Origin of the sequence: Ornithinibacillus salinisoli, from assembly GCF_042684965.1 — a bacterium.
Classification (GTDB): Bacteria; Bacillota; Bacilli; order Bacillales; family Amphibacillaceae; genus Ornithinibacillus; species Ornithinibacillus salinisoli.
Window position 1 is genome coordinate 1 of the sequence record NZ_JBHUMI010000017.1, and the last position, 57,671, is coordinate 57,671.

52 protein-coding genes and 3 riboswitches (1 of these 55 running past the window's edge) are annotated in these 57,671 nt (G+C 36.2%); of the genes, 35 read left to right on the plus strand and 17 right to left on the minus strand.

Annotation, left to right across the window (positions count from 1 at the left end; all coding sequences use genetic code 11):
* Positions 1–439: 439 nt before the first annotated feature.
* Together ACFSTA_RS14040 and ACFSTA_RS14045 are read right to left on the minus strand one after the other, a co-directional pair.
* Positions 440–2,050 (minus strand): glycoside hydrolase family 43 protein, encoded by a 1,611-nt coding sequence (locus tag ACFSTA_RS14040; protein ID WP_377557390.1) that lies wholly within the window; start codon positions 2,048–2,050, stop codon positions 440–442.
* 114 nt (positions 2,051–2,164) lie between these two features.
* The gene (locus ACFSTA_RS14045) at positions 2,165–3,367 is read right to left on the minus strand and encodes an ROK family protein (protein ID WP_377557391.1); all 1,203 of its coding nucleotides are present in this window, start codon (positions 3,365–3,367) and stop codon (positions 2,165–2,167) included.
* Between the two features lie 225 nt (positions 3,368–3,592).
* On the opposite strand from ACFSTA_RS14045, the gene ACFSTA_RS14050 reads away from it, so the two are divergent.
* From ACFSTA_RS14050 to ACFSTA_RS14060, 3 genes are all read left to right on the plus strand, one after another.
* Positions 3,593–4,894 (plus strand): extracellular solute-binding protein, encoded by a 1,302-nt coding sequence (locus ACFSTA_RS14050; RefSeq protein WP_377557392.1) that lies wholly within the window; start codon positions 3,593–3,595, stop codon positions 4,892–4,894.
* A 121-nt stretch (positions 4,895–5,015) separates the two neighbouring features.
* Complete coding sequence (locus ACFSTA_RS14055) at positions 5,016–5,894, plus strand: carbohydrate ABC transporter permease (protein WP_377557393.1); 879 nt, start codon at positions 5,016–5,018, stop codon at positions 5,892–5,894.
* Between the two features lie 14 nt (positions 5,895–5,908).
* Entirely contained in the window at positions 5,909–6,730 is an 822-nt protein-coding gene (locus tag ACFSTA_RS14060; RefSeq protein ID WP_377557394.1) for a carbohydrate ABC transporter permease, read from the plus strand.
* Positions 6,731–6,773: 43 nt separating this feature from the next.
* Here the strand turns inward: ACFSTA_RS14060 and ACFSTA_RS14065 are convergent, their stop codons facing one another.
* Positions 6,774–7,394 carry a YesL family protein gene (locus ACFSTA_RS14065; RefSeq protein ID WP_377557396.1) on the minus strand — a complete coding sequence of 207 codons (621 nt, stop codon included), beginning with the start codon at positions 7,392–7,394 and terminating at the stop codon, positions 6,774–6,776.
* A 214-nt stretch (positions 7,395–7,608) separates the two neighbouring features.
* On the opposite strand from ACFSTA_RS14065, the gene xylA reads away from it, so the two are divergent.
* Together xylA and xylB are read left to right on the plus strand one after the other, a co-directional pair.
* Positions 7,609–8,934 carry a xylose isomerase gene (xylA, locus tag ACFSTA_RS14070; RefSeq protein WP_377557397.1) on the plus strand — a complete coding sequence of 442 codons (1,326 nt, stop codon included), beginning with the start codon at positions 7,609–7,611 and terminating at the stop codon, positions 8,932–8,934.
* Positions 8,935–8,967: 33 nt separating this feature from the next.
* Positions 8,968–10,467, plus strand: coding sequence for a xylulokinase (xylB, locus tag ACFSTA_RS14075; protein ID WP_377557398.1), 1,500 nt, complete (start codon positions 8,968–8,970; stop codon positions 10,465–10,467).
* Between the two features lie 53 nt (positions 10,468–10,520).
* Here xylB and ACFSTA_RS14080 read toward each other — a convergent pair whose 3' ends face one another.
* From ACFSTA_RS14080 to ACFSTA_RS14090, 3 genes are read right to left on the minus strand one after another with little or no spacing between them, the layout of a single operon-like run.
* Positions 10,521–11,327 carry a FixH family protein gene (locus ACFSTA_RS14080; RefSeq protein WP_377557399.1) on the minus strand — a complete coding sequence of 269 codons (807 nt, stop codon included), beginning with the start codon at positions 11,325–11,327 and terminating at the stop codon, positions 10,521–10,523.
* Positions 11,328–11,349: 22 nt separating this feature from the next.
* A complete protein-coding gene (locus ACFSTA_RS14085; RefSeq protein ID WP_377557400.1) occupies positions 11,350–11,925 on the minus strand; it encodes an SCO family protein in 576 nt (191 codons plus the stop codon).
* Between the two features lie 27 nt (positions 11,926–11,952).
* Complete coding sequence (locus ACFSTA_RS14090; protein WP_377557401.1) at positions 11,953–12,522, minus strand: DeoR family transcriptional regulator; 570 nt, start codon at positions 12,520–12,522, stop codon at positions 11,953–11,955.
* A 539-nt stretch (positions 12,523–13,061) separates the two neighbouring features.
* Between ACFSTA_RS14090 and ACFSTA_RS14095 the strand changes: the two genes are divergently transcribed.
* The 4 genes from ACFSTA_RS14095 to ACFSTA_RS14110 all read left to right on the plus strand — a co-directional run bounded on the left by ACFSTA_RS14095 (position 13,062) and on the right by ACFSTA_RS14110 (position 17,840).
* The gene (locus ACFSTA_RS14095; protein WP_377557402.1) at positions 13,062–14,654 is read left to right on the plus strand and encodes an esterase/lipase family protein; all 1,593 of its coding nucleotides are present in this window, start codon (positions 13,062–13,064) and stop codon (positions 14,652–14,654) included.
* Between the two features lie 150 nt (positions 14,655–14,804).
* Positions 14,805–14,851: riboswitch (PreQ1 riboswitch) on the plus strand.
* A gap of 308 nt (positions 14,852–15,159) precedes the next feature.
* Positions 15,160–15,657: a preQ(1) synthase gene (queF, locus tag ACFSTA_RS14100; RefSeq protein WP_377557403.1), complete on the plus strand. Its 498-nt coding sequence runs from the start codon at positions 15,160–15,162 to the stop codon at positions 15,655–15,657.
* Positions 15,658–15,710: 53 nt separating this feature from the next.
* On the plus strand, positions 15,711–16,331 hold the full coding sequence (locus ACFSTA_RS14105; protein WP_377557404.1) for a queuosine precursor transporter: 621 nt from the start codon (positions 15,711–15,713) through the stop codon (positions 16,329–16,331).
* A gap of 195 nt (positions 16,332–16,526) precedes the next feature.
* Positions 16,527–17,840: a serine hydrolase domain-containing protein gene (locus ACFSTA_RS14110; RefSeq protein WP_377557405.1), complete on the plus strand. Its 1,314-nt coding sequence runs from the start codon at positions 16,527–16,529 to the stop codon at positions 17,838–17,840.
* Between the two features lie 119 nt (positions 17,841–17,959).
* On the opposite strand, the gene ACFSTA_RS14115 is transcribed toward ACFSTA_RS14110, so the two are convergent.
* Positions 17,960–18,832 carry a superoxide dismutase gene (locus ACFSTA_RS14115; protein WP_377557406.1) on the minus strand — a complete coding sequence of 291 codons (873 nt, stop codon included), beginning with the start codon at positions 18,830–18,832 and terminating at the stop codon, positions 17,960–17,962.
* A gap of 307 nt (positions 18,833–19,139) precedes the next feature.
* On the opposite strand from ACFSTA_RS14115, the gene ACFSTA_RS14120 reads away from it, so the two are divergent.
* Complete coding sequence (locus ACFSTA_RS14120) at positions 19,140–19,463, plus strand: hypothetical protein (protein ID WP_377557407.1); 324 nt, start codon at positions 19,140–19,142, stop codon at positions 19,461–19,463.
* A 48-nt stretch (positions 19,464–19,511) separates the two neighbouring features.
* Here the strand turns inward: ACFSTA_RS14120 and ACFSTA_RS14125 are convergent, their stop codons facing one another.
* Complete coding sequence (locus ACFSTA_RS14125) at positions 19,512–19,976, minus strand: YndM family protein (protein ID WP_377557408.1); 465 nt, start codon at positions 19,974–19,976, stop codon at positions 19,512–19,514.
* A gap of 289 nt (positions 19,977–20,265) precedes the next feature.
* Here ACFSTA_RS14125 and ACFSTA_RS14130 point away from each other — a divergent pair, with 289 nt between their 5' ends.
* Positions 20,266–20,526, plus strand: a complete 261-nt coding sequence (locus ACFSTA_RS14130) for a YciI family protein (RefSeq protein ID WP_377557409.1) — start codon at positions 20,266–20,268, stop codon at positions 20,524–20,526.
* Between the two features lie 57 nt (positions 20,527–20,583).
* Here ACFSTA_RS14130 and ACFSTA_RS14135 read toward each other — a convergent pair whose 3' ends face one another.
* The 3 genes from ACFSTA_RS14135 to ACFSTA_RS14145 all read right to left on the minus strand — a co-directional run bounded on the left by ACFSTA_RS14135 (position 20,584) and on the right by ACFSTA_RS14145 (position 24,171).
* Complete coding sequence (locus tag ACFSTA_RS14135) at positions 20,584–21,765, minus strand: M20 metallopeptidase family protein (protein WP_377557410.1); 1,182 nt, start codon at positions 21,763–21,765, stop codon at positions 20,584–20,586.
* Between the two features lie 72 nt (positions 21,766–21,837).
* Positions 21,838–23,235: a YfcC family protein gene (locus tag ACFSTA_RS14140; RefSeq protein ID WP_377557411.1), complete on the minus strand. Its 1,398-nt coding sequence runs from the start codon at positions 23,233–23,235 to the stop codon at positions 21,838–21,840.
* A gap of 167 nt (positions 23,236–23,402) precedes the next feature.
* Positions 23,403–23,581, minus strand: a riboswitch (Lysine riboswitch).
* A 116-nt stretch (positions 23,582–23,697) separates the two neighbouring features.
* Positions 23,698–24,171, minus strand: a complete 474-nt coding sequence (locus ACFSTA_RS14145; protein ID WP_377557412.1) for a CoxG family protein — start codon at positions 24,169–24,171, stop codon at positions 23,698–23,700.
* A 136-nt stretch (positions 24,172–24,307) separates the two neighbouring features.
* On the opposite strand from ACFSTA_RS14145, the gene ACFSTA_RS14150 reads away from it, so the two are divergent.
* Together ACFSTA_RS14150 and ACFSTA_RS14155 are read left to right on the plus strand one after the other, a co-directional pair.
* The gene (locus tag ACFSTA_RS14150; protein WP_377557413.1) at positions 24,308–25,687 is read left to right on the plus strand and encodes a leucyl aminopeptidase family protein; all 1,380 of its coding nucleotides are present in this window, start codon (positions 24,308–24,310) and stop codon (positions 25,685–25,687) included.
* A gap of 528 nt (positions 25,688–26,215) precedes the next feature.
* On the plus strand, positions 26,216–26,380 hold the full coding sequence (locus ACFSTA_RS14155; protein WP_377557414.1) for a hypothetical protein: 165 nt from the start codon (positions 26,216–26,218) through the stop codon (positions 26,378–26,380).
* Between the two features lie 152 nt (positions 26,381–26,532).
* Here ACFSTA_RS14155 and ACFSTA_RS14160 read toward each other — a convergent pair whose 3' ends face one another.
* Positions 26,533–27,393 carry a Cof-type HAD-IIB family hydrolase gene (locus tag ACFSTA_RS14160; protein ID WP_377557415.1) on the minus strand — a complete coding sequence of 287 codons (861 nt, stop codon included), beginning with the start codon at positions 27,391–27,393 and terminating at the stop codon, positions 26,533–26,535.
* A gap of 123 nt (positions 27,394–27,516) precedes the next feature.
* The gene (locus ACFSTA_RS14165; protein ID WP_377557417.1) at positions 27,517–27,831 is read right to left on the minus strand and encodes a hypothetical protein; all 315 of its coding nucleotides are present in this window, start codon (positions 27,829–27,831) and stop codon (positions 27,517–27,519) included.
* Positions 27,832–27,955: 124 nt separating this feature from the next.
* Between ACFSTA_RS14165 and ACFSTA_RS14170 the strand changes: the two genes are divergently transcribed.
* Positions 27,956–28,423 carry a hypothetical protein gene (locus ACFSTA_RS14170; RefSeq protein WP_377557418.1) on the plus strand — a complete coding sequence of 156 codons (468 nt, stop codon included), beginning with the start codon at positions 27,956–27,958 and terminating at the stop codon, positions 28,421–28,423.
* A gap of 69 nt (positions 28,424–28,492) precedes the next feature.
* On the opposite strand, the gene ACFSTA_RS14175 is transcribed toward ACFSTA_RS14170, so the two are convergent.
* Positions 28,493–29,662, minus strand: a complete 1,170-nt coding sequence (locus ACFSTA_RS14175; protein ID WP_377557419.1) for an acyl-CoA dehydrogenase family protein — start codon at positions 29,660–29,662, stop codon at positions 28,493–28,495.
* A 209-nt stretch (positions 29,663–29,871) separates the two neighbouring features.
* Between ACFSTA_RS14175 and ACFSTA_RS14180 the strand changes: the two genes are divergently transcribed.
* The gene (locus ACFSTA_RS14180; RefSeq protein ID WP_377557420.1) at positions 29,872–30,741 is read left to right on the plus strand and encodes a chemotaxis protein; all 870 of its coding nucleotides are present in this window, start codon (positions 29,872–29,874) and stop codon (positions 30,739–30,741) included.
* 363 nt (positions 30,742–31,104) lie between these two features.
* A complete protein-coding gene (locus ACFSTA_RS14185; protein ID WP_377557421.1) occupies positions 31,105–32,658 on the plus strand; it encodes a Na+/H+ antiporter NhaC family protein in 1,554 nt (517 codons plus the stop codon).
* 93 nt (positions 32,659–32,751) lie between these two features.
* Here ACFSTA_RS14185 and ACFSTA_RS14190 read toward each other — a convergent pair whose 3' ends face one another.
* The gene (locus tag ACFSTA_RS14190; protein ID WP_377557423.1) at positions 32,752–34,368 is read right to left on the minus strand and encodes an amidohydrolase; all 1,617 of its coding nucleotides are present in this window, start codon (positions 34,366–34,368) and stop codon (positions 32,752–32,754) included.
* Positions 34,369–34,525: 157 nt separating this feature from the next.
* Positions 34,526–34,701: riboswitch (Lysine riboswitch) on the minus strand.
* Positions 34,702–35,370: 669 nt separating this feature from the next.
* Between ACFSTA_RS14190 and ACFSTA_RS14195 the strand changes: the two genes are divergently transcribed.
* A complete protein-coding gene (locus ACFSTA_RS14195; RefSeq protein ID WP_377557425.1) occupies positions 35,371–36,741 on the plus strand; it encodes an FAD-binding oxidoreductase in 1,371 nt (456 codons plus the stop codon).
* Between the two features lie 282 nt (positions 36,742–37,023).
* Entirely contained in the window at positions 37,024–37,383 is a 360-nt protein-coding gene (locus ACFSTA_RS14200; RefSeq protein ID WP_377557426.1) for a DUF4870 domain-containing protein, read from the plus strand.
* A gap of 44 nt (positions 37,384–37,427) precedes the next feature.
* On the opposite strand, the gene ACFSTA_RS14205 is transcribed toward ACFSTA_RS14200, so the two are convergent.
* Positions 37,428–39,464 (minus strand): LuxR C-terminal-related transcriptional regulator, encoded by a 2,037-nt coding sequence (locus ACFSTA_RS14205; protein WP_377557427.1) that lies wholly within the window; start codon positions 39,462–39,464, stop codon positions 37,428–37,430.
* Between the two features lie 177 nt (positions 39,465–39,641).
* Here ACFSTA_RS14205 and ACFSTA_RS14210 point away from each other — a divergent pair, with 177 nt between their 5' ends.
* From ACFSTA_RS14210 to ACFSTA_RS14285, 16 genes are all read left to right on the plus strand, one after another.
* A complete protein-coding gene (locus ACFSTA_RS14210) occupies positions 39,642–42,035 on the plus strand; it encodes a penicillin acylase family protein (protein ID WP_377557428.1) in 2,394 nt (797 codons plus the stop codon).
* An 81-nt stretch (positions 42,036–42,116) separates the two neighbouring features.
* Positions 42,117–42,314: a small, acid-soluble spore protein, alpha/beta type gene (locus ACFSTA_RS14215; protein ID WP_377557429.1), complete on the plus strand. Its 198-nt coding sequence runs from the start codon at positions 42,117–42,119 to the stop codon at positions 42,312–42,314.
* Positions 42,315–42,594: 280 nt separating this feature from the next.
* Complete coding sequence (locus ACFSTA_RS14220) at positions 42,595–43,248, plus strand: ABC transporter permease (protein WP_449290220.1); 654 nt, start codon at positions 42,595–42,597, stop codon at positions 43,246–43,248.
* A gap of 15 nt (positions 43,249–43,263) precedes the next feature.
* Positions 43,264–44,241 (plus strand): ABC transporter ATP-binding protein, encoded by a 978-nt coding sequence (locus ACFSTA_RS14225; protein WP_377557430.1) that lies wholly within the window; start codon positions 43,264–43,266, stop codon positions 44,239–44,241.
* A gap of 15 nt (positions 44,242–44,256) precedes the next feature.
* Positions 44,257–45,003, plus strand: coding sequence for an ABC transporter permease (locus ACFSTA_RS14230; protein ID WP_377557431.1), 747 nt, complete (start codon positions 44,257–44,259; stop codon positions 45,001–45,003).
* Positions 45,004–45,021: 18 nt separating this feature from the next.
* Positions 45,022–45,924, plus strand: coding sequence for an ABC transporter substrate-binding protein (locus ACFSTA_RS14235; protein WP_377557432.1), 903 nt, complete (start codon positions 45,022–45,024; stop codon positions 45,922–45,924).
* A gap of 101 nt (positions 45,925–46,025) precedes the next feature.
* Entirely contained in the window at positions 46,026–46,502 is a 477-nt protein-coding gene (locus tag ACFSTA_RS14240; RefSeq protein ID WP_377557433.1) for an NUDIX hydrolase, read from the plus strand.
* A gap of 32 nt (positions 46,503–46,534) precedes the next feature.
* Complete coding sequence (locus ACFSTA_RS14245) at positions 46,535–47,161, plus strand: hypothetical protein (RefSeq protein WP_377557434.1); 627 nt, start codon at positions 46,535–46,537, stop codon at positions 47,159–47,161.
* Positions 47,162–47,280: 119 nt separating this feature from the next.
* The gene (locus ACFSTA_RS14250; RefSeq protein WP_377557436.1) at positions 47,281–48,882 is read left to right on the plus strand and encodes an ATP-binding protein; all 1,602 of its coding nucleotides are present in this window, start codon (positions 47,281–47,283) and stop codon (positions 48,880–48,882) included.
* Complete coding sequence (locus tag ACFSTA_RS14255; protein WP_377557437.1) at positions 48,879–49,556, plus strand: response regulator; 678 nt, start codon at positions 48,879–48,881, stop codon at positions 49,554–49,556. Before ACFSTA_RS14250 ends, ACFSTA_RS14255 begins: the two co-directional genes overlap by 4 nt.
* 398 nt (positions 49,557–49,954) lie before the next feature.
* Positions 49,955–50,959 (plus strand): tripartite tricarboxylate transporter substrate binding protein, encoded by a 1,005-nt coding sequence (locus ACFSTA_RS14260; RefSeq protein WP_377557438.1) that lies wholly within the window; start codon positions 49,955–49,957, stop codon positions 50,957–50,959.
* Between the two features lie 64 nt (positions 50,960–51,023).
* The gene (locus ACFSTA_RS14265; RefSeq protein WP_377557440.1) at positions 51,024–51,482 is read left to right on the plus strand and encodes a tripartite tricarboxylate transporter TctB family protein; all 459 of its coding nucleotides are present in this window, start codon (positions 51,024–51,026) and stop codon (positions 51,480–51,482) included.
* 12 nt (positions 51,483–51,494) lie between these two features.
* Entirely contained in the window at positions 51,495–52,982 is a 1,488-nt protein-coding gene (locus ACFSTA_RS14270) for a tripartite tricarboxylate transporter permease (protein ID WP_377557441.1), read from the plus strand.
* Positions 52,983–52,986: 4 nt separating this feature from the next.
* Entirely contained in the window at positions 52,987–54,399 is a 1,413-nt protein-coding gene (locus ACFSTA_RS14275) for an SLC13 family permease (RefSeq protein ID WP_377557442.1), read from the plus strand.
* Between the two features lie 97 nt (positions 54,400–54,496).
* Positions 54,497–55,210: a gamma-glutamyl-gamma-aminobutyrate hydrolase family protein gene (locus ACFSTA_RS14280; protein ID WP_377557443.1), complete on the plus strand. Its 714-nt coding sequence runs from the start codon at positions 54,497–54,499 to the stop codon at positions 55,208–55,210.
* Positions 55,211–55,222: 12 nt separating this feature from the next.
* Entirely contained in the window at positions 55,223–56,173 is a 951-nt protein-coding gene (locus tag ACFSTA_RS14285; RefSeq protein ID WP_377557445.1) for a dipeptidase, read from the plus strand.
* A gap of 58 nt (positions 56,174–56,231) precedes the next feature.
* Here ACFSTA_RS14285 and ACFSTA_RS14290 read toward each other — a convergent pair whose 3' ends face one another.
* Complete coding sequence (locus ACFSTA_RS14290; protein ID WP_377557446.1) at positions 56,232–56,519, minus strand: TIGR04104 family putative zinc finger protein; 288 nt, start codon at positions 56,517–56,519, stop codon at positions 56,232–56,234.
* A gap of 182 nt (positions 56,520–56,701) precedes the next feature.
* Between ACFSTA_RS14290 and asnB the strand changes: the two genes are divergently transcribed.
* Positions 56,702–57,671, plus strand: partial view of an asparagine synthase (glutamine-hydrolyzing) gene (asnB, locus tag ACFSTA_RS14295; RefSeq protein WP_377557447.1) — the 5' portion only. Its footprint extends 875 nt past the window's final position; only the first 970 of its 1,845 coding nucleotides appear in the window; it begins with the start codon at positions 56,702–56,704; its stop codon lies off the right edge, out of view.

A 57,671-nucleotide genomic window follows, 5' to 3' on the forward strand; every position in this document is an offset into this window, starting at 1 on the left:
TATCTAGTGTCTAAGAAGAATCATTAGTATTTTTTCTGGATCTCTTGGAAGTTACCAGAATTTTAATGGACAAGAAGTGTTAAATCTTATCAAGCAAGAACTGTTACATTTAGTTTAGCAGTCACAGATGAATTGGTTGTAGTTTTATCAATGACTTTAACAGATAATTTAACAATGAAAATACACCAATTTGGTACGTTAATTTTAATCATGACAATATCTATTGTCATCTTGCTAAAGGCAGTGCTAATTACTATGTTATTTTTAATTCAAAAAGTCCAAAACGTTGTTATATAAATAAAAAGGAACAGACGAAATCATATGCAAATTCGCCTGTTAATTCTAATATTACTTAGCTTTTGAACCTCATAACGGAACCGTTTAATAAAAGGTCCCTAATAGAAGGGACCTTTCATTCTTCGTTATTTACTAAGTAATACTACTTTGTTTCCTTATAAACAAAATAATCAAAATCAGCATGTAAACTACGACCCGAAGTATCCTGACATTGCATCCCTACAAATGCTCCTGTGAAGAATCCTCCTCCTTGTATATAATCATCAGATAGCTTGTAGGATTCACATGTGACTGGAATTTTTGACCAGTTTTCACCATCAAAGGAATATGAATATTCATAGATATGTGTTTGAACATCAACACGTAGATGAACATAGTCCACATCGTTTGGTATTTCGATTTCATTTCCTTTAAGCGGTTGTGCAAATGTAAAATTATCACAAGTTAATAAATCAAGAATCCTTCCTTTATCCTCATGCCATGTTACCTGTAAAGCTGTCCAGTTTTGGGTATTATAATAATTTACTAATCCTGCTTCCTGTTGGAATGATTCTGGGTTAAATGCCACTTTTGTTTCGGCTGTAAAATTAAAATGCTGCCAGCGTCGAGCCACGAATGATTGGGTGAATTTTGATGTTAGTGACTCTTTCCCATAAAGACGTAGATGCCCTGGGTTATCTTTAAGGGAAACAATTTCCTCCCCTAATGGAATTCGCAATGTTTGGAAGTGTTGGTTCAATGTTTCGCCGTCAAAATCATCCTTCTGATTATAATCTGGATCCCATTTTACTTCTTCGATTTGTGGCCCTTCTATTTCAACAGATGGCTGGTTGCCTCCAACTACATATGGCCAATCGTTTTTCCATTCTAATCGCTGAATGGCCGTTTCTCTACCAAGTGGGCAATATCCACGTGGATCGAGTAGAGGTTGGTCTTCTCTTGGCAATGGACGTCCAGTTAAATGAACTAAAAACCATTCATCTGTATGCGTTTGTACGATTGAAGCATGTCCAGATTTTTGCAATGGATTTCTTGGGTATGGAAACGATGTAATTAATGGATTATCAGTATGTACTTCATATGGTCCCCAAAGATCCTTTGATCTTGCTATCGTTGCTTGGTGATCGTATTTTGTTCCACCTTCAGCAGTTAAAAGGTAGTAATACCCATTCATTTTGTATAAGTGTGGTGCTTCGGTTAGTTTAATATCTGTCCCTTTAAAAATAATTTTAGATTTTCCTACAAGTTTTTGATCATCCACACTATATTCTTGTAGGATTATGCCGTAAAAGTTATGGTTTCCTACACGGTGATCCCAGAACATATTGACAAAATATTTTTTCCCATCATCATCATGAAATAGTGATGGGTCAAATCCAGAACTGTTCATGTGTATTGGTTCAGACCACTCACCATCAATGGTGTCACAAGTTACTAGATAGTTATGGCTATCTTTCCATTGACCTTCAGTAACCTTTACATCGGTATAGATCAACCAAAACTTCCCATCGCTATAAGAAAGTGCTGGTGCCCAAATGCCACCTGAATCTGGATTCCCCATCATATTTAATTGACTTAATCGATTTAGTGGTCTAGAGACAAGACGCCAATTTTTTAGGTCTTTTGAATGGTAGATACCTACACCTGGGAACCATTCAAAAGTAGAGACTGCGATATAGTAATCTTCTCCTGCACGGCAAATACTTGGATCTGGGTTAAAGCCAGTTAAAATTGGGTTTTGAATTGTAGTCATGTTAAATTCCACCTTTTATATGTTATTTTTTTAAAAAAAGTATGCGCTTTCTTATTTGATTATTAAATCCCCTATGACTTTAATATGATAAAATCATAGGGTTATATTTTTTTACTATAACTCAATAACTTTTAATTTTTTCATTTCACTCATGAAAAAGTTTTCAACTGAAAAAGCTGCAACACCTAACGCGCTGGAGTGGGTAGACAATTCGGCAAAATTTATTTGTAAATCTTGTTGCTGAAACCATAATGTTTGTTTGACCATCCGATTTTTTAGTGGCTCTGTTAGCCACTCTTCTGCGGAAGCCATTCGATTTCCAATGATTACTTGTTCCGGATTAAATGTGTTTATAATGTTATTGATCCCAATTCCCAAATAATCACCGATTTGTGTAAAAAGTTTAATTGCATCTGACTGTCCATGTTCAGCAATTGTTATTAAACTCTCTAGTGATAGTTCTTCCATTGGTATTTCCGTTATATGTGACTTTTCTGCGTTTTTTATTAAAGCTTGTTCAGATGCATATAGTTCCCAGCATCCTTCATTACCACAGCGGCATTTTGTTCCACCTGTTTCAATGGTCATGTGACCTAACTCACCCGAGAATCCATTTTTACCCTTATATAAATGGCCATTTAAGATAAGACCAACACCAATTCCAATACCGACACTGACATAAACAATGTGGTTGAAATCTTTTCCGACACCAAATTTTTTCTCGCCATATGCTCCTGCATTTGCTTCATTTTCAATCATGACAGGGAGGTCATATTTCTCTTCCAACACCGTTTGTAAATCTACATTTTTCCAACCTAAGTTTGGAGCAAGTAGTATCTCTCCGCTTTTACTTACTGTACCTGGAACACCTATTCCGATTCCAATCACACCGTATGGACTTAGCGGTGCATGATCCATTAAATCATTAACGATTTCAAATAATTTTATTTCAATTTCTTCATAGGATAAGTTCTTAAACTTTACTAACTTTTCATGACAGATAGTACCTTCAAGATCTGTCAAAACCCCTAGTATATAATTAACCCCTAAGTCAATACCTATGGAGTAACCAGCTTGTTGATTAAAAAGCAACATGACTGGTCTTCTTCCACCGTTCGATTCACCTGGACCAGATTCATAAATAAGTTTTTCTTCTAAAAGATCGCTTACTAAAGACGATACGGTTCCTTTATTTAATCCTGTTAAGCTAGCTATATCTGCCCTGGAAATAGGGGAGTGAGTGCGAATAGTTGTTAAAACTAAAGATTTATTTTCTTTTTTAACAACATGTTGATTCCATGTTTTATTTTTTTTCATCTTCATCGACTCTCTCTCAATTGAAATTTTAAAAAATGGATTATTCTACCCTGTAGGATGAAGCTACAAGCTTAATAAAAGCGTTTTATTTAGTTACAGTATAACATTATATGAAACTATTATAAACTTAGTTTATCCACTAGACAAACGATCTGTTTTTTGTTATTCTTATCATGAACTTAAATCTAAGCATCAAACAAACTAAATAGTAGGGGGTATTTTGTAATGAAGAATAAGAAAGCGATTACATTTTTTGTGGCTATTTTGTTTACTGTTTTAGTACTTGCTGGCTGTGGAGCAGATGGAGATGACACTTCGAACACGTCTGGTGACACAAAAACGGTAAAGTTTATGCACCTTTGGCCAGAAGGTAGCTCTAAAACGCATAATGAAATTGTAAGCGAAATCATTGCAGATTTTGAAGACCAAAATGAAGGCGTTGAAATTGAACTAGAAGTATTAAGTAATGAGCAGTATAAAGATAAAATCCAAGTATTATCAACATCTGATGAATTACCTGATGTAGGAATGACTTGGGCTGCTGGTTATTTAGAACCTTATGTTGAAGGAAACAAATTTGCTCCTTTAGATGACCTTCTTGAAGGAGATTTAAAAGATCAGTTTGTATCTGGAACAGCGGAAGCTTATGAAATTGATGGAAGCACATATGGTCTTCCTTTAGAATTAAACATTGCAACAGTTTTCTATAATAAAGCAATTTTTGAAGAGTATGGTCTTGAAGCACCTGAAACATATGAAGAATTACAAAACGTGATTCAAACACTTAATGACAACGGTGTTGCCCCAATTGCGCTTGGTAATAAGGACCGTTGGACAGGTTCTTTATGGTATATGTATCTAGCTGACCGCATTGGTGGTAGTGACGTGTTAACAAACGCTATTAATCGTTCTGGAACTTTTGAAGACCCAGCATTAGTTGACGCAGCAGATAAGGTTCAAGAATTGGTAGATATGGATTCTTTTATAAAAGGATTTAATGGATTAGCAGATGAAGAAGCAAAAAGTATGTTTATGAACGAACAAGCGGCAATGTATTTAATTGCTACATGGGATTTACCAAATTACACAACAAATGAAGATGTACCACAGGAATTAAGAGATTCTGTAGGTTACTTTAACTTCCCAACTGTAGAAGGTAACGGGGACAAGAATAGCTTTGTTGGAGGACCAGGGGTTGGACTATTCGTCTCTGAGAACTCTGATGTAAAAGAAGAAGCAAAAGAATTCGCATCCTACTTTGTTGAGCAATGGGGAGAGAAATCTGTAACACAAGCAGGTGTAATTCCAGCTACTAAGCTAGATGCAGAATCTTTAGATCTTCCACAAATGTATGTTGATGTGTTAGAAGATTTAAACAATGCTAGTAACCTAACATTATTTGCGGACGTTCAAATGAGCCCAGATACTGCTCAGGTACACTTAGATATGATTCAAGCAATTTTCGGTAAGGAAGTAACTCCTGAAGAATTTGCGAAAAAACATGAAGATGCATTATCAGCAGAATAAATTGACAAACAGCTAAGTTTTATATAACCAAATGCATTTTTACCAGATAATAAAAGAAAAGGACTTATCCTTACATCTGGATAGTCCTTTTCTACTTTAAAATGATTGGGGGTTGAATGGTATGAATAAAGTTATGTCCAATAAATGGATTATCGCCTTGTACGTTCTTCCTGCACTTCTGTTAATAGCCGTGCTTATATTTATCCCATTAATTTTAACGGGGTATTATGGGCTAATGGACTGGGATGGAATAGGTGCGATGAAATTTATCGGCCTAGAAAATTATATAGTTGCCATTCAAGACTTGAAATTTTGGGATAGCGCATGGCACTCCTTATTACTGGCTATTTTCTCTACATTGAGTTTAATCATTTATTTAGCCATTTCTCTTATTTTAGCTTCAAAAATAAAAGGTGCTGACCTATTGAGGAAAATTTACCTTATCCCAATGCTACTTTCTTCTGTTGCAATCGCTCAGCTTTGGATTAAAGTATATAACCCATCAAATGGTATGTTAAATCATATTCTGATGGCAGTTGGAATTGAAAATCCTCCAGCATGGTTGGCAAATACATCCATTGTGTTATTTGCGATATTCATTCCAATATTATGGCAATATGCTGGTTTCTACATTTTAATTTATTATGCAGCATTGAAGAATATTCCCGAGTCTATTATAGAAGCTGCGAAAATTGATGGTGCTTCACCAATCCAAATAGCTTATCGAATAAAGCTGCCATTAATTATGGGAGTTGTCAAAGTTACGATCGTACTAGCTGTTGTGGGATCATTGAAATACTTTGATTTGATTTATGTTATGACTGGTGGCGGACCAAACGGTGCAAGTGAAGTTATGGCATCCTACATGTATAAACTAGCCTTTTCAAGTAATGACTTTGGATACGGTAGTGCAATTGGGTTCTTGTTACTAATTATTACACTTATCGTTACAATAATTGTTCGTAAAGTCACAGCTACTAAGGAAGAAGTTCAATATTAAGAGGAGGTTTATAGATGGGAAAGGTAGGTTACTTTTTACTTTATCTTTGCTTAGGTATAGTTGCAGTGTTTCAAATCTTCCCGATTATTTGGTTATTTCTTTTCTCATTAAAAGATAACCGTGAAATCTTTTCGGGTTCTCCATTTGCCATGCCATCCGAACTTAGATGGGAAAATTATCTTAAAGTATGGGAAAGTGGTATTGGAACGTACTTCTTTAACAGTATTTGGATCACAGTTGTAGCTATTATTTTCACTATATTATTAGCAAGTATGGCTACATTTGCTATCACTAGAATGCAATGGAAATTTAATAAGTTGGTACTTGGTTTGTTTATGGTAGGATTAATGATCCCTATTCATTCTGCGATTATTCCATTGTTTAGTATGTTTTTAGGTGTGAATTTAATTGATAATCCTTGGTCAATCGTGATCACTTATACTGCTTACAATTTGCCAATTACCATGATGATTTTACTCGGTTTCTATTACACATTACCACGTGAAATAGAAGAAGCAGCTATTATCGATGGATGCTCGATCCACCGAATGTTCTTTAGAATCATCTTACCAATGACAATACCGGTTATGTCTACGACAGTAATTATTAATATGATCTATAACTGGAACGAATTTGTATTTGTTAACACATTTATCAGTTCAGATAAATATAAAACACTTACCGTTGGAATTCAGAACTTTATTGGTCAGTATATGACCGATTGGGGAGCAATTGGAGCTACATTGATCATTAGTGTATTGCCAATTATCCTTGCATTTATTTTCTTTAGCAATAAAGTTGTAGAAGGAATTTCAGCAAGTGCTGTTAAAGGTTAATAAAATAACCTCACCGTATATGGTACTGGGTGAGGTAGTTCATTTATTTTGATTCTTGTTTTCTTTGGATTTTCTGAAAAGCATGTAAGCAGAGCCACATGGTGATAAATGCATAGGTAATGCTGCCAAAAATAAAGAATAGAGCTGGAATTGCTGTCATGATGAAATAAACGAATACAAGGCATAAAATGATTAATAAACTATGAATGGGACTAATCAACATGATTAGAAAAGCATTCTTCAATAGTCTTGCTACTTTTAAGTCATAGTGCACATAGGTTGGAAAAATATAAAACAAAAGTAAAAGAAATAACAATATGAATGAAAATAATGGAATAGAAGTCCATGATAATAGATTATTCAAGTTGGCTTGGATATAAAATAAATCAAGACCTACAAGAATTAGCATTATTGTAATAAATATACCTAATTGATTACTTTTAACGAATTCACTTTTAAAGTAATTCCAATAGGTTTTAAAAATGGGTAGATCTGGTTTTCCTCGTAACCAATCCCTAACAATGGCAAACATTGCGATAGTAGATGGGAAGAAACCGAAAATGATTCCACCAACTAGTGAGAATAAAACCCATAAAAGATTCACATACGCAAATCGGGTGATCCACTCAAAAATGGTATAAAGTATGTTTCCAGCAGAGTTCAAAATAAAAACCTCCTACACTATGAGCTCGGTATATGCGAGTCAGGAGTTGTGATGGTAAGTAGTAACTATTATACGGGAAAATCGTTTGTTTTACATTAATCACGTAAATATTAAGTTAGTTCATCTAATAGACAAACTAATATAGCGTTGATATAATTGCTTTGAAAACATTTACATTTTTAAAAATTTCAACTTAAATTTAGGAGGTACTAACATGTCCTACTTCAATAACATAAACAAAATTAATTATGAAGGTTCTACATCAACAAATCCATTTGCATTTAAATTCTACAATCCGGAAGAAGTAATCGGTGGCAAAACGATGGAGGAATATCTCCGATTTGGTGTAGCTTACTGGCATACATTCACAGAAGATCTATCAGATCCATTTGGTAGTGGTACGGCAATTCGTACATGGGATAAGTTCTCTGGTATGGATTTAGCTAAAGCACGTGTAGAAGCGGCATTTGAATTTTTTGAGAAATTAGGTGTGCCATATTTCTGCTTCCATGATGTTGACATTGCTCCAGAGGGAAGTAATTTAAGAGAGTCCAATCAAAATTTAGATACAATTGTAGCGATGATCAAAGATTATATGAAGGATAGCAAAACGAAGTTACTTTGGAATACCGTAAATAACTTTAGTCATCCTCGCTTTGTTCATGGTGCAGGATCAGCGAATAATGCAGATGTATTTGCATATGCTGCAGCAAAAGTGAAAAAAGGATTGGAAGTAGGTAAAGAATTAGGTGCGGAAAACTATGTGTTCTGGGGTGGACGTGAAGGCTACGAAACGCTACTAAATACAGATATGAAACTTGAAATGGATAACCTAGGTCGTTTCTTCCATATGGCTATCGATTATGCTAAAGAAATTGGTTTTGATGCTCAATTCTTGATTGAACCAAAACCAAAAGAACCAACTACACATCAGTATGACTTTGATGTTGCTAGTGGATATGCTTTCTTACAGCATTACGATCTACAGGATCACTTCAAATTTAATATTGAAGCAAACCATGCAACACTTGCTGGTCATACTTTCGAGCATGAACTACGCTATGCGCGTGTGAACAATATGCTAGGTTCTGTCGATGCTAACCAAGGTCATCCTTTATTAGGCTGGGATACAGATGAATTTCCATCTGACTTATATTCCACTACATTAGCAATGTATGAAATTATTAAAAATGGTGGACTTGGAAGAGGTGGATTAAACTTCGATGCGAAAGTCCGTCGTGGTTCATTTACACCAGAAGATTTATTCCATGCACATATCGCTGGAATGGATAGCTTTGCAGTAGGATTAAAGGTTGCTCAGCAGTTAATCGATGACAAAGTACTCGATACTTTTGTGGAAGATCGTTATAGCAGCTTCAAAGATGGAATTGGATTAAATATTGTGGAAGGAAAAACTAATTTCCACGAGTTGGAAAGTCATGCACTTGGATTAGGAGAAATTAAGCATCAATCCGGACGCTTAGAGTTAATCAAAGCAAACATTAACCAGTATTTGTTAAGAGCTTTTGCTGGAGAATAAGGTCATTATCATTGCTGAAGATGAGGTGCTGATATGAAGTATGTAATTGGTGTTGATTTAGGGACGAGTGCTGTAAAGATCCTGCTAGTAAATCAGCATGGAGAGGTTGCACAAGAAGTTTCTAAATCTTATCCATTAATTCAAGAAAAAACAGGCTACAGTGAACAAAACCCTCAAGAATGGGTAGATCAGACAGTTGCGGGATTGTCTGATCTTCTCCTTGATTTCAAAGGGAATCGCGAGGATATCCAAGGAATAAGCTTCTCTGGACAGATGCATGGACTAGTTCTACTGGATGAGGACCATGAAGTGTTACGTCATGCTATTCTTTGGAATGACACAAGAACGACTGCAGAGTGTAAAGAAATTTATGACGCAGTAGGAAAAGATCGTTTATTAGAATTAACAAAAAATCCAGCATTAGAAGGGTTTACATTACCAAAAATATTATGGGTGAAAAAGCATGAATCTGCTATTTTTGGGAAGGCTTCTACGTTTGTGCTTCCAAAAGACTATGTACGTTATAAACTAACTGGCAAATTACACATGGAATATTCCGATGCAGCTGGAACACTCTTATTAAATGTTAGTGAAAAAGCATGGAGTAAGGAAATTTGTGATGCATTGGATCTTAACCCAGAGCTTTGTCCGCCATTAGTAGAATCGTATGATGAAGTTGGAACGATTACAGAAGATATTGCTGAGATTACCGGACTATCACCAGAGACTAGCGTATTTGCAGGTGGTGCTGATAATGCCTGTGGTGCCATTGGTTCTGGAATTCTTGAGGATGGAAAAACGCTTTGTAGTATTGGTACATCAGGTGTTGTCTTATCCTATGAATCAAGTGACGATAAAGACTTTGGTGGAAAGGTGCATTATTTTAATCACTCCTCACCTGAGGCGTTTTATACGATGGGAGTTACCCTTTCGGCAGGTTATAGCTTAACTTGGTTTAAAGATGTTTTTGCCTCCGAAGAAACGTTTGAAGATTTATTAGTAGATATTGGATCTGTTCCAGTTGGGTCTAATGGGTTACTGTTCACTCCATACTTAGTTGGAGAAAGAACACCACATGCAGATGCAGCGATACGAGCTAGTTTCATTGGTGTGGATAGCTCGCATGAACGGAAAGATTTTGTCCGTGCAGTACTGGAAGGGATCACGTTTTCATTAAATGAATCTATTGATATATTCCGTCAAAGTGGAAAAACAATTAATACCATTGTTTCAATTGGTGGCGGAGCAAAAAATGAAGATTGGCTACAAATGCAAGCAGATATTTTCGATGCTAAAATAATCAGATTAGCAAGTGAACAAGGCCCGGGGATGGGAGCAGCAATGTTAGCAGCATATGGTTGCGGATGGTTTGCATCATTACAAGCTTGCGCAGATGAATTTCTGAAAGTGGATAAAGAATATCTGCCGAATAAAGATAAAGCAGAAAAATATAAAGAGCTATTCACGATCTACCAAGAAATTTATGAACAAACAAAAGGTCTCAATAATAAATTACTAGAATATAGAAAATAGAAAAAAAGTGCCAGGCACCTGTGAATTTTTTACAGGTGCCTGGCACTTTTAATTTAGTTAACTTCTACTTCGTGTTGTTCATGCTCGTGTAATCCTTCTTCGTTTTGAACGTGAATCTGGATAGTGTAAAGCCCTTTATGTTCGAAAGTGTGTTCAGCTACATATTCTCCAGGATTTGTTTCCTCCGCTTCAACCCATTCGTGTTTACTATTGTCAAGGTCATCATTCCAGATTTCATATTGCACTTCTGCATCGGTTAATGCGTCGTTATCCATTTCTAGAAGTACGTTTAATGAGATTTCTTCATTCATTGAAACGTCTTCAAGATTGGAAAAGTTCATTTCGAATCCATTTCCGTGATGATGGTGATGATCTTCATCTTCATCATGGGAATCTGTATCTTCTTCATGACTTTCATGGTCGGAGTTTCCTTCTTCTGCATCTGAATTATGACCACCTTCTCCAACCGTAACTTCTTGCGTAGGCATCGTGTGTAGATCCTTAGCTGTTACATGTACTTGTACATGAAATAAGCCGTCTTTATCGAAGGATGTTTCAGCAGTGTAGGAGCCATCTTCATTGTTGACTGCATCTATTTTCATGCTGTTATCTTCTTGTCCTTCTTCCCATACTTCGTATTCGACTTCATCTGCATCAGTTACAGCCTCATCGCCATATGTAACCACTGCTTTTAGTTCAAGTTTTTCATCAACTTCCACTGTATCTGCTACCTGAAGGTCAACTTCTAAAGTAGCCAGCTCATCCGTGTCATCCATATCATGCATATCCTCATCTCCACAGCCGATAAGGATAACTCCTAGAGATAAAATCATTACATACATCCATAATTTTTTCTTCATTATTATGTCTCTCCTTTTCTTGTTATTTTGCTACTTTTTTCAAATCATCTATGATCAAATCGGTTTCTTCTGAAAAAGTACCTTTGTATTTTTTGATTACTTCACCTTCCGGGTTTACAAGATAAAAGCTTGTGCCATGTGTTAGTTGGTCGGATCCTTCTGGCGCTTCCAACAAGGAAGATTGAAAACTCTTAATAGAAAGTTCCTTGATAGTTTGAAAGTCATACCCAGTTAAAAATGACCAGTTACCTAAATCGGCATTATGTTTTGCAGCATATTCTTTCAAAACTTCTGGAGTATCATGGTCAGGATCGACACTAAAGGATACAAGTTCTACATCAATCTCTTCAGCTTTCATCTTTTCCTGTAGGTTAGCCATGTTTGTTGTCATTGGTGAGCATACGGTTGTACAATTCGTAAATATAAGATCGGCAATCCACCATTTCCCTTCTAAATCCTCAAGCTTTAATGTCTCGTTATCTTGGGTTGTAAATTCAAAAGGTAGAACATCTCTAGACATGTTCGTTTGAATATTGTAGCTATTACATGCGGCTAAAAATAAAAATGAAGTTACTAATATATATTTAATATATTTCACGTTTAATATCCTCTCCTTGCGATTCACTTATTCGTGACAACTATTCGACTGCATCTTTCTCAAGTTAGTTTGAATCGCTTCATTGAATGTGTATACTTTTCCACCAAATCCTGTGATAAACTTCTCGGCATGGTCTTTTAATTCAAATGTTAAAATTTGTGGTTGGCAGCATCCGATGTTAACCGAACTATTCATAACAAACCACGCTTGGTGTGCACTTATGGTTGTTTGTCTGAAAAAATCAAAACAAATTGCTTCCATTACTTCATCACCGAGCTGGTTGTGACGAATGAGTCCACAGTGTGAACAACATGCTGTTTCAATTTTAGACCCCGGTAGAATCAGTCTGTAGGCAAGTCTTTCTTGGATATGGTTTCCACAAATTATACAGTCATTAGTAGTAGGACTTGCTGTTTCTTGTAATGTTGTAATACCACCAAATGTTTTTTTAATTATACCTTCAACAATAAGTGGTTTTATATCACGGTGAACCGTCATTTCGGATACACCGAGTTCTTTACTTAGCTCGGAAATTTTCATGCTTTGATTACTTAAAATGAGATCTTTTATTCGATTTTGTCTTTCAACAGGTAGCATGCTTGCACCTCCGCACGTATTCCATCACTCTAACAATTTCCAACATATTCTAACATAAGCATATCAATTGATTATTCGTAAAGCAATGTCAGATATGTGACAGAAATGACAGTTACGTGAACATAATGAGATTGTTGTGGACGTCGACTAACAGTTGCTACAAACATCTGGTAATTCATTTGTAATTTTACTAGAGAACCTGTGAAATGTGATGTTCCTGTTCAGATAACAGTTGATAAAATACTGCTTCATTCTTATTCCAATGCTATGAATGATTTTGGACCTGGTTGGTAATCATGAATGGGCCTATTGGGATGAAAAAATTCAAGACGTATTGAAGTGGTTAACAATTACCAAAATAAAATAGCAATATAAAAATTTCCTTGATAGATTACCCTCTATTAAGGAGATTTTTTTCTAGTAAATCATCTAAATTACCCACCCCCAGGTACTATGACCCAAATACTCCCAATCCTTCATTATCTTTGAAGTCTAAGAATACATTTTTTGTGAAGTGAAAAAAACTTAGGAGGAAGAGGATGCAACTTAGAATAAAGCGGCTGCTAATCATTGGTTTCATAATGGTGATTTCGTTTAGTTTAAGTTATCCGGTTTCGGCAGGTTCAGATCTTACCGATGATATACCTACGCCAACGTTAGTAGGTGATTCGAATGACTATACAATCATGGGAAAGGTGGACAACGGAAATGATGAAACACCAGGAGAGTGGTATATTGGCGCAGTACCTGCTAATCCAGTTCCGAATTCCCCCGTAATTTTATTTGTCCCGGGACTAAATAACGTTGCACAGATTTTTTGGGAAGATAATGATATGTACCAAACAGCTGTAGATGCAGGATATCAAACTGCTTTTGTGCAATTGCATGATGCAGGTGGAGCATCGGCAGATATGTGGGATAATGGACAGTTGTTAGCAGAGAAAATTAGTGAGATTTCCGCTCATTTTGGAAAACCAGTTACGGTTGTAGCTTATAGTAAGGGTGGCGTGGATACGCAAACGGCACTAACCTACTATGGGGCTTGGCAATATGTAGACAATGTTATTACATTATCGAGTCCGCACCATGGATCGCAACTGGCTGATTTGGCGTATAGCTCTTGGGCTAGTTGGCTCGCTGATTTAATTGGAGCACAGGGTGATGGGACATATGCATTGCAGATGGCTAATATGGAGCATTTTCGTTCTCAAATTGATAACCAGTCGATGGCATATTACAACGATTACTACACGCTAGGTGGTACGAATTGGGGGTCAGTATTCTCTTCCACATGGTATGGCGGTGTGTATTTATCACAGTACGGATCTAATGATGGCGTTGTAACTACATCGAGTAGCAGGCTTCCTGGTGGGCAACAGCTAGCAATTGGTGATTGGAACCATACGACAATAAGAACCGGGGCAACTTTTCCGGTTTTCGAAAATTATGTAATGGGAAATCAACAACCTAGTACAACTTCCATGCCTAATGCAAGTGAAGATGTACATTCATCGGCAGCTACTCAATGGGTACATGGTGGTTCTTTGGTTGAAAGGGAGAACAACGAAGTAACTGTTTTTGTAGAAGATGGTGTGCAACGGATAGGGCTGCATGTTATGACTTCTGATGATTTATCTGAAATCAGATTAATAGACCCAAAAGGAAATCTGACTACACCGAAAATAGATGCTACTAAAAATAAAGACGGAGTATTTATAGGTTCAACCAGTTACTACCTAACTATCGATAAACCAATCGCCGGAAATTGGAAAGTCAAAATGACACCAAAAGAGGATGGTGCATACGTATTGTTGGCTGATTATACGGCCAATCCAATCGTTCTTCGGAATGAAAAATCAGATTCGAATGATCATCTTCAGGTAAACTATCATTTAGAAGTGGATCAATTACAAGTACAAGAGAAAACATTAAAAGCAACATATCGCATAACAGAATCGAGAAATCAGGAAAATAGAAAAACATACACGGTAAGTGGTGGTACGGATCTATCAAAAGTATTAGTGTTTGATCAAACGAACGAAGTTTATAATATAACGATAGATATAGAGGGTATAACAAAGGGAGGAGAAGCTTTTAAGCGAACAATAATTGATTCCGTTTATACAGATTAATAAAAAGCTGCTATGTAAGTGGTTGTGACCCACTAACATAGCAGCTTTTTACTTGGAATCTATTCATTTAGATATTTCATTGACAAGCTATTCATTCCCTTATATAATTAGTCGAGTGAAATGGATCAATTATATATCCGTTAACAAATAACGGAAGAGGTTCTTAGCTTCAACCCTCTATAAAAAACTAAGGACAGATGATGCGATTATAAACCATGTGCCTTAGGCCGTGGTTTTTTTGTTTTTGGTTCTTTTTGAATAGTTTGTTGCTACTTACTATAAACTGCGAAGTAACTTTTTCATGAGATTGCTAGGCGAAAAACTCCACTGTCCGTAGCGGTGTTAAGAGCTGTAGGCTACTTGGCAGTTTATAACAATTACCATAAGATTCATTACTTGGAAAAAGCAACACTCTATTAGAAATCAACCTTGTTAGGTAGTTCAAAAAGTCGGGTAAAAACTCATTTTTGAACAATCACAATTAATGAACGAAGGAGGAATACAAATGACTGGACGAAAAGATGAAGACTTAAAAGATGTGACACTTCTTGGGAGTCAAGGAACAGATTATGCTTTTGACTATACGCCAGAGGTGTTAGAAACATTTGATAATCAACACCCGAACCGAGATTACTTTGTGAAATTTAATTGCCCGGAATTTACGACATTGTGTCCAAAGACAAGACAACCAGATTTCGGAACGGTTTATATTAGCTATATTCCAAATGTGAAAATGGTGGAGAGTAAGTCATTAAAATTATATTTATTTAGCTTTCGTAATCATGGTGATTTTCATGAAGACAGCATGAACATTATTATGAATGATTTAATTGAGTTAATGGATCCTCGATATATTGAGGTATGGGGAAAATTCACACCACGTGGAGGAATCTCGATTGATCCATACTGTAATTATGGAAAGCCAGGGACAAAATATGAGCAAATGGCAGACCACCGGATGATGAATCATGATATGTACCCAGAAAAAATTGATAATCGCTAAGATCCTGAGGGTAAGAGCTTTGTTCCTTTTCTAAATCAAAGGGAGAATTTTACATGTTTATATATTTAAATGCGTTATTTGTAGGACTTTTATTAATATCTAATATTTTAGGAGTTAAATTATTTAGTGTTGGGGAGTTTATTTTACCTGCAGCAGTAATTGTTTATGTTGTTACCTATTTGATTACCGACGTTATTGGGGAATTATATGGGAAAGAAGCTGCAAGAAAAACAATTCAAGCAGGTTTTGTTACACAAGTAGTTGCACTAATTTTCCTATTTATAGCTATTCAACTTCCAGCTGCACCTGTTTTCGAATCTCAAGCGCAATTCGAAGAAATCTTAGGTGGTAGTTTTCGAGTGATTTTGGCTAGTTTACTTTCATATTTAGCTAGTCAAAACGTAGATGTTTCGATATTTCACCGGTTAAAAGCTAAGCATGGTGAAAGTAAACTGTGGTTACGCAATAATTTATCAACGATGACAAGCCAATTAATTGATACAACACTTTTTATTACCATTGCTTTCTGGGGAACCGTTCCTACAGGAGTACTTGTAGGTATGATCGTTACCCAGTATGTATTTAAATTAGGTATTGCATTAATTGACACACCAATCGCTTACTTGTTAGTAAAGATTGGGAAGAAGTATCAAAAAACAGAAGCTTACGTGTGATGATACTAGACATCCTTCAGTTGAAGGATGTCTTTTTTGTTGTCTAGTCGATAGATCAATCGTAGCAAGTTGTAAGTTGTACTGCCTAAACAAACATCAACATTCTTAGTGAGGATTGGCGTGTATTTTTGGAATATTGACAACTAATTAATCAGCATTTGCTATAATAGATATAGATAAAAAGGAGGTGATGGTATGAATTGGTCAATTTTTGAGAAGCGTATGCAACAACGGATGGAGCAAGAGCATATTCCTGGTGCTGCTGTTGCAGTTAGTAAGCATGGTAAGATTATATATGAACAAGGCTTCGGTGTAAGCGATGTGAAGACACAGGAACCGGTAACACCTGATACTATTTTCGGGGTTGCTTCTGTAACGAAATCATTTACTGCACTTGCGATCGTTACATTAGCTGAAGAAGGAAAGCTATCTTTAGATGATCCAGTCATTAGGCATTTACCTAACTTTTATATTCCGAATATAAATCCAATGGAAGCGGTCCAAATTCATCACTTATTAACCCATTCAACCGGACTAACCCCAATGCAGAGAAGAGAAGATTTAAACCAAATTAAGGAGCATCTAGACTATATAGCAAAGGAAGAGCATGATTTGCTAGGAAAACCAGGTGAGTATTTTAGTTATTGTAATGATGCATTTTTATTACTTGGTGCAATTATTGAAAAGTATACAGGTAAGTTGTATCGTAGATCATTGACCGAACAAATACTGAATCCATTAAAAATGTTCCGATCGACATTTAGTGTTGAGGAAATACATAAGATGAGCAATGTTTCAACGCCATATGTATATGATTCAAAAAACGGAGAATTTCAAGAACAAGATTGGCCGACGCTAGGAAACTATGAAGTTGGCGGTGGCATTCGTTCGAGTGTTATAGACTTGTTAAAATATGGGGAACTGTATATTAATAAAGGGTCTTTTGAAGGTAAACAATTGGTATCTAGTGAAATGCTGGCAAAAATGTCTCAGCCACATATATCGATTGATAAGGATTCTTTCTATGGTTACGCCTTTAAAATAACTCCAGATTACCATGGTGTTACACTTGTTGAGCATGGTGGTGGTCAACCTGGTGTTTCTTCTAATTTCGGTTTTGTACCTGAAAAAGGACTAGCAGTTGCAGTTTTAACGAACGTATCTAATGTGTATGCCAATGAGATTTGGCTAGATGCTGTAAATGTAGCATTGGGTAAACCAATAGAGGAAAGGATAAGCAAGGCTAGCGCTATCAGCCTGCCTTTAGAAAAAATGAACCGTTTTGTAGGTACATATCGATCTAAAGAAGGAACATCTCTTGAGATTGTAATTGATAATGCGTCGTTATATGCAAAGATAGAGAATACAACCTATCCTTTGGAAATTAATACAGAAGATACACTCATGAATGTAGAGCTAGGTCGTACCATACGTTTTTATTTTGAAGAGGAAGAAGCGAAACCTTGGGCAGCATTTTTAGGAATGCGTATGTTACCAAGAGTGTCGTGATGGTGAAACTAAAAACAGGAAAATAGATATTTTGGTGATTTGTCTAGCTATCCATGACATAGTTGGCTAAGAGTAGTTCAGTAGAAAAAGCCTCATTTTCTGTGAGGCTTTTTGGTTTTTTAATATAACTTCCATTTTAATTTTCTTGCTTCGATAAATCGTTTGTTAACATCATCCCAATTTACGACATTCCACCAGTTCTTTACATAAGTTTTCTTGTCATTTTGGTACTGTAAATAGTAGGCATGTTCCCACACGTCTAATACGAGTAGAGGTATGGTGTCTGGTACTTGGAATAACTGATGCTTTTCAAAAGATTGCACACCTAATTTTCCACTTCTAGGAGACCAAAATAACACTGCCCATCCATTTCCTTCAACAGAGTTGGCAACGTCTGTGAATAAGTCCTTAAAGTTCTTCCAACTACCAAAGTCATTTTCGATTTTTTCTAATATTTCACCTGATGGCCTTTTGCGGGAGTTCGGGGTCATGTTATTCCAAAAAATAGTGTGCAAATAATGCCCGGATCCGTTAAATGCCTGATCTCTTAACCAATGTTTGATAGGATCTTTTGGCTCTCTACCAGTATACAATGCTTTTTCCGCTTTATTTAAGCCATCCACATACGATTGATGGTGTTTATCATGATGGAGTCTCATAATTTGTTCACTAATATATGGTTCGAGAGCATCATAGCTGTACGGTAGCGGTGGAAGTTTATGATCGCCAAATGGAATGCTTTGAAGGTCTTTGGGTTTTTTACCTGTTATATCAGATAGAATTCGTTGGCCTTCAGATTGGAGTTCAGAGATCTCTTCATTCGCATCATTTTTTTCAATTAATTGTCCTTTAATTTTCATTTGCCAGCTATCAATCTGCTCCATCCATCGTACTACATCGTCTTTAGGTACATTATGCTTCTTTAATGTATGTTTGATTTGATCTCCCCAGTCAATCAAGCTTTCTAAATAGCTTTGTTTTTTTGTATCCATAAAATCACCTCGATGTAGCATATGCCTATTGATTTAAAGCAGTGCATGTGTGACTGATTTTCATCATGTGTAATTCGTCCTGTGTAAGACCTATGAGTTATATGCAGAAGTAGTAACATCTGATGGAACAGTACGGAGTGAAACACCAATGATTATCACAGTGACAGAAAAAGCTAGCAAGATAAGGTAATTTAGTAATTACAAAGACCATCTCAATTAGTTTGAGATGGTCTTTGTATGTATAATTCTTGTTCGTAAAGGTAATTATTAACTAGTGATAGATTATTCTTGGAATGTGGTGATAAATGTGAAAAAGCTACTTTTAGCTACTGGTTTGACAATATTAGTAATTCTACCTATATATGTGGATGAATCAGAAGCGGCTGTTGAAAAATTGGAATTCGATACCACTGCGACTCAGCATAATTGGAAAATATATAGTACAGATTATGAAGAGATTGAAGTAGGTTCACATGAGTATACATATTGGAAAAATTTTATTCGCCATAAGCGAACATGCCAAATATCACATCGCATTAAAACCGTGGTCTATTACTGTGATGAACATGATCATACAAAGTCCGAGACATTTTTAGAGGAGATTATTCATAGCGAAAAGCATCGTGATTAATGAAGTGGGAAAAGGAGACTATCCTTTTCCCATTTTTTCAGTAATATCCTAATACCATCCTTTATTATTGTCTGGATCATTATGGTTGGTAATATCCTGTGCATCTGTTTCTTCTGCAAATTCTGTTTGTAGATTATTTGTTGTAGTAATTGGTCGATTGCTTTTAGTTGCTGTATCGTGATTTTCGATATATGCATGAATAAACGGCTCACAGCAAGTTATAAAGAAAGCAGCCATTAATGAAGTACCAATTATTGCTGTATCAAATGCGAATATAAAATTTCCAAGCACCCATAAAGATAAAAAGGCGAGTGGGAAGTCTGCAATTGTGGCTACAATATTTCCAAACCTCGGAAGAATTACGCGATCACCAATGACATAAGAAATACCAGTTACAAGAATACTAACCCAAAATAAATTAATTAAAGAAGCGTTACCAAATATTCCAAAGATAGAGTATACAACAATAATGTTTACGATGAGTTTAATACCTATTGCTTTTAAGTGAATCATTATAGAAACCATCCTTTCTTAGTATTTTTCTATAGTATTTGCAAATGCAATAAAAATATTTGCTATTCATTTAGGAAGTTATAAGTATAGTGAGAATGGGTAGGAGCTGCCGTGACAGAGACTCTCACGAACGATAGTAGAAAAGGCTAGAAACAGGCATATTATAAAATAGGTCAATCTAACAGAGAGAATCGTGATAAGTAGATTCATGTTAAGCTATATCTTATAGTAATATTATTGGTTTATGTAGTTGTCCAAGGAATTTCAAGCAAAGTTGGGAGAGTAGAATATGAAATATTTCGCCGTTTTTTTACCCATGAAAGATGAAGAAAAAAGTAAGCAATATCGACAAGAGCATCTAGATTATTTACAGGAAAAATCAGAGGAAGGTACTGTTTTCGCAAAGGGGCGTTTTACGGATGGTACTGGAGGGCTAGTTATTTTTCTAGCTAGTAGTTTTGCCGATGTAGAGGAACTTGTAAATAAGGATCCTTATATTGTTCATGGGGCTAGAGGCTATAAAATTCATGAATGGGAAATGAAGAAATAAGTAATAAAAAACGACCTATGCTGCGTCTTAAGCAGCCTATAGGTCGTTTTTAATATGTTACTTTTCATCTGACAAATAGTCCAAGGTTGCAGTAATAAACATGTTGCTGATATCGATAATAGAACGTTCATCAATATTAAATTTCGGATGATGGTGTGGATAGGTTGCATTTATGTCCGGATTTCCACCACCAACTATAAAGTATACACCTGGTATTTCTTTTTGATAGAAAGCAAAATCTTCACTACCATTCATTGGTTCAGATTGTTTTACAATTTCGGAGCCAAATAGGGAGGTAGCTATTTTAGCTACTCTCTCCGTTTCCATTGGATCATTCCAAATGGATGGGCAATCTCTTATATATTCATATTCAAGACCTGCTCCAGTACCTTCACAAGTTGTTTTCGTGATTTGTTCCATTGCTTTTTCAATGATGGTACGTGCTTCTTCGCTATACGTTCGTACCGTCCCTTTAATTATAGCTGTGTCTGGAATGATATTGTTTGCTCCGCCACTATGGAAAGAACCAACTGTAACGACTGCTGGATGCTGCGGGTTTACTCGTCGGCTTACTAGTTGCTGAAGGTTCATTATCAATTGACTTCCCGTTACCAATGGGTCAACAGTTAGATGAGGCTCAGAACCATGGCCACCTTTACCATGAATTACAATATTAAAATCATCTTGTGCAGATGAAAAATAACCTTCCTTTACACTAACAGTTCCCAATGGTTCGGTAGACATTACATGTGCACCATAAATAATGTCTACACCGTCTAAGCATCCATCCTCTATCATAGGTTTCGCACCACCCGGAGTAGCCTCTTCTGCGAATTGATGGATAAATTTAATGGTTCCTGGAATTTCATCTTTTACTTCACTAAGCACTTTAGCGACACCGAGTAATGTTGCTGTGTGTAAATCATGTCCACATGCATGCATAACTCCTGGGATACGAGATTTAAATTCTACCTCAGCTTCTTCTTGAATAGGGAGTGCATCAAAATCAGCTCTCAGTCCGACAGTTTTGCCAGGTTTTCCGCCAATTAAAGTTCCAACTACACCTCTACCTCCGACAGCGGTTTGAACATCGATTCCTAGATTAGTTAAATATTCAGCAACTTTCTTTGGTGTGTTAACTTCTTGATGTGATAATTCTGGATTCATATGAAATTCTCTGCGAATATGAACCAATTCTGGGTAGATCTCTTGAATTCTGTTATATAACTTTTCTAACATAACTGCTTCCTCCTGTTGTCTATGAAACTCTTATCGACAAAATACGACAAAAACCTGGGAGTGACAGGCACCTTACCACAAGAAGATGTGTGCAATGGTTACAAAGATGATTGCTATGATGTGGTGGATGACTATGAGTGGCCAGATCCACTTTACCCATTTAATCCATGATATTTTGGCGATAGCAAGTCCTGCTAATAATACGGCTGCTGTTGGTGCGATCATATTTGTAATACCGTCTCCGTACTGATATGCAAGTACAGCGGTTTGTCTATCAACACCGAGTAAGTCACTTAATGGTACCATAATTGGCATGCTAAGTGCTGCCTGTCCACTTCCAGATGGAACAATAATGTTTAATAGACTTTGTGTAAACAACATCCCAATGGCTGAGAAGCTTGTTGGCAATCCGGATACTAGACTAGATACACCGTATAAAATGGTATCAATTGTGTTCGAGTCTTGTAGAATTGTTAGTATCGCATAGGCAAATCCTACAATTAATGCCCCCATGACTAATTCTTCACAGCCTTTTACAAATGATTCAGCGATTTGATTTACTTTCATTTTACCAATAATACCAACTAATACACCCATCACAAGGAATAAAGCAGCAATTTCAGTAATATACCAACCTTGTAATGTGACACCAAGTGCTAATCCAACGATCGTTAGGATTAGTACACCTAATATGATCCATTGTCTTTTTGTTAATGTTTGTTGCGTTGTAATTTCTGTGTCAACTTGACGTTGTAAATCTTCTTTATACATAATACTTTTCGTTGGATCTTTTTTAATTTTTCTTGCATATAGCATGACATAAACAATTGTCACCGTCACAAATATTAACCAAAAGATAAAGCGCACGCCCATTCCAGAGAATGTTGGAAGACCTGCTATACCTTGCGCAACACCTACAGTAAATGGATTCATAAATGCGGAACCAAATCCGGCATAAACACCTACGATTACTATGGCAGCTCCTGTAATCGAGTCAAAGCCCATCATGATTGCAAGTGGTACCATAATTAATACAAATGGAATAGCTTCTTCTGCCATACCAAACGTCCCGCCAGCTACAGCAAAAAATAACATGATGGCTGGAATCATTAGAAGTTCTTTTCCTGCTAGCTTTTTAGACATGGATCCAAATGCACCTTCAATAGTATTGGTTGCACGAAGAATTCCAAAAGCGCCTCCAACAATAAAGATGAAAAAGATAATCCCTGCTGCATCAACCATACCGATATGAATCGATTGGAAAATATCAAAAAATCCTGCTGGGTTTGATTCAACAGTTTGGTAAGTACCGTCAACGACTACTGTTCTTCCATCTTCTGTTGTCGTACGTTCATATTCTCCAGCTGGAATAAAATAGGTGAGAATAGCTGTTAAAACAATAAATGCAAATAAAATGACGAATCCGTGTGGGAATTCAAATTTTTTCTTTTGAGTTGAATTTGTACTCATGATGCCCATCCTTTACTTCGTATATTTGTTTAAAAGGTGTGCATAGAGTGTAACTGAAAGAGGAGTTGGTGGGGAATGAAGTGGCCAATTTCATCCTTTTTAAAACATAAAAAAACAATGATAGAAAATAACACATCATTGTTTTACAATATCCGTTATCCTCCATTTCGATCAGTAGTCCTCCATGCTTTTGTAATAGCATGACAGTATGCTTCTTATTCAGAAGTCATCCCAGCAATAATAAGGTTGACTGCTTATTATGCTTCGGCAACTAATCCTTTCATCAACAATCATAGGTGTCATTCTCCTGTTGAATACTTATACTAATTGCGCCTCTACCTCACCGATCTGATAAGGTCTACTATTAAATTTTACGATTTTTACTATACTAGAATAATAGTGATAATGCAAGTATTAATTAGAAATTAGGAGTATAACAGAATATTATCAATTTAACTAATTTTATCTACTATAGGAACCGACACGATATTTTTGACTTTCTTCTTCCATTTTGGTTGCGACATTCTCTGTCAAGTTTTTGGTCATTTTGGGAACCATTGTTTTTAACACTTTATTAATCATAGGTCCCATCATGCCTTTTGCAGTGATATTTAAATTACTAGTCATATTTGTTTCTTTATCATTAAGTGATTCAGCTTCAAAATAACCATTTCCCTTTACGTTTTCATTAATTCCCGTTAATACGAAAGTTACCTTTGAAGGTGCTTTCCATTCCGTAATATCGACCTGTAAGTGGACTGTTTTTTGCATGATACCTATGTCACCTATAAACTTCCAAGTAGATTGTTTTTCATTGATTATTTCGTGATTCATATACCCTGGAACAAGTGGTGCCCATTTGTCCATATCACTAACGAAATCCCACACCCTCCATATTGGAATTTCAAGTGTCATTCGATGCTTTCCATTTGGCATATGTAAACCTCCTTCAGTCTGCTTAACAGTATATTAAGAAAGGAACAATCATATGATTAAAAAGTTTATTAGACAAGCAGGGAATTTTACTTCGTGAGTCGAAATAAATACAATAGATAAAAAGGGGGAATTTAACGTGACAAATGTAGCAAAAATTATTTTTACCCATGACAAAATGATACAAGCAAATGAACAAGTAAGAAATTTTGTAGAAAATACGCCATCATCGTATGTCACAACAATTTTAGCTGAAGAGTTAGTTGTTGTTATGAAGGAAAACGATAGCGCATCCTATGAAGATATGAGGATGACAGCTGGATCCATAGCAAGAGAACTAGGAAAAAGAAATATAGATACAGCATCGATCGAGATGAAACAGCTGACGAGTACTTTTTCCAATTTAGAGGCGGAATCAGTTGTCACAGCATTTGTTGAGGGATGGAATTTAGGTACATATACATTTCAAAAATACAAAACCGATGCAAAGAATTTATCAACTACATTACAAGTAACGGATCAAGAAGCACATTCTTCTTTCGTACAAACTGGGGTACATCGTGCAGAAGCAATTGCCTTTTCAAGAGACCTTATGAATGAGATTCCAAGTACATTAAATCCAAAGTCTTTTCCAGAGATTCTAACGAATGAATTTAAGGATACGAGTGTAGAGGTTAATGTGTTAGATAAAACGGCGATTGAAGAAATGGAAATGAACGGAGTACTTACCGTTTGTCGAGGTAGTAAATATGATCCAGCATTTGTGGAACTTACCTATCGTGGTGATGAATCGAAGCCATTAGTTGCACTTGTCGGAAAAGGAGTCACTTTTGATACAGGTGGAATCAGTTTAAAAAAGGGGAAAGATATTAGTAGTATGCGCATGGATATGGGAGGTGCTGCTGCTGTTTCTGGTGCAATGAAATTATTAGCTTCTTCATCAGCAAAGGTCAATGTCGTTGCATTAATTCCAATTGTTGAAAATATGCCAGATGCAAATGCAGTACTACCTGGAGAAGTCATTCATTACAAGAACGGATCAACTGTTCAGGTGGGCAACACTGACGCAGAAGGTCGTCTGATTTTAGCAGACGGATTAATCCGTGCTGGTGAAAAAGGAGCAGAATATGTGGTTGATATAGCCACGTTAACTGGTTCTATTTGGAATGCACTTGGAACAAAACTGGCAGGTGTGTTTGGAGATGAAGCGCTTGCCTTTAAAATGAAAGAGATAGGGGATACAAATGGTGATTATAACTGGCCAATGCCTTTAGTAGATGCATATGATGACTACCTAAATAGTGACTTTGCTGATTTTAGTAATACGAGTTCAAAGACAGAAGCTGGTTCGATTACTGCCAGTCTCTTCCTTCGACGCTTTGTACCAGAAGCTTGTAAATGGCTTCATGTGGATATGGCAGGAGTAATGATGAGTCAAGAAAAAGGATATTACTCAAAAGCAGCTACTGGATTTGGTGCTAGATTGCTAGCTGATTTTACTGAGCATGTTTCCAGTTAATTGCATTATATTAAACAAGATGGGACATTAATAAACTTCCCACTCTAAAGACTGATGATTAAACGGTAGGATGTTTAGAATGTACCACACTATTGAATTAGACTACCAAAGTAAATCTACGCAAAAGTTATGGCGCAGTCTAATATGATTAACAACAAGGTTTACGAAAAAAGTCTAAAAGAAAAATCCTAACTAATTCGAATCCGACTAATAGAATTCTTAATCATAGTTAGGGTTTTTCTTTGACTACAGACTCTTGCTCCAGTCTCTTGGTTTTACATAGTTATATTGTCACGGGTAGAGTAAATGAATGCGCATGTCGAAATTTGTTGAACGATTATGCATTTTTTTATTTTATATGAAAAAATTGTTGATTTTTTCAATTTTTATTGGAATATGTTGTGAAAATCGGAGTTTTTGATCAGTTTGTTTGTCGAATGCAGTAGTAAATTTGAAAAATACCGAATAGAATTATGGAAATAAAAATGGTTAAATAGACTTAGCATATGACAGAGAGGGGAGAGAGTCATGGGTGAGTCGGAAAAAATGGCAATAGCAGAACTCAGGCAAAAGGTAGAGCAGCACGAGAAAACAATTGTCCAATTGTTAGAAATCATAGCTGCAACAAACTGTCGCATTGCTGAGCTTTCTACAAATCGCTCCATTTCATCAAATTTTATTAAGAATCCATGATACGACAACATCTTTCTATCTTCTATGCTTTCTAAAATCCTCTTTTAGCCCCAAAGTCAGGAATAGCCTATCCTCAGGTTATTCCAACGCCCTAAGATCTAAGGAAGCCAATGTTTATCCTCGGCTTCCTAGTGTTAGGACTTCTTATATGATTATAGTTCTGCTAGCATTTCTTCTATCGCATGAGCAACACCGTTCTCACTGTTTCGTTTCGTAGTATGTGTGCATTGTTCTTTTATTACTTCATCTGCATTTCCCATAGCAACTCCACGACCAGCCATTGTTAGCATACTTAAATCATTGTAATTATCCCCAAGTGCCATGACATCTTTCATGTCTATTTGTAATGTTTCAGCAAATAGAGATAAAGCAATCCCTTTTTGTGCTTGAGGGTCATTGAATTCTAAATTAATACTACCTGATGATGTAATTTTTACATTTGAATCTGCTTCAAATTGTAGGCGAGCTTTTTGAAGTAATTCTTCATCAAGTGAAAAAGCTAGTAATTTATATAATTGAATTGTTTCATCTTTAAAAAGTTCATCATAATCTTTGATAAATTGTACATCTTCATCTTGGAATCGTTGGTCCACTGCAATTTCAAGTTCTTCTTTAGATATGTCTGGATGTGCAGTGATCATAATATCCATGATTACGGTTTTAAAATCGTCTCGACTAAGGGAGAAAATCCCTTTACTTGTAAATAGTTCAAAATACATATTTTCTTTTTGACAAAAGAATTGAATTTCTTTGCACGTAGATCGATCCATAGGAATATCCCGTAATAATTTTTTATCTTCAGTATATGTATTGGCACCGTTTAAAGATATGATGGGTAATGATAATCCAACTTCTTGGAGTGGCTTATTTGCTGCATCATAGGTTCTTCCAGTTGCTACAACAACTTGTACACCCTGCTTCAGAGCCTTTCGTATAGCTTGTGCATTCTCTATACTAATGTTCCCTTTATCATTTAATAAAGTGCCGTCTAAATCGGTCGCTATTAGTTTCATGTTATTTCTCTCCTGACTGCTACTTTTGATACTATTACTGTACCATAAGTGGAAGTAGGAGTCTTGTTAAGAAATTGTAAAAGACTTGTATATTATGAATAAGTCTTTTTTGTCTTCCACAAGTTATACTGTTCCATTTGTTCGTGATACTTGGTCAGATTGTGCAGCATTGATCATGAGGAAGATAGCAGAGAGGGTATGCATTATCATACCAACGATAGGAATCCAACCAATACAAGATGTAATAATTCCTAAAATACTACCAGTTGTTTTCCCACCGTCCTGTCTTGTTAACACTAAAGTTATGATATGGAGTATTAACATGACAAACAGTGGCGTCCAGTAAAGACTTAGGATAAATGTTCCTCCAATAATGGGAATTGCTAGAAAGGCCTCTAATCCTCCGGTTACCCATTTCATTATTCGTGATGTGGACATAATTCTCCTCCAATCCTTATACAGATATATTTATATAGTATGCGTTCTTGAACTATTTACTACTTTAATATTTTCCTCTCTTTCTGAATATTAATAGTACAAACCTAGGTTAGGACGTGTTTCCATGAATACAAAAGGTAAAAGTAATCAAATTGTGATATTATTCATCATGGTAATTGTGGTAGCGCTAGCTATCTTCCTATTTTTCACCTTATTTAAATCCTCTGAAAGAAATGCTATAGACACCGTACGAACATTTTATGAATATGAAAAGAATGGTTCATTCGCAGAATCGTGGGAAATGTTTCATCCATTCATGAAAGAAAAATTTGATAAGGGGCATTATTTACAGGATCGTGCGCATGTTTTCATGAATCACTTTGAGGTTACCACGTTTGCATATTCTCTTGAAGATGCAGAGAAGGTTACAAACTGGGAAATGGAAGAAAATAGTGAAGTCATATATGAAGCCTATAAGGTACCCGTTTTACAGGAGTATAAGGGTAAATATGGAAATTTCACCATCATACAGGATGTTTACGCTACAGAGGTAGAGGGAGAATGGGTAATTTTGTGGGATTATCGTAAATAATAAGATTGTGCATAGATAAAAAAACAAACGTTGCTAATAAAATGTAGTAACGTTTGTCATGGCATTATGTTAATTTTTAGTTTTATTATTTATTTTTGTTATTGCTCTTTCAGCGAGTTGTATGATCGTCATATCATCCATTGGTGGATTATGAAGTCCAGCTCGGACGTCGCGATAATATCGTTGTAAGGGGTTTTGCTCAGAAAGACTCCGTGCTCCTACAATGCGCATTGCTAAATCCACTACTTGAATAGCATGGTTGACTACGGATAATTTAACAGCCCCTAGTTCTGTTTTCATTGATTGTCGAACTGTATGGTTACTATTATCCCACTTTTTAGCTACTCCATAAAGTAAATAATCATTTTGCATTGTTAGTAGCTCCATCTCACCAATCTTTTGTTTTATGTTTGGTAAGTCTGCGATAGTACCTTGTATGCTATTTGGTGAATAGGATGATGCAAAATTTATTGCATATTCTTGTGCTGCTTTTGCGATTCCGTTGTAGCAGGCTGGAATGTGCAATAACCATCCAGTCGCTGCCTGATTTCCAGGTGAAATCATTTCGACAAGGTCATTTTCTGCTACTGAAACATTTTGAAGGACTAGGTCATGACTGCCAGTTGCTTTCATGGCAATGGAATCCCATGTTTCTTCTATTGTTACACCATCAAGGTCGCGCCTCACTAAAAAGTTCCCTACATCTTCTGTTCCTTCAATACTAGCTCGGACGAGAATATAATCAAGCACAGGTGCCAAGGTTGTAAATGTTTTTCTACCATTAAGCACCCATTTAGTTGCTACTTTTTTTGCGGTGGTTTCTGGTTTTCCACCTCTTGTTGGGCTTCCTGTAGCTGGTTCTGTAGCTGCACTATTGAGGAGCGCACCAGTTTGCAAGACATCGTTGGCAAAAGCTTGATACTTTGCTTCATTCCAAATGCTATTTTCACCAATATGCTTCGTAATTCCCATATGCCATCCAATTGCAAGTGCTGTAGATCCATCAGCTTGAGCAATGGTTTCTTGCAATCGTAAGAATTCAACTAAAGATATCCCAACTCCTCCAAATTTTCTAGGGATGGTTAGGGCAGGATAACCAATTTCTTTTAATTCATTATAATTTTCAAAAGGAAAAGTTCCTTCCTTATCGTGCTTGTATGCTCGCTCAGCAAATGGTTTAACTTTTTCAGTCAAGGCTTGAATTCGTTCATCAGTTGTTTTTAATTCTTGTAATTTCACAATTTCATCCCCTTAAATCTGATTCAATTGATCGGAATTATATCATATATTATTTCACGCACGATAAAAAAGTTCAATGAAGGAGCATATTTCAGCGTGATTACTATAAAAAATAGGAAAATAACCTCTTAAAATGTATTTTTTAGTTGCGTAAGATGGTAGTAACACGTAATAAATAGATTTTGAAGGGATGAAGGGAGAGGAGTAGTGTGAGCCAAAAGATTGCTGTATTGTTTCTTCATGGTGCAGGTACACCAGATGAGGATTTTGCAGATGATTTAATTGAACGAATTTCCCAAAACGTTGCAAAAAAGCTTTCCGTGAAAAATCTGAAGGATCATTTTGTTTTCGAAACGGTATTTTGGTCATCCATTTTTGAGCCAGAGCAGGCGGAGTTGTGGGATCGATTGCAAACAAGTGCCGAACTAGATTTTCCTCGAACAAGACGTTTTGTATTGGAATTTCTAGCAGATGCAGTAGCATATCAGCCCACAATGCTCGGAAATCAAAATTATGATAGAGTTCATACATTAGTAGCTGAAGCGATTCAGCGATTAAGAAAAAAGGCGGGGGAAGAAGCGCCATTGTGTGTTATAAGTCACAGCCTAGGGACGGTTATCGCAAGTAATTACTTTTATGATTTACAATTTAAGCGGGAAAACATCGGTGCCATAACAAAATATCAAACACATAACAATCCGATAGAACAGTGTCATACGTTAACATTATTTTACACACTAGGAAGTCCAATGGCGATGTGGTCATTACGCTATATTGATTTTGGTTCTCCGATCAATGTTCCTTCACCAGCAATGGCGATGCTTTATCCTGAGATAGAAGGGGAATGGTTAAATTTTTACGACAAAGATGATGTATTAGCTTTCCCATTAAAAGGAATTAATGAATCCTACGATCAGGCTGTGACAGAGGATATAGCTGTTAACGCTGGAGGACTGTTGACGAGTTGGAACCCTTTATCCCATTTAAAATATGAATCAGATAAGGAGGTTATTAAGCGAATTTCAAAAGGTTTAATAAACACATGGAAAAAGATAAATAATTCGTTCATTGAATCATAGATTCGTATCCATCTGTCCATTTGGGCAGTTTTTTTTTGCTTGTTTTTCGTTGATAGTACGGCCAAGTAGATTATCGTGATACAAAAGCGGTAGTTTCATTTTCCTGTAGGATAAGTAAAGTACCAACAGCATTACATCACACGAAGAAAAAGTCTTCGTGTTTTTCCTGTTTTCTTTTTTTATGAAATTGCAGGACATAGTTATGTACATGTAGAAATATATTATAATGAAAATTCATTAAATTAAGATTTGTATACGCTTTCAATATTTTATAGTATTCAAATCTTATCGTAGAGGAGGGGATTAACTAGAAAGGTTCTTTACTCTTTTTGTCTATAAAAATATGGAAAGGAGTTGTGAAAAATGGAATTCGGTATTTTTTCTTTGCTTCCTCCACTATTGGCAATCGTATTAGCTCTAGTAACACGTAATGTTATTCCAGCTTTGTTTGCTGGCGTCTGGTTGGGAGCAACGATGGTTCATGGAATGAATCCATTAATGGGTATCTATGCTAGTTTTAGTGAATTTATCTTGCCGAACCTAGGGGATGAATGGAGTGCAACCGTATTACTTTATTGTGGTTTATTTGGTGTACTTGTTGCTGTTTTACAAAAAACAGGTGGAGCACACGCTATTGCAAATGCGATTTCCAAGCGAGTAAAAACAGACCGAGGTGCACAAGGATCAACGATGTTATTCGGTATCATTATTTTCTTTGAGGACTATTTTAATGCTTTGACAGTAGGAAGTGTTATGCGTTCTGTAACAGATAAGATGCGAGTGTCGCGAGAAAAACTCGCATACATTGTCGATTCTACTTCTGCTCCAATGTGTTTACTTGCTCCTGTTTCTACATGGGTCGTATTTGTCATGGGATTAATTGGAGCACAATTCGCCACATTAGGTATTTCAAGGTCTGAGTATATGACTTATTTAGGTACAATCCCATTTAACTTTTATTCCATCCTTGCCCTTTTACTTGTGGCAATTGTTATTTATAAACGCTGGGATTATGGTCCAATGGCTCGCGCCGAGCATCGAGCAAGAACAGAAGGTAAATTGTTACGTGATGGTGCAGAACCACCATCTGATGATTCGTTGACAGATGTAGAAATGGTGGAAGGACATACACCTAAAATGCGTAACTTGATTGTACCACTAGTTGTATTAATCGGACTAATCCCACCGCTATTATTATGGACAGGTGGATTCCCAGAAAATGATTTAGTTACGGCAGTAGGGGAATCAAATGGTGGATTGTCTATTTTAATGGCTGCTTTTGGTGCAGTGATTGTTGGTCTTGCAATGGGTATGCAGCAAAAACTATTTAACTTTAAAGAGTCTGTTAATCTTGTTGTAACAGGATTTAGAAGTATGATGCTTGTGTATATTATTCTAACGCTAGCTTGGTCAATTGGAAGTGTAACGTCTGAACTTGGAACAGCAGACTTTATTGTGAATTTAGCTGAGCAAACAACAGCACCGGCCATTATTCCAGTTTTATTGTTTATTGTAGCTGGTATTGTTGCATATACGACAGGTACATCCTATGGTACATTTGCGATAATGGTTCCAATAGCAATGCCGCTTGCCGAGTCGATGGACATTTCGATGTTTTTAGCTATTGCAGCGGTATTGAGTGGGGGGATTTTTGGGGACCACTGTTCTCCAATTTCTGATACTACCATTCTTTCTTCTGCTGGTGCATCTAGTGATCATATTGACCATGTTAATACACAGATGCCTTTTGCGATTACTGCAGGAATTAGTGGTATTGCATCATTCTTAATTGCTGGAATAACAGGTTCTTCAATCGTTGCACTTCTTGTAGGTGTAATTGTACTCGTTTTACTAGCTTATCTATTTAATAAAAAGTGGGGAAATATAAATGCTGAAGAAATAAAAGCTTCAGCGTAATTTAAAAGAAGTAACTACTCACGAGGTAGTTACTTCTTTCAAAATTACTTCTCTTCTCAAGGAGGGGTGCTCAAAAAAAGTTTAGTATGTTCCCTATATTTGAGTCTTTGCCGTCATTTTCGTGTACTGAATGTCTCCGCCTATGATTGTTTGTTCAACTTCTGTTTGCAGTAGTTCATCAGCATCTTCCATCATAAATGGATCTTTCGAGTAAACAGTCATATCGGCTAATTTTCCTCTAGAAATGGTACCTTTTATAGTTTCTTCATTTGTTGGGTAGGCAGCTAATTCTGTAAATAAACGAAATGCTTCATACATGGATAATTTCTCACTTGGGTTCCAACCATGATGTGTTTGCCCTGGAGCTTTTCTCGTTACTGCTGCGTGAATTCCTAATAGCGGGTCTGCTGGTTCAACTGGCGAATCAGATCCTCCTGCACAAATAACTCCAGCGTCCATTAGTGATTTCCATGCATAGGATAATGGGATACGGTTTTTGCCAAGACGTTCTTGCACCCAAGGAAAATCACCTACTAAAAAGCGTGGCTGAATGTCTGCTATTCTACTTGGATTTGCTAATCTCTTTATTAGATCTTTTGTTAGTACCTGTGTATGAATCAAACGATCTCGGTGTGCTACAGTAGGAAACTGATCGAGAATATCAAGCACATTTTTTAAAGCTTGGTCACCAATTGTATGAACAGCAATCGGCATCGATAAGTCACGGGATTTTTTAATTAGAGTGAATAAGGTTTCTTGATCGTACATTGCTTCACCATAATTTCCCGGATCATCCGCGTATTCCTCTGAGAGTAATGCAGTTCTTCTACCAAATGCACCATCAGCAAATATTTTCACCGCACCAATCTTCAATGTTTCATTCCCATAACCTGCATACATTCCTGCATCTCGTAAATCCTCTAAGAATTCGTGATTGATTAATAGATTGGAACGCAGTCCAAGACCTTCCTCGTTCAATAATTCATGATAGATTTGATAGGTTTGATGAAGTCCACCCAAGTGGAGTGGGTCATTCGTATGGACACTTGTTAATCCTTGCTGGATCGAAAATTGAATTGCTTGGCGCATAGCACTTTTTAAATCAGTGTATGATTTTTCAGGTATATGCTGTTTGAAAATTTCTGCGGCGGATTCAAGAACTAGTCCTGTTGGTTGTTTTGTTACTTCATCAAGTACAATGGATCCACCTTCTGGGATCGTCATGGTTGGATGATAATTGCTCACCCTTAACGCGCTGCTATTAATGACATTTGCATGGCTACAGATTCTGGAAATTAATAATGGGTTATTCGGTGCCACATGATCAAGTTCGTGAATGGTAGGAATTGTCCCGTCTGTAAATAAATTTTCATCCCAGCCGAATCCCAATAACCATTCATTCGGATTGAGGGTTTTTGCTTTGGCTTGGACTTTCTCTAGCATTTCAATTTTGGAGCGTACTCCCGTTAAATCTAAGTTAATAAATTTGTCTGCAATCATTGAAAGGTGAAGGTGGCTGTCCACCAATCCAGGGGTAACCGTTTTACCTTCTAATGAAATCACTTCACTTGTTGGAGAATCCCAGTGAAGTAACATATCTTTTGTTGATCCCATGTCAATAAAGCGTCCGTTTTCGATAACGACAGCTTCGACATTTGGTTTGGTAAAATCAAATGTGTAGATATTTCCGTTGGTATAAATTTTTCTCATGGTGTACCTCTCCTTGTATATTAACGTTGTACAAAAGAGAGAAAAACTGAATGAAGGGGAAAGGAGATATGAGTGAGGTACTTAATTATCTTAAGTCCAAAACTACAATGATAGAAATCAACCAATCATTGTTTCACATTATACGTTATTCTCCGTTTCGATCAGTAGTTCTCCATGCACATTGCTTGCATGACAGTATGTCTCTTTTTCAGGGACATCCCAGCAATAATAAAATTGACTTTCATTATGCTTCGGCAACAAATCCTTTCGTTAACCATCATCGTTGTCATCCTCCAGTTAAATACTTATATATGCTGCACCTCTACCTCACCGATCTGATAAGGTCTTCTATGAAATTGTGTATATCTTATCAAAATAAAATGAATTGTACAAGAAAATATTTTAATAACAGCTTTATAACGAAAATCTGTTATTAAAAGACTGTTGTTTGATTCAAGAAATGAATATTGATGAGGGATTTATAAGACTGCTTCATTACATAGGGTTGCTTCAGAGTAAAGTGCCATTCGGTCGATCATAGCAGTGATGAAAGCCCGAATGAAGATAATAAAGTGCCATTTGTTCGTTCATAGCAGTGATGAAAGCCCGAATGAAGATAATTAAGTGTCATTCGGTCGATCATAGCAGTGATGAAAGCCTGAATGAAGATAATACAGTACCATTCGGTCGTTCATAGCAGTGATGAAAGCCCGAATAGAGAGAATAAAGTGTCATTCGGTCGCTCATAACAATGATGAAACTCCAAATGGAGAAGAGAAATAATAAATGGTTCACGTTGTAGTTACTTCGCATTTTACATCAAAACGAGAATAATCAATACGAAAGAGCTTAACGAAAAATATATACCTAGGTATACATTACAAGGCATGAATGCTGTGATACGCTTTTTTGTACAGAAAAGGATCACGGATTGTTAACTAGATCAGCATGCTAGATAACTTTCTTTACTATGAAACTTCAATATACATGGAGGGAATATGAATGGATCAAAAATTATCCGTTGAAAAAAGTGGGCAAATTATTCTTCCGGATCATGAATTATATGAGGTGAAAAGAAAGGTTTGGAATGGTGCTGTCGATCGTAGGCCAGCTGTGATTTTTGAGTGTAAATCTGAAGCTGACGTAGTATCAGCTGTAAAATACGCAAACGATCAAAACTTAACAATTTCCATCCGTGGCGGTGGACATCATGTTGCAGGAACTGCAGTTTGTGATAATGGAGTTATGATTGATCTGTCAAATATGAAGGAAGTACATGTAGAGGAATATCGTCGGGTTGCTATAGTTGAAGGTGGAGCAACTCTGGCTGATATAGACTGTGAAACGCAAAAGTATGGTTTAGCAACACCGACTGGAACCGTATCTAAAACAGGTGTAGCTGGTTTAGCATTAGGCGGAGGATTTGGTTATTTGCGTGGGAAATATGGATTAACATGTGACAATATTGTAGGTGTTCGTATGGTAACAGCAGAAGGTGAAATTATATCTGTTAATGAAACAGAACACGAAGACTTATTTTGGGCCATTCGTGGTGGTGGAGGGAATTTTGGTATCGTCACTAGCTTTGAGCTACAGCTTCATGAAGTAGGTCCCAATGTATTAGCAATAGATGTCTTGTACGACTATAAGGATGTAGAACAGGTTTTACAAAAGATACAAACGTACATGAAGACTGCACCAGATGAAATTTCAATTAATGTAGCAATTGTCCAATTACCACCAGAACCTTTTTTACCTGACCATCTTCATCATAAACGTGTCGTTACCGTCTCAGGTATATATATAGGTGAATTAAATCGGATGATCGAAGAGGAAATCATTGAGCCGTTGGTGACATTGGCTGAGCCGATCATAGACAATACAGGTATAGTGCCATATGTTGAGGTACAAAAGAAGCTTGATCCGATGGTTCCGGATGGTGTACCTGTCGATGGAACCTCGTTATTCTTAAAGGAATTAACGGATGAAACCATACAAATCCTATTAGAAGAAATAAACAATGCAGAGCTTCCGATGGTCATGGTACAGTTATGGGCATTACATGGTCAGATGAACCGTGTTTCTTCGGATGATACTGCTTTTGCTATCAGAGATGCCGGATATTTACTAATTATCGATGGCGAGATTCCTAAGGATAATCCTAGTAGTTGTTCTAACTGGATGACCTCGGTTTATGAAAGAATATTACCTTTTTCACATCATGGTTCTGCTTATCTAAACGGTGTAAAGGTGGATAAGGATATAACAAAGAAAACATACCGAACTAATTATGAAAAACTAAGCATCATCAAAGGTAAGTATGATCCAAGAAATATGTTCTGCCATAATCATAATATTGAACCGAATGAGTGAAATTATCCCGCATGTAATAGGCAGAAGGCTTCCCACTTTAAGACTTGGAGGTCAAGCAAAGAAGGATAAGAGAGGGAGCAACTGCCCGTAAATGTCCGATTCATTCAATGGCCTTTAGGGCATACCCTTGCGTTACTAACATTCAGTGGGGGACAAAGAACCTCACTGAATGAAGTTTCACTTTATCTACATTCTGTTGAACTAATTTTTATTTTTCATCATATAGATTAGTGATGAAGCAGTTTGTGATGAATGTATATTTTATAAGGAGGTGTTTAACGTATGACAGAAGAAAATATGGAGTCTACAGAAGAAAACGTAACGGAAGTGGAGTCCGAAGATGTGAAAAATAATAAAGGTTTAGCGATATTAGCATACATTGGATTCCTATTCATCGTTCCTCTTCTTGCTGCAAAAGAATCAAAATTTGCTATGTATCACACGAATCAAGGGCTTATTTTATTTATTATTGGAGTCGCTGTGTATATTGTTGGAAGCATCATTCCGGTAATTGGCTGGTTTTTAATTTTACCGGTGGGAAGTGTACTATGGTTAATTTGGGCAATTATAGGTATTATCAATGCGGCGAATGGAAAAGAAAAACCTTTGCCTTGGATTGGTAATATGTCGATTATTAAGTAATAAAGACACGAGATAGGAATGGGCCTTCCTATCTTGTGTCTTAGCTAGACAAGTTCCATGATCTGTTTGATTAATTGTGTACGATTTTTTACGTTAGCTTTTTTAAGGATTCTACTGATATGTTTTTTTACAGTTACTTCAGCTAAATATAAACTATTTGCAATGTCTCTATTATTTTTGTCTTCAAGCAACAGTTCTACTATATCTTTTTCTCGATCTGTAAGTGCTAGCGTTTCAGCTATTAAATCTATTTTGACATCATTTGTAGAATGAGTTAAAAATTGCTTTAAATAATCTGCTAACTTAGAACCACGAACATCAAGCATATAGGTAGGAGAAGGCATATCATCACCAAAGTCATATGATGTAGCTCCAGGGACTTCTTGAAAGCCTACGTATGTTAAAATGTCTTGAAAAAAATGAATGGATGATGAAGTTATAATCTTCCCATCAAGTAATAATAATGGAATTAAATTGTATAATAAAAAGGATTGTGCCGATATATTAGCCGGATCAATGTAATCAATATGTCTGATATACCAACCAGCATTATTTTCTTCTGTAACGTTAAATGTTTCTAATTCTTCGATCGATAGTTGATCAAAATAGTTTTTCGAAATAGGCTCAGTTGCTAAGTATTTCAACGTTTTATTGTTAATTGGAACGATAATAGTTAATCCAATCGTTTCTCCAAACTCGTTCTTTAATAGACGTGTTGTATTATAGCCCACCTTTTTAATATATTCTGGCCCAAGCAATTCATTTTCTTTTTTATTATGTTGTATGGAAGCATAAAATTGGTATGTTTTATTATGTGAACGATTGTAGAATTCTGCTTCACTTTCGGCGATATGTTTTCTTTTATAATCAAAGAATGCTTCAACTTCATGGAAGTTATATTCTTCGACAGGTTCTAAGTACATGGAGTTTTCTATGTACTCCTGAAAAAGTACAGATTGTATAAAATCATTTCTTAGATGATAAAAAAACTGAGCCAGATCATGTGGCGATCGGCTTTCAATGGTTCGGTTATAGTAATATGCAACAATCCGTTCTGAAATAGATTGATAATAAACTGGATTTCGATGCTTTAAGTCCAACTGAATGGCATCCCGAATTAAATCATGCATTGACCATCCATGCTGATTTGCGCGGATAAACGAAAATGACGTAAGGTCACTAAACGTTTTAACAGATATTTCTTGTTCAAGAACTACCGATAAACTCGCTTGATCGAAATTATGGAAAAGTGCTGCAATATAGATTAGACGGTGTACTTCCTCATCATTCACTTCTTTTAACCATCTTTCGGTCAATTCTAATAGTATATGTGATGTATTTTGATTCAGATCTTCTAATCCATTATCCATATTTGTCAGTGTAGTTAATGAGAGTGTCAGCGGATGGCCTTCTGAAAACTTCCAAATGGTGTGTATTAGTTGATCATCTTTAATGTTAAACCTATTTAAATAGGTTCGTGATTGTTCAAAGTTAAATTCTGTTAACTCTGTTTGTTTTGTTACCTGACTCCAGGTAGATGATGTAATCCATTCGTTTTTCAATTTACCTCTGCCTGCCATCACAATAAATACATCCTTTGGTAAATTCCGAACAAATACTTGTCGAAACCATCGATCTAAATCATCCATCTGTTCATAGGTATCAATAGCTAGTATAATACGTTTTTTAGTAGCAATTTTCCCTAAGAGTTGTAAACATGTTTCTACGGAATAGGATGGAATCGTATTATAATTTGTACTGATTGTAAACTCTATTATTTGAAGAAGATGTTCAGCAAATCCTGCTGGTGTATGATTAAATTCCTGACTATCAAGTTGTAAAAACAGAACGTTTTTTTCTTTAGCGATACGATGATATGCATTTAATAAAAATGATTTTCCCACTCCTCCAGTACCATAATGATGGAGGACTTTCAGTGTTGGAGATTCCTCCGTGATCCACTCTTGAAATAGTTTTCGTTCCTTATGTCTGCCAATAAAGAAATCTTCCTCTACTTTTTCAATAAAATCACTTGTTTTGCTGGCATACTCCGAAATATCATCATTGGTGTTGAAAGCCATTCTATTCCCCCTTGGATAATTTTTAGAACAATCTAACTATTTTTTATAGTAAAGTAGCGGAATGAACATGTCAATAAGGCTCGTAATAGCTTCACTATCAAAGGTTAACTATTTATCGTTTGTTTATGCTAAGATAAACTTATCAGAATTTACAAACGATAAAGGGGGAGGTAGGTTTTGAATCAAGCGGAAGCTGTTCAGCATGTATCAAAACAAAAGAAAAAAAGAAATTGGAAAAAGATTAGTCTTATTATAGGTGGGAGTGTTCTCATTGTTTGTATTACAGTACTCATTTTTGTAAACGTATTCATGAATAAATCACTTCCACAAATAGAAGGAACGATAACACTACCAATGCTGGAAGAAGAGGTAGTCGTTCTAACTGATGATAGTGGTATACCACATATCAAGGCACAAAATGATCATGATTTATTTGTCGTTCAAGGTTATTTACAGGCCCAAAACCGAATATTTCAAATGGAGCTATCACGTAGACAGGCATCGGGAACACTTAGTGAAGTAGTTGGTGAAGCGGTAATTGATCAAGACAAGTATTTTCGAACGTTAGGATTAAGACGAGCTGCGGAGAAGTCATATGAGATATATTCAGATGAAGGAAAGGAAGTTCTAAGTTGGTTTGCGGAAGGAGTAAATGCGTATATTGACGAAGCAAAAGATAATAACAGTTTACCAGTTGAATTTTTACTGATGGGATCGGAGCCGGAACCATGGTCACCGATTGACTCTTTAACTATTGGAAAATTTATGGCTTTTGATCTCGGTGGTAATTGGGAACGTCAGGCATTTAACTATTATGTATTAAACCAATTTAAACAAGAGAAAGCGTATGAACTATTCCCACATTATCCTAATAATAAGCCAACAATTATGGAAGGGGAAGAAATAGATATTGCGTCCAGCTTTGAGAATGCGGTTATCCCACATGCTTTTAATGGAAGTAATAACTGGGTAGTAAGTGGGGAAAAAGCAGAATCAGGGTTACCGCTTTTAGCTGATGATCCTCATCTAGGTTTAGCAACTCCATCCATTTGGCTACAAATGCATTTGGAGTCTGAAGCAGTAAATGTAAGTGGTGTTATTTTTGCAGGTGTTCCTGGGATTATTCTTGGTCACAACGAACATATTGCTTGGGGAGTAACGAATACTGGGCCTGATGTGCAGCAATTATATATAGAGAAGCGAAATCCAGATAACGACAATGAGTATTTGTATGAAGAGGATTGGGAAGAAGCAACTGTAATAGAAGAGCCGATCCATGTAAAAGATGGCGAGACTATTGACTATCACGTAACAGAAACGAGGCATGGACCAATTGTATCTGAGTTTGCGGAGGAAAGTGGGAAAGATACTGTTTTGTCACTACGATGGACTGCTTTAGACCCAACAACAGAACTAGAGGCAATATTGGAAATTAATCGTGCGACGAATTGGGAGGAGTTTGAAGAGGGATTAGAAAAATTCCTTGTTCCTGCCCAAAACTTTGTGTTTGCAGCTAATGATGGCACTATCGCTTATAAAGCCAATGGAAGAATACCTATTTATACGGATGGTGATGATGCCTTGTTGCCATTACCAGGTTGGAATGCAGAGCATGAATGGCAAGGGTTTATCCCATATGATGAATTACCAACATTAGTGAATCCTGAAAAAGGTTATATTGCTACTGCGAATAATAAAGTAGTTGGTGATGATTACCCTTACCATATCAGTAATGTTTGGGCACAGCCATATCGATATGAGAGAATAGCGGAAGTATTGGAGGCAGGCGAAGATCTGACTGTTCAGGATATGCAAGCATTACAAATGGATATAACAAATTTACAAGCTCGTGAGTTTGTTCCTATTTTTATCGAAAACTTAAAAGGTGTAAAACTGAATGAAGATGGCGAGATAGCTTTATCTTTACTTGAGAAATGGGATTATACAGATGATGTCAACTACCCTGAGCCATTAATATTCCATCATTGGATAGATGAAATGGAAGCCATACTATATCATGATGAGATTCCTGAAAGCGTCATGGGGCTTTTTGGTAGTCGTGGTCAAACCACGGACGAACTACTACGAAAGGCAGCAAGTGGTGAAGAGTCCATTTGGATAACAGAAAATGGTGGGTTGGAGACCGTATTGAAAAGTTCTCTTGAAAATACGATTGCCAAGCTTACGGAAGTATATGGAGATGATCTAACAGCATGGAAGTGGGGAGATTATCATACGGTACAATTTGATCACCCACTGTCAGCAGTCCATCCAGTACTTACATACTTATTTAATAATGAAGATCCTATGCCAGTAGGAGGGAGTGCAGTAACACCAATGGCTGCAGCTTATCATTCCGAAACTGGAGAAGTAAACCACGGAGCCTCCTGGCGTTTTGTGATTGATACAAATGATATGAACGCAGGGTATCACATCGTGGGTCCTGGTCAAGAAGGACATTTTAAAAGTGAATGGTATGATGATCAGATAGATGATTGGGTCAATGGCACTTACCATTTAACTGATTTAAATACAGAAGTAGGAAAGACATTAACTTTCTTACCAGAGTAAAGGTATAGAATATCGGATCTATCAAAACATAAGATAGAACAGATGTAATCTGTTCACAATTCCCACGAGGAGTGATCGGTTATGGCAAGGAACAATAATAAATTGTTAGTGCCAGGTGCAAAAGGTGCAATGGACCATATGAAAGAGGAAATTGCAAATGAATTTGGTGTTCAGCCAGGAGCTGACACAACTGCACGTGAAAACGGATCTGTAGGTGGGGAAATGGTCAAACGCATGGTTCAAATGGCCGAATCTAGTATGCGAAATGGGGAAAAGTAGCATACCAAAAAGAAGCCTCTCAGGGGGCTTCTTTTTGTTTGTGTCGTTTATGAATGAAATCAACTGCATAGTTCCTCCATTTGGAAAACGTGCATATTTTACCATAATCATCTATAAATTGCCGTTTTTTATTATTCGAGTAATTATTTATTGAGAATACTTATAAATAATACAAATATAGCTGTTATTGATATACATAGTCCATTTGTATCACTATGTCATCATTGCTAACATTAATATGTTGGAGTTTTTTCTACTAGACCAACAGGGGGTGATACAGATGGTGAAATTTTTTAATTACTTAAGTAGCAACTATGATCAAGTTCTAGGTTATACAATTGAACATATCCAACTAGTAGGGCTAGCAATCATAATCGCAATATTAATTGGTGTCCCACTTGGTATCTATTTAACTACAAATCAAGCATTGGCAGAAACAGTTCTTCAAATTACTTCGATTATCATGACTATCCCAAGTATTGCCTTATTCGGCATAATGATTCCGGTATTATCTGTAATAGGTCAAGGCATTGGTTTTTTACCCGCATTAATTGCTCTTGTTTTATATTCCCAACTCCCAATTATCCGAAATACCTATACTGCAATTAATGATGTTGATCCTAATATTCGTGATGCAGCAAAAGGTATTGGAATGACAACCTTTCAACGATTGATGCGGGTAGAAATTCCTAACTCGATGCCACTAATAATGGCTGGTATTCGTACGGCAACCGTATTAAATATTGGTATTGGTGCAATTGCTGCTTTTATTGGTTCTGGTGGACTCGGTGTTTTAATCAATCAAGGAATATCACGGTCCAATAGTACGATGGTTTTAGCAGGTGCCGTTGTCGTATCTATATTAGCTATCATTGCTGATTTCTTATTGAAATTCTTGCAAAACAAATTTACTCCTAAAGGAATTAAAAGTTAACGATGAGGTGAAAATGTGATCCAATTTCAAAATGTATCGAAAATATATAATGGGAATGTTCAAGCATTACGTGATGTAACGTTTGATGTAGAAGATGGTGAGGTCGTTATCCTACTTGGACCCTCTGGGTGTGGTAAGACAACATTACTTCGTATGGTCAATCAACTAGAAAGCATTACTTCTGGTGATATTATCTTAAATGATCAAAAGGTTCAGGAGATGAATCAAATCAACATGCGTCGAAATATTGGGTATGTCATTCAGAGTAATGGATTATTTCCTAATATGACTATTGAGAAAAATGTCATGATTGTACCTGATTTACTTGGTTGGGATAGAAGGAAACAACAAGATCGCTTTAACTATTTAATGGAATTAATAGGTCTCAATCCAGATGAATACCGAAAGCGATATCCACATGAACTATCTGGAGGTCAACAACAACGTATTGGTGTTGCGAGAGCATTAGCAGCAGATCCACCTGTTATGCTAATGGACGAGCCGTTTGGGGCACTTGATCCAATTATGCGGATAAGATTACAAGAAGAATTCTTACAAATACAAAAAGAGGTCAAAAAGACCATTTTATTTGTCAGTCATGATATTGATGAAGCAGTAAAAATGGGGGATAAGATTGCGTTACTTCGTGATGGTCAAATCATGCAATACGATCGCCCTTCCGAGATATTAAACCATCCTAAAAATGAATTTGTTAATGAATTTGTTGGAAGAGATCGTGTATTAAAAAGTATGAGTTTATATTCAATAAAAGAATTGGCAAATGCACTGGCGTTAGAGGGGATCTCTCAATCTAGTGAAGCAAAAACAATTCAAGAAGAAACATCTCTTCGAATTGCTATATCTATGCTGTTAAATCAAGAAGCGGAACAGTTAATCGTCATAGATAAGGAGAACAATCAAAAAGGAAGTATCACACTCAGTCTGATTGATAAGTTTCTTCAGTTAGAGGTCAGAGGAACTACTGTTTCATAGGAAAGGACTGAAAAAATGGATAGAAATAAATACATCGCAATAGTTGTAAAAGTTTTTTTCAGTATCCTAGTTATCGCATTTTTCTATTGGGCATTCGCTAACCAAATGTTTTCACGAATTTTTGAAGACAGTGATAAGTTTTTAACTCTATTACAACAGCACATCGTTATTATACTGATTTCTGGAGGATTAGCGATTCTAATTGCGGTACCGATAGGAATTATATTGACGCGACCGAGGTTTCGAAAAGCGGAATGGCTCGTTGTTAATATTGCAAATCTAGGACAAACGATTCCAAGTCTAGCTGTGTTAGCACTAGCAATGGGTTTTCTAGGAATAGGAATGAAAGCAGCAATTGTTGCACTATTCGTCTACTCGTTATTACCAATTCTACAGAATACTATAGCAGGTTTGGATTCAGTGGATGAGAATGCAAAAGACGCAGCAAAAGGTATGGGATTAACTTCGTTACAGATCTTATTTAAAATCGAATTGCCAAATGCAGCTTATTCGATAATGGCTGGTGTTCGAACAGCCCTTGTCATCAATGTTGGTACAGCAGCACTTGCTTATCTAATTGGTGGCGGTGGCCTTGGTGTATGGATATTTACTGGGATTCAATTGTTTGATAATACGTATCTTATGTCAGGCGCCGTTCCAGTTACATTGTTAGCTATATTTATCGATTATCTTTTACGAGGACTACAATATGTACTTGATCCAAAAGGATTAAGAATGGCAAGACAGGTATTAAAATCATAAATTAGGAGGATTTTTTACATGAAGAAATTATTATTAATAGTAACAACGGTTATACTAGCAGTTACATTGGCTGCTTGTGGAGATAGTGATAAAAAAGAAATTACGGTTGGAGCGAAGAACTTTACAGAGCAATTTTTATTGGCTAAAATGACAACCCTAATTTTGGAAGAGAATGGTTTTGAAGTAGACGAAAAAAGTAATATGGGAAGTAGTGCATTACGACAAGCACTTGAAAATGAACAGGTTGATTTGACTTGGGATTATACCGGTACAGGGTTAGTAACTTATTTAGGACAGGATCCAATTGCAGAAAAGCAAGTTGCATATGAAAAAGTAAATGAGATTGATCAAGCAGACAATGGAATTTATTGGACAAATTTATCTGAGGCTAATAATACGTACACGATCATGATGCGCCAAGACCATGCGGATGAGCTAGGAATTACATCCATTAGTGATTTAGCAGATTATATGAATAATAATGGAAATCCATTTAGTTTTGCAACCGATGCAGAGTTTGCAAACCGTCCAGATGGACTGCCTGGAGTGGAAGAGACGTATGGCTTTGAATTTACGGATGAAAACGTGAAAGAAATGAGTATTGGTCTAAACTATGATGCATTACGTGACGAAGAGGTGGAGACATCAGTTGGATTTGCAACCGATGCACGAATCGATGCATTCAACTTTGTAAATCTAGAAGATGACATGCAATTTTTCCCCTCCTATAATGCAGCAATTGCAATGACCGAGGAAACTTATGAAACGTATCCTGAAATTGAAGAAATCATGCAACCACTTGCAGAAACATTAACAGATGAGTCATTACGTGAACTGAATTACCTAGTAGATATCGAAGAGAATAGCGTGGATGATGTAGCAAGAGATTTCTTAGTAGAGAACGGATTATTAGAAGAATAGGTAGGCAAAAAATAGCACTAGATTTGGTGCTATTTTTTGATTGTATATAAAGGATTTTCATAGATAAGAATCGAATTACTTTAGAATGAGGAGGGATGGTTTTGGATATATCAATTCCAATCGGTCCAGGTCGATTTAATTTTCGTACTGGTGTAATCGTAATTGATCAGGATCGAGTATTATTACATAGAAATGAGTATGATGAACATTGGGCTCTTCCTGGTGGCAGGGTAGAAATGTTTGAAAGTACAGAAGATACAGCTGTTAGAGAGATGAAGGAAGAGCTCGATGTGGAGGTTGTCGTTGATCGCTTACTATGGTTTACCGAGAATTTTTTTCAATTTGAAGGGGAAGCATTCCATGAAATTGCTGCTTATTATCACGTGAGTTTAAGGGATTCCTTATACAAAGGGAATGAGCCTTTTACAGGTAAGGAAGGCGATCGTGTATTAATCTACCAATGGTTTCCAATTAGTAGATTAAATGAAATAGAATTGTATCCAGAATTTTTAAGGGATGGTTTGAAAAAGCTTCCATTACATCCAGAGTTTCTCACGATTAAGGATGAAATGGGCTGAGAATAATATAGCGTTTATTAGGAGGTATAGGTGTGGATGTTTGGTATGTAAGCTATGGCTCTAATCTTTGCGAAGACCGGTTCATGTGCTATATCTATGGAGACCGCCCCCCTGGTTCTGCCCAAGCGGAGATTGGCTGTACAGATAAAACCCCTCCACAAGCGAATGGGAAAATAGAAATACCATATTCCTTATACTTTTCAAAAGAAAGGAGCAAATGGGGAATCGGCGGGGTAGCTTTTATCGATCATGAAAGGAAGCACCAAACAAATACGATTGGAAGAAGATACTTGATTACAGGTGAACAGTTTAGTGAAGTTGTGGCACAAGAAAACAATAGATCCACCATGTACATCGATTTGGAACAAGTGATTGCCAACGGCTCCTTATCTATTGGCTCTGGATGGTATGGTAGAGTTGTATATTTAGGCGTTATGGACGGTGCGCCGATGTTTACGTTTACGAATAATGATCCAAAGAAAAATATGAAGATAAATAAACCTGCTACTGCATATTTATCTACAATAGCACGGGGGTTATTGGAGTTAGGGTTAGAAAGGGAAGAAGTAGTGGAATATTTTATGAGTAAAGAGGGTATTCGAGGTTTTATAACAAATGAAAAATTGAAGGAATATATCATAGAGGTGATGAAGCGCTGATTCTTGTTGTGAATCAGCGCTATCTTTATTTTAAATATATAAGTCTAGTATTGTACTATTTTTTAAAGTATTATGATAAATTAGCAATATGCAGACAACAGAAGGGGATTTTATGTAGTATGAAAAAAATATCTCTGAAGACGAAAATTCTCGTATTAATAATCGGTTTAATTGTTATAATCACCATATTATTGACGGCAATAAATGCATATTTTGAATCACAGGATATTGAAGAACAAATCGGACAGCAGGCACTTCATGTAGCTACCACAATCTCCGTAATGCCATCAATCATTGAAGCTTATGAATTAGAGAATCCAGCAGAGGTAATCCAACCGATAGTAGAAGGAATTAGAGGATTAATTGGAGCAGAGTTTATTGTTTTAGGAAATAAAGATAGTATTCGGTATGCCCATCCAGATGTTAATAAGATTGGTAAAAAGATGGTGGGAGGAGATAATGATCGTGCTTTACTTCATGGTGAATACTATACTTCAAAAGCAGTGGGTAGTTTAGGTCCTTCACTAAGAGGGAAAGCACCAATATTTAATGACAAAGGTGAAGTTGTTGGCATTGTATCTGTTGGTTTTATGGTAGAAGACATTAAGACAATTATTTATAATCGACTACTAAAAATTAGTGGTGCATCGTTAGTTGTGTTAGTAGTAGGGAGTATAGGTGGGATACTACTGGCAAGGAATATACGAAAAGATACATTTGGTTTAGAACCACATCAGATTGCTTCCTTGTTCCGGGATCGAAACGCTATTCTATTGTCGATTAAAGAGGGAATAATAGCCATTGATCATCAAGGGATCATTACAATGATGAATGAATCGGCCCAAAAAATATTAGGTTTATCAAAGTATAATGTTAATAAAAAAGTTGAAGAAGTATTCCCAAATACGAAGATGTATCATGTGCTAAATTCTGGGGATACGATGAAGGATGATGAAATGTTCTTGAACAATCGGCAAGTAATCGTGAATCGAACACCGATTGTTAATGAAGAAGGAAATGTTGTTGGAGTAGTTGCTAGTTTTAGAGATAAAACAGAGATTAATGAGATGTTAAATACGTTAAAGGAAGTTCGCCAATACTCAGAAGATCTACGTGCTCAAACACATGAGTATACAAATAAATTATATGTTTTATCTGGGTTACTACAATTAGGACATTATGACGAAGCAATTGAGTTAATTCAGGCAGAGTCAAAAATGAATGTTGTTCAGAATAAAGTATTGTTGGAGCAAATAAAAGAAAGAACAGTACAAGCAATTCTTTTAGGGAAAATAGGAAAATCCTCAGAGAAAAAGATTGATTTTAAAATTGATAGAAATAGTCATCTGGAAAAATTACCTAAACAAGTGGATCTTCCAAAATTAATTACTATCTTAGGGAATCTGATTGATAATGCGCTGGAAGCTGTAGAGCATCAGGAGGATAAACAAGTAATATTTTTTGTAACAGATGTCGGTGGGGATATCGTTATTGAGGTTTCTGACAATGGAGAAGGAATATCAGATGATAGGATAACAAGGATTTTTGAAAAAGGATACTCTACGAAACAAGGAAATGACCGAGGGTTTGGACTGACATTAGTAAAAGAAACAGTAGATGAGCTTGGAGGTCAAATAGAATTTCATAACCAGCCTAGTGGTGGAGCAGTATTTACTATCTTTTTAACAAAAAATATTGGCAAAAAGGGGGATTCTAAATGATTCAGGTTATTATTGCAGAAGATGATTTTCGAATTGCCAATATCCATGAAGAATTTTTAAAGAAAGTTAGTGGATTTGAGGTAGTTGGAAAAGCATTAAATGGAGATGAAACGATAAAGCTAGTTCATAGTCATCATGTAGATCTTGTTCTACTAGATGTGTACATGCCTGATATACTTGGTTCGGAGCTTATTCAAGATATTCGTAACATTGACCCTAACATTGACATTATTATGATATCTGCTGCTACGGAAATGGGTATCGTTGGGGAAGTGATTCGTAATGGTGTGTTTGATTATATAATTAAGCCTGTAAAAATGGAAAGATTTATTGAAACGGTAGAACGATTTAAAGAAATGAAGGAAAAGCTTGATAAAAAAGTGGAGGTTGATCAATCTTTATTAGATGAATATTTTGGCCATTATTCGGAAACAAACAATTTAACGAAACAAACACCTAAAGGGATTGATCCACTAACACTTGAAAAAGTGACAAAGATTATTAACCAACTTGATTCTGGAATTACGGCCGAAAAAATGGGAGAGAAAATCGGAGTATCACGTACCACTGCTCGTCGTTATTTAGAATACTTAATTTCAACTGGGGCTATAACTGCAGAGTTAGAATATGGAATTGTTGGTAGGCCAGAGCGTCGCTATCATATGAATAAATAATAGTTAGAGAAAGCGTATGTATGAATTGCTAATTTTGATGTTTTTTCCAGATTAGTAATGGAAGTTTTATCCGTGATGATTTAAACAAATAAATATCCCTTACACAAAAAAGCTTGGATTAGATTTATTTCTATCCAAGTTTTTTTGTGTTAAACAAGTGATAAAAACGGTACCAAAGAATTTGCTATTCTATTTTGGGTTTAATCGTCTATTCGGAAGAGAACTGCCTAATTTATGATGATGCTTTTTTTTATGATCAATGCATGAACAAAATGAACAAAATAGATGAAAAGAACTTTTTGTTTTTTAAATTGAAAACGGTTACATTATATGAGCAATAATTTATATTGGAGAACAAGTACTTTTATTAATTTTTAAACAAGGGGGAATTATTTAAAATGAAAAAATGTTTATTTTTCATAACGTTTATGTTTTTGTTAGCATCATTAGTTGCTTGTTCAAATGACGAAGCTTCAAGTGGAGATACAAATGGTGAATGGGAACCAGAGCAAGCTATAGAAATTGTAGCACCAGCTGGGGCAGGTGGTGGTTGGGATACAACTGCTAGAATGGCAGCTAAAGTATTCGGTGAAACAGGAATCATTGAAGAAGATATAGGCGTTGTGAATAAGCCTGGTGGAGGTGGAGCGGTAGGTTGGGCTTATGTCGCTGGACATGAAGGAAGTCCACATAATTTATTTGTTGCTTCTCCACCACTTATTCTAGTTCCTTTAAATGGTCAATCAGAGTATGGGTATGAGGATTTTACTCCCTTAGCGAATATGATTGCTGACTATGCAGCATTTGCTGTAAGGGAAGATGCGCCTTGGGACAATTTAAATGAGTTATTTGAAGATATGAAGAAAGATCCTGAAAGTATTACAGTAGTTGGGACATCATCTCCTGGTAGCATGGACCACATTCAATTTGTTCAAATTGCTAAGGCTGCTGGTGTTGATGTAACGAAAATTAAATATGTTACAGATCCTGATGGTGTTGGTTTAACGCAGCTATTAAATGGTAGTGTTGAAGTATTTTCCACAGGTGTATCGGAAACAATTGAGCAGGTTAAAGCGGGATCAATTAAAGTTCTAGGTATTACATCTGAAGAGAGGTTAGAAGGTGAAGTACTTGAAGACTTTCCAACAGCTAAGGAACAGGGCATTGATGCGACTTTTGTAAATTGGCGGGGATTCTTTGGACCTCCAAATATGGATGAAGCAGCAGTAAAGTATTATGAAGATAAATTCCAAGAGTTAAGTGACTCGGAAGAATTTGCTGAGATCCGTAATCAATATGGATGGAATGAAATGTATATGAATAGTGAAGAATATAAAGCATTTTTAGAAGAACAAAATGATGAAGTGCAAGCATTACTGGATGAATTAGGACTTGGAGAATAGTTAATAAGGAAGTCAATGATTACGGGTCATTGACTTCCTTCATTCGAAGTAAGGTGGTGACTACATGTTAAAAACGTTAAATCAAAAATTAAGTATCGTACTTTTATTCATTGCGATCGGCTATTTGTTTCTCACATATCAATTACCGTCATATCCATATGCACAAATAGATTCAGATGTGTTACCAAAGGGATTAGGTTTTTTATTGGTAATATTGGCTGTAGCGCTATTCTTTACCAAGGATTCAGAAACAGAAGAACAGAAGGAAAGAAGAAACATACCTAAAAAGGATGTTTTGGCTCTACTTGTTGTTTTTGTATTTGTATTCTTTTATATCTTTTTATTAGAAGTTCTTGGTTTTGTGCTTACTACAGCAATATTCATTTTTTTCTGTTCTTGGTTCCTAGGATATAGAAAACATATTACGAATGTAGTCGTCGCAATTCTATTTCCTTTATTTATGTATTTTACTTTTACAGAATTTCTCCAGATCAGTTTACCACAAGGAATATTGCCGTTTTAAGGAGGGATGCAGATGGGTTCAATAGAAGGTATTTTAACAGGATTTCAAGTCGCATTTAGTGTAGAAGGAATTTTATTTGTATTAATTGGTGTATTTATTGGTACTTTTATAGGTATGCTACCTGGTCTAGGTCCAATAAGTGCCATTGCTGTTATGATCCCTGTAACATTTGGAATGGACCCAACACCAGCATTAGTTATGATGGCTGGTGTTTATTATGGAGCAGTGTTTGGTGGCTCAACGTCATCCATTCTCTTAAATGCTCCTGGTATTTCAGGAACAGTTGCTACTGCATTTGATGGATACCCAATGGCACAACAAGGTAAAGCTGGAAAGGCACTAGCAATTGCAGCCACTTCTTCATTTATTGGGGGAACGATAAGTGTAATTTTATTAATGCTTTTAGCACCCATGCTTTCAAGTGTTGCCATTTCATTTGGTCCGCCTGCATATTTTGCTCTAATGTTTTTAGGATTGACTGCAATTACTAGTTTATCAGAAGGGTCTACGATTAAGGCATTAATATCAGCGGTTATCGGGTTTATGGTAGTAACGATTGGCATCGACGCTCAAACAGGTACACAGCGTTTTACCTTTGGAAATGCTAATTTGCTAGAGGGAATAGATTTTTTAGTCATTGCTTTAGGTTTATTTGCTTTAGCGGAAGTTTGTACGTTAATCATTAAGCGAAAAGATCTTTCCATGGATCATACACATAAACTTGGTAGCCTTAAAATAACGAAACAAGAAGCAAAAGCGATGAGTGGACCAGTTTCGAGACAGTCTTTCATGGGATTTATATTAGGTGTCTTGCCTGGAGCTGGAGCGACAATTGCTTCGTTTATTGGTTATATTACCGAAAAACGTATTTCAAAGAAACCAGAAGAGTTTGGAAAAGGATCTGTAAAAGGGCTTGCTGCACCAGAGGCAGCAAATAATGCAGCAACTAGTGGGGCGTTTGTTCCTTTACTTAGTTTAGGTATCCCAGGTTCTGGTACTACTGCTGTTTTATTGGGAGCATTTTTAGTGTTAGGAGTACAACCAGGACCATTACTTATGTCTGACCGCCCAGAAATTTTTTGGGGCATTATTGCTAGTATGTATATCGGAAATGTATTCTTATTAATATTAAATCTACCATTAATTCCATATATCTCGAAAATATTAAAAATACCTCGTCCTTTACTAATTTCGCTCGTTATTATGTTTAGTATTATTGGCGTGTATGCAATCAGTTTCAGTACATTTGATCTATACATGTTACTACTATTTGGAGTTATTGGTTTTATTATGAGATTGTTTTCTTTCCCGGCACCACCATTTATCCTAGCATTTATTCTTGGAGGAATGATGGAACAGTCATTTAGACAATCACTTACAATTTCTAATGGTAGTTATATGATTTTTATCCAAGAACCAATTGCCTTAACGCTAATAATTATTGGATTACTATCATTTGCCTTTCCGATTATTGGACAATTACGGAAACGCAAGAGGTGATATAATGAAATTACTTCTAAAGGAAATACAATTAAATAAAAACATGATGCTGTACCTATTTATAGGTATGGCATTGTTTTTTATTATTTCAATAGGGCATTCTGCATTATTAGAAAATTTTTCTGTACAACAAAAGTGGACTTTATTATTGCTAGCGATTGCTATATTTTTATGGATTACGACTCCAATTCCAACTGGTGCAAGCAGTATTTTAATTTTGGCCTTGATGTTACTTTTCAAGTTAGTTGATAACATTGAGCAGGCAGTCGTAGGCTTTCTTTCACCTGCCCTTTATTTCATTTTAATGCTATCCATTATAAGTCAGGCTTTAGTAAAAGTAGGGATAGATAAAATTATAGCTCGTTTTTTATTCAAGATCAGCAAAGGTGGACCTCGTTTTATTATAATTGGATTACCAATATTTATTTTAATACTTCCTATACTGCTACCTTCTGCAGTGGCTCGGTTTAAAATGTTGCTGCCACTAATTAGTAGTTTAAATAAATATTATGGCTTATCAAATAAAAGTCTATTTAAAAAATATTGTATCTATGTCATAGGAATGATGAATCAAAATGCAACCATGATTATTTACACAGGTGGAGGATTTCCGATTTTGGCATCGCAATTACTACGAGATTACAATGTCGCTGAATTGGGATGGTTAGATTGGTTTTTATTAATTGCACCCCCATTATGGATCGGGTCATTGATTATTGTGCTTGTTGTCTGGAAATTCCTTGCACATCATACGAACGAGGAAATACCAAAGAATAATTTCGATGGGTTTATTCAAACCGAGCAAGAACCAATTTCTGCTAAATTTTGGATTGTGGTCATTGGATTTTTATTAATGATTTTGACTTGGATCGTGACTGACCAACAACATGTTCCATTACTATTACCCCCTATGCTATATGTTGTTTTTTTATCAACTTCACGTATTAGACTGGTAACAAATAAGGTAATAAGAGAGTTTGATTGGGAAAACTATTTATTATTAGGAGCATCGTTTTCATTAGGCATGTTAATGGCAGAAAATGGTACAGCTTCTGTCCTTGCTAATCAACTACTTCATATTCTTCCAGAGAATACAAGCATCGAAGTAAAAGTAATCATTATGGCAATAATCATTTTCATATTACGTTTCTTTTTTATTATGCCATCTTCTGCGATGATTGTTATTTTCCCTATTGTTATGTCTTACTCTTCATTGATTGGTCTACCTTTAATACAATTAGCATTTTTAATTGTACTGATAATAGGCAGTATGATGGTTTTACCGATTCATGCAACAACGACGTATTTGGCATATGAAACAGGAGTATTAACAAAAAAAGAACAATATAGTATTGGAATATTTTCAAGTATACTTTTTGTGGGGATTGCCATCATTGCTACACTTTTCTACTGGTAGAAAATTTGAATTTAAAAGTACTTTGGATTTTTTTATATTTTTAACATATTGTATTTAGTGAATGGTATCATTACTACATATACGGAGGGGAGAATGTATGAAACCATTAATTGGAATCACTTCTTCGATGGAAGTTGACCAAAGCTATTATATGATTGGATCGGATAATGTAAACGTGATATCAAGAGCTGGAGGCATGCCTCTAATGCTACCATATTATCGTGCATTAGAGGATGTTGAGCAAATAGCACAAATGATTGATGGGTTGTATGCTACTGGTGGATATGATATTGATCCGACATTATTTGGTGAGGAACCACATCCTAAATTAGGAACAATTATTCCTTCTCGAGATATATTTGAAATTACACTGATGAAAAGAATGCTTGAGCTGGGAAAGCCCATCCTAGGAGTTTGCCGTGGTTCGCAAACGCTTAATATTGCTGCTGGTGGAGATATGTTCCAGGATATATATGCACAGGCTGAGGGTGATTTATTACAGCATCAGCAAAAGGCTCCGAAAGAACATGGGTCTCATTATGTACATGTTTTAGAAGGTTCACTTCTTCATCGTCTTACAGGAAAGAAAAAATTACGAGTTAACAGTAGGCATCATCAAGCAAATCGGAGTGTTGCAGAACCGTTCCAAGTCAGTGGAAAAGCGAGTGATGGAATTGTGGAAGTAATTGAAAGTAAAATTCATTCATTTGCACTTGGTGTACAATGGCATCCTGAAAACATGTCCCCAGCTAAAGATGAAGCATCAATAAGAATTTATGAGGGATTTATTGAGGCAAGTAAAACACAGTAAGAGAGGGATAAGATGAAAATAATAGATACTCATTGTGACGCACTACTAAAATTACAACTAGCAAAACGAGGAAAACCTTATGAAGTACATCCATTACATTTTTCAAATTCCAGGGAATTAGAAACTAATCTTGGTTATCTACAAGAAGGAGAGGTGATGGCGCAATATTTTGCGGTTTTTATTGAACCAGAAGTACCTTCTGATGAAAAATGGCAGCACGCTTTGGAACAGATTGATTTGTTTTATACGGAAATACTAGGGAAAAATCCAGCAATGAAGCACATAAAAAGCTGGCATGATTTTGATTCGTTAAGTGAAGGCGAGATTGGAGCAGTTCTTACACTGGAAGGAGCCGATGCTTTCGGAAATGACTTGACGAAGCTTCGTCACCTTTATCGATTAGGGGTACTTTCGATAGGATTAACATGGAACAACGCCAACCTTTGTGCAGACGGAGCAGGTGAAGTTCGTGGAGGTGGATTAACGCTTTTAGGAAAAGAAGTTGTCCAGTTGAACAATGAAAACCTTGTATTTACAGATGTTTCTCATTTAAGTGTAAAGGGTTTCTGGGATGTTATGGAGTTAGCCAAATATCCAATTGCCAGTCACTCTAATGCAAAAGCGCTTTGTGATCATCGACGAAATCTAGATGATGAACAAATAAAAGGGATGTTTAAGCATAATGGTTTGATCCACGTCGTATTCAATCCACCTTTCATTAATAAAGATCGTCGAGACGCAACGATTGATGATTTAGTAAAACATATTGATTATCTTTGTGAATTAGGTGGAGTGAATCAAATAGGGTTTGGATCAGATTTCGATGGGATTAGTTGTTTTGTAGACAACTTAGAAAATACGTCAAAGTATCAAAACTTAATTAATGCGTTATTAAAACGCTATTCAGAGGATGAAGTCAAAGGATTTGCTTACCGAAACTTTTTGGAACATCGTCCACAGTAGAAAGTACGTAAAGTTGAAGGGAAACGTTTTTAATACTAGCGTTTCCTTTCTTCATATTTTACCAAAAGGGCTCCTCTTCATTGCTAAATTCCATGATAAATGGATACGTTGAAAAGATAATTAATGCGACTATTAGAATAAACAGACTAGTGATCCACCATGAGAAATTAAAAAATACATTCGCAAAAAAAATCACCGGATATAGAAATGCATAAATGGCAGATTTTTTCCTCGATGCAGCACTAGCATATTGCTTTACTCCGCAGCTTGGACATTTGGACCTGAATATCATTTTCAGTGTTTGTTTATAGGTAATGTCCTTTTTACAGTGTTGACAGGTAGGCATAAGAACTCACCCTTCTTCGAACATTTTAACTTACCCCCATTATATCATAAAATTCTGACTAAAAAATGCATAAGGAAGTGAAATCCTCATATAATAATAGATTGCTTTGGAATATTTTCATCACTTTCTGCATACATATGATCTGTAGAGTAATTTTACTCACCGAGAAAGGATGAAGCAGAATGTGTGGAATTACTGGCATTGTTAACTGGCGAAAAGATGTACGCTCGGAACTTCAAACATTAGTAAAAATGACAGATACATTATCGTTAAGAGGGCCTGATGATACTCAAGTGTGGCTAGATAAACATATTGGATTTGGCCATAAGCGACTGGCTGTTATTGATCTTGAAGGTGGAAAACAGCCGATGCATAAACAAGTAAATGGGAAAAAGTATACTATTGTCTATAATGGTGAGTTATATAATACAGACGAGATACGAAATGAGTTACGGAGGAAGGGTTACTCTTTTAAGACGACATCGGATACAGAGGTTCTATTAACGGCATATATTGAGTGGAAAGAGACGTGTGTGGATTATGTAAATGGGATTTATGCATTTGGTGTATGGGATGATGAAAATGAGCATTTGTTTATGTCTCGTGATCGCCTTGGCGTAAAGCCATTATTCTACCTGGAAAATGAAGGTCGCATTATTTTTGGCTCGGAGTTAAAGGCAATTTTAGCACATACAGATGTAAAAGCTGAAGTAGACCGTGATGGTTTGGCTGAGATATTTGGACTTGGTCCTTCAAGAACCCCTGGTCATGGAATATTCAAAGGTTTTTCTGAGCTTAGAGCGGGACATTCTCTTACATTTTCGAAAGATGGATTAAAGGTATGGCGTTATTGGAATGTAGAAAGCAAGGAACATGAGGATTCTGTAGATGAGACTGCTGCACGTGTAAGAGAATTATTCGTAGATGCAGTGGAGCGTCAATTAGTTTCTGATGTACCCGTATCAACTTTTTTGTCAGGTGGCTTAGATTCAAGTGCCATTACCGCAATTGCAGCAAATTATTTTGAAAATAAGGGAAAAGGTAGCTTGCCAACGTTTTCTGTAGATTATGAAGGAAATGAAAAGCACTTTGTAGCAAGTAAATTTCAACCTTCAAATGACAGGCCATGGATTGAAAAAATGGCAAAGGAAT

What these genes read in the sequence shown, in the direction of transcription:
- ACFSTA_RS14255 (WP_377557437.1), top strand. Translation starts at nt 48,879, where the DNA reads ATGATTCAGGTTATTATTGCAGAAGATGATTTTCGAATTGCCAATATC.
- ACFSTA_RS14090 (WP_377557401.1), bottom strand. Translation starts at nt 12,522, where the DNA reads ATGCTACCTGTTGAAAGACAAAATCGAATAAAAGATCTCATTTTAAGT.
- ACFSTA_RS14055 (WP_377557393.1), top strand. Translation starts at nt 5,016, where the DNA reads ATGAATAAAGTTATGTCCAATAAATGGATTATCGCCTTGTACGTTCTT.
- ACFSTA_RS14230 (WP_377557431.1), top strand. Translation starts at nt 44,257, where the DNA reads ATGGATAGAAATAAATACATCGCAATAGTTGTAAAAGTTTTTTTCAGT.
- ACFSTA_RS14275 (WP_377557442.1), top strand. Translation starts at nt 52,987, where the DNA reads ATGAAATTACTTCTAAAGGAAATACAATTAAATAAAAACATGATGCTG.
- ACFSTA_RS14110 (WP_377557405.1), top strand. Translation starts at nt 16,527, where the DNA reads ATGAATTGGTCAATTTTTGAGAAGCGTATGCAACAACGGATGGAGCAA.
- ACFSTA_RS14190 (WP_377557423.1), bottom strand. Translation starts at nt 34,368, where the DNA reads ATGAGAAAAATTTATACCAACGGAAATATCTACACATTTGATTTTACC.
- ACFSTA_RS14235 (WP_377557432.1), top strand. Translation starts at nt 45,022, where the DNA reads ATGAAGAAATTATTATTAATAGTAACAACGGTTATACTAGCAGTTACA.
- ACFSTA_RS14290 (WP_377557446.1), bottom strand. Translation starts at nt 56,519, where the DNA reads ATGCCTACCTGTCAACACTGTAAAAAGGACATTACCTATAAACAAACA.
- ACFSTA_RS14040 (WP_377557390.1), bottom strand. Translation starts at nt 2,050, where the DNA reads ATGACTACAATTCAAAACCCAATTTTAACTGGCTTTAACCCAGATCCA.
- ACFSTA_RS14050 (WP_377557392.1), top strand. Translation starts at nt 3,593, where the DNA reads ATGAAGAATAAGAAAGCGATTACATTTTTTGTGGCTATTTTGTTTACT.
- ACFSTA_RS14145 (WP_377557412.1), bottom strand. Translation starts at nt 24,171, where the DNA reads ATGCCAAATGGAAAGCATCGAATGACACTTGAAATTCCAATATGGAGG.
- ACFSTA_RS14200 (WP_377557426.1), top strand. Translation starts at nt 37,024, where the DNA reads ATGACAGAAGAAAATATGGAGTCTACAGAAGAAAACGTAACGGAAGTG.
- ACFSTA_RS14250 (WP_377557436.1), top strand. Translation starts at nt 47,281, where the DNA reads ATGAAAAAAATATCTCTGAAGACGAAAATTCTCGTATTAATAATCGGT.
- ACFSTA_RS14095 (WP_377557402.1), top strand. Translation starts at nt 13,062, where the DNA reads ATGCAACTTAGAATAAAGCGGCTGCTAATCATTGGTTTCATAATGGTG.
- ACFSTA_RS14080 (WP_377557399.1), bottom strand. Translation starts at nt 11,327, where the DNA reads ATGAAGAAAAAATTATGGATGTATGTAATGATTTTATCTCTAGGAGTT.
- ACFSTA_RS14105 (WP_377557404.1), top strand. Translation starts at nt 15,711, where the DNA reads ATGTTTATATATTTAAATGCGTTATTTGTAGGACTTTTATTAATATCT.
- ACFSTA_RS14135 (WP_377557410.1), bottom strand. Translation starts at nt 21,765, where the DNA reads ATGTTAGAAAAGTTATATAACAGAATTCAAGAGATCTACCCAGAATTG.
- ACFSTA_RS14045 (WP_377557391.1), bottom strand. Translation starts at nt 3,367, where the DNA reads ATGAAAAAAAATAAAACATGGAATCAACATGTTGTTAAAAAAGAAAAT.
- ACFSTA_RS14285 (WP_377557445.1), top strand. Translation starts at nt 55,223, where the DNA reads ATGAAAATAATAGATACTCATTGTGACGCACTACTAAAATTACAACTA.
- queF (WP_377557403.1), top strand. Translation starts at nt 15,160, where the DNA reads ATGACTGGACGAAAAGATGAAGACTTAAAAGATGTGACACTTCTTGGG.
- ACFSTA_RS14185 (WP_377557421.1), top strand. Translation starts at nt 31,105, where the DNA reads ATGGAATTCGGTATTTTTTCTTTGCTTCCTCCACTATTGGCAATCGTA.
- ACFSTA_RS14130 (WP_377557409.1), top strand. Translation starts at nt 20,266, where the DNA reads ATGAAATATTTCGCCGTTTTTTTACCCATGAAAGATGAAGAAAAAAGT.
- ACFSTA_RS14205 (WP_377557427.1), bottom strand. Translation starts at nt 39,464, where the DNA reads ATGGCTTTCAACACCAATGATGATATTTCGGAGTATGCCAGCAAAACA.
- ACFSTA_RS14140 (WP_377557411.1), bottom strand. Translation starts at nt 23,235, where the DNA reads ATGAGTACAAATTCAACTCAAAAGAAAAAATTTGAATTCCCACACGGA.
- ACFSTA_RS14155 (WP_377557414.1), top strand. Translation starts at nt 26,216, where the DNA reads ATGGGTGAGTCGGAAAAAATGGCAATAGCAGAACTCAGGCAAAAGGTA.
- ACFSTA_RS14265 (WP_377557440.1), top strand. Translation starts at nt 51,024, where the DNA reads ATGTTAAAAACGTTAAATCAAAAATTAAGTATCGTACTTTTATTCATT.
- ACFSTA_RS14115 (WP_377557406.1), bottom strand. Translation starts at nt 18,832, where the DNA reads ATGGATACAAAAAAACAAAGCTATTTAGAAAGCTTGATTGACTGGGGA.
- xylB (WP_377557398.1), top strand. Translation starts at nt 8,968, where the DNA reads ATGAAGTATGTAATTGGTGTTGATTTAGGGACGAGTGCTGTAAAGATC.
- ACFSTA_RS14170 (WP_377557418.1), top strand. Translation starts at nt 27,956, where the DNA reads ATGAATACAAAAGGTAAAAGTAATCAAATTGTGATATTATTCATCATG.
- ACFSTA_RS14215 (WP_377557429.1), top strand. Translation starts at nt 42,117, where the DNA reads ATGGCAAGGAACAATAATAAATTGTTAGTGCCAGGTGCAAAAGGTGCA.
- xylA (WP_377557397.1), top strand. Translation starts at nt 7,609, where the DNA reads ATGTCCTACTTCAATAACATAAACAAAATTAATTATGAAGGTTCTACA.
- ACFSTA_RS14195 (WP_377557425.1), top strand. Translation starts at nt 35,371, where the DNA reads ATGGATCAAAAATTATCCGTTGAAAAAAGTGGGCAAATTATTCTTCCG.
- ACFSTA_RS14165 (WP_377557417.1), bottom strand. Translation starts at nt 27,831, where the DNA reads ATGTCCACATCACGAATAATGAAATGGGTAACCGGAGGATTAGAGGCC.
- ACFSTA_RS14280 (WP_377557443.1), top strand. Translation starts at nt 54,497, where the DNA reads ATGAAACCATTAATTGGAATCACTTCTTCGATGGAAGTTGACCAAAGC.
- ACFSTA_RS14270 (WP_377557441.1), top strand. Translation starts at nt 51,495, where the DNA reads ATGGGTTCAATAGAAGGTATTTTAACAGGATTTCAAGTCGCATTTAGT.
- ACFSTA_RS14125 (WP_377557408.1), bottom strand. Translation starts at nt 19,976, where the DNA reads ATGATTCACTTAAAAGCAATAGGTATTAAACTCATCGTAAACATTATT.
- ACFSTA_RS14060 (WP_377557394.1), top strand. Translation starts at nt 5,909, where the DNA reads ATGGGAAAGGTAGGTTACTTTTTACTTTATCTTTGCTTAGGTATAGTT.
- ACFSTA_RS14260 (WP_377557438.1), top strand. Translation starts at nt 49,955, where the DNA reads ATGAAAAAATGTTTATTTTTCATAACGTTTATGTTTTTGTTAGCATCA.
- ACFSTA_RS14160 (WP_377557415.1), bottom strand. Translation starts at nt 27,393, where the DNA reads ATGAAACTAATAGCGACCGATTTAGACGGCACTTTATTAAATGATAAA.
- ACFSTA_RS14220 (WP_449290220.1), top strand. Translation starts at nt 42,595, where the DNA reads ATGGTGAAATTTTTTAATTACTTAAGTAGCAACTATGATCAAGTTCTA.